This window comes from Citrobacter sp. CFNIH10, from assembly GCF_002934585.1.
In the GTDB taxonomy this organism is placed as follows: Bacteria; Pseudomonadota; Gammaproteobacteria; order Enterobacterales; family Enterobacteriaceae; genus Citrobacter_A; species Citrobacter_A amalonaticus.
Genome location: NZ_CP026216.1, coordinates 1 through 56,978, shown reverse-complemented (window position 1 = coordinate 56,978; position 56,978 = coordinate 1). Strand labels below are relative to the sequence as shown.

Genomic DNA, 56,978 nt, shown 5'->3' with positions numbered 1-56,978 from the left:
ATTCCTTGCAGCATGAAAACCCTGGCTGGAATACGCGCAGGCTACGCCGACGGTCTGGTGGGACGCGCTGCCGACGTGGTGCTGAAAGAAGGGCGCAAGTTGGTGCTGGTGCCGCGTGAAATGCCGCTCAGTACGGTGCATCTCGAAAACATGCTCGCGCTTTCACACATGGGCGTGGCGATGGTGCCGCCCATGCCTGCTTTCTATAACCATCCACAGTCCGTTGATGATATTACGCAACACATCGTGGCCCGCGTACTGGACCAGTTTGCGCTGGAGCACCCGCATGCGCGTCGCTGGCAGGGATTAGCGCAGGCACAGAATTTTTCACAGGAGAATGAATAATGGCATTTGATGATTTGCGCAGCTTTTTGCAGGCGCTCGACGACCAGGGACAATTGCTGAAAATCAGTGAAGAGGTGAATGCGGAGCCGGATCTGGCCGCGGCTGCCAACGCCACTGGCCGTATTGGCGACGGCGCACCGGCGCTATGGTTCGATAATATTCGTGGTTTTACCGACGCGCGTGTGGCGATGAATACCATCGGCTCCTGGCAAAATCATGCCATTTCATTGGGCTTACCGCCGAATACGCCAGTGAAAAAGCAGATAGATGAGTTTATTCGTCGCTGGGATAAGTTCCCGGTCACCCCGGAACGCCGCGCGAATCCGGCATGGGCGGAAAACAGTGTCGATGGCGAAGCGATTAACCTGTTCGATATTCTGCCGCTGTTTCGCCTGAACGACGGCGATGGCGGATTTTACCTGGATAAAGCCTGCGTAGTCTCCCGCGATCCGCTCGACCCGGACAACTTCGGCAAGCAGAACGTCGGTATCTACCGAATGGAAGTGAAGGGCAAGCGTAAGCTGGGCCTGCAACCGGTACCGATGCATGATATCGCGCTGCATCTGCATAAGGCGGAAGAGCGCGGCGAGGATCTGCCGATCGCTATCACCCTGGGTAACGATCCGATCATCACGCTGATGGGGGCGACACCGCTGAAGTACGATCAGTCCGAATATGAAATGGCGGGGGCGCTACGCGAAAGCCCGTATCCCATCGCCACCGCCCCGTTGACCGGGTTTGATGTGCCGTGGGGATCGGAGGTGATCCTGGAAGGGGTGATTGAAAGCCGCAAACGTGAAATTGAAGGGCCGTTTGGCGAGTTTACCGGCCACTATTCCGGTGGTCGCAATATGACGGTTGTGCGTATTGATAAGGTGTCGTATCGCAGTAAACCGATTTTTGAATCCCTTTATCTCGGTATGCCGTGGACAGAAATAGACTATTTGATGGGGCCGGCCACCTGCGTTCCGCTGTATCAGCAACTAAAAGCGGAGTTCCCGGAAGTGCAGGCGGTTAACGCCATGTATACCCACGGCCTGCTGGCGATTATCTCGACCAAAAAACGCTACGGTGGTTTTGCGCGAGCGGTGGGATTGCGTGCGATGACCACGCCACACGGGCTGGGTTACGTGAAGATGGTAATTATGGTGGATGAAGATGTCGATCCGTTCAACCTGCCGCAGGTGATGTGGGCGCTGTCGTCGAAAGTCAACCCGGCGGGGGATCTGGTTCAGCTACCGAATATGTCAGTACTGGAACTGGATCCGGGCTCAAGTCCGGCGGGGATCACCGATAAGCTGATTATCGACGCCACCACGCCCGTTGCGCCGGATAACCGTGGTCACTATAGCCAGCCGGTGTGCGATCTCCCGGAAACCAAAGCCTGGGCTGAAAAGCTGACTGCCATGCTGGCCAACCGTAAATAAGGAGCCTCAGATGATTTGCCCACGTTGTGCTGATGAACATATTGAAGTGATGGCGACCTCGCCAGTGAAAGGCGTCTGGACGGTGTATCAGTGCCAACATTGCCTGTACACCTGGCGTGATACGGAGCCGCTACGTCGTACCAGCCGCGAACACTACCCGCAGGCGTTTCGTATGACGCAGAAAGATATCGATGAGGCGCCGATGGTACCCACTATTCCGCCGCTGCTGACAGAAGATAAGCGCTGACGGAGTGCCGGATGGCGGCTGAGGCCTTATCCGACCTGGGAAAAGTACCGTTAATATGTGGCCCGATACGCAAAGCGGCATCGGGCCTTTTTCTTACACCAGACTCTTCAGCCGATAGATCCACTCCAGCGCCTGACGGGGCGTTAGCGAATCCGGGTCGAGATTTTCCAGTGCTTCAACGGCAGGAGAGGTCTCTTCGGGAACGGACAGCAGCGACATCTGGGTGCCATCCACCTGTGTTGCCGCCGCGTTGGGTGAAATGCTCTCCAGTTCGCGCAGTTTCTGTCGCGCACGTTTGATCACCTCTTTCGGAACGCCCGCCAGCGCTGCGACCGCCAGGCCGTAGCTCTTACTGGCCGCACCGTCCTGCACGCTATGCATAAAGGCAATGGTATCGCCGTGCTCTAACGCGTCGAGATGGACGTTGGCTACGCCTTCCATTTTTTCCGGCAACTGTGTCAGCTCGAAGTAGTGCGTCGCGAACAGCGTCAGCGCTTTGATCTTATTCGCCAGATTTTCCGCACATGCCCACGCCAGCGACAGGCCATCGTAAGTGGATGTCCCGCGGCCAATCTCATCCATTAGCACCAGGCTGTTCTCAGTGGCGTTGTGCAGAATGTTGGCCGTTTCGGTCATCTCTACCATGAAGGTGGAGCGCCCGGAGGCCAGATCGTCCGCCGCGCCTACACGGGTAAAGATACGATCGACAGGACCAATCTCCACCTTCTGCGCCGGTACGTAGCTACCGATATAGGCCAGCAGGGCAATCAGCGCGGTCTGGCGCATGTAGGTACTTTTACCGCCCATGTTTGGTCCGGTAATGATCAGCATTCTGCGCTGTGGTGAGAGGTCGAGCGGGTTGGCGATAAACGGCTCATTCAGGACCTGCTCCACCACCGGATGGCGGCCCTCGGTAATACGAATACCTGGCTTATCGCTGAAGGTTGGGCAGGTGTAGTTCAGCGTGTACGCGCGTTCGGCCAGATTCACCAGTACATCGAGTTCCGCCAGCGCACTGGCGCTCTGTTGCAGATCCGCCAGATGCGGTAGCAGTAGGTCGAACAGTTCATCATAGAGCTGTTTTTCCAGCGCCAGCGCTTTGCCTTTGGAGGTCAGAACTTTATCTTCGTACTCTTTGAGTTCTGGGATGATGTAGCGCTCAGCGTTTTTCAGCGTCTGACGGCGGACGTAGTTAATTGGCGCGAGATGGCTCTGCCCACGGCTAATCTGGATGTAATAGCCGTGCACCGCGTTAAAGCCGACTTTCAGCGTGTCCAGCCCGGTACGCTCGCGCTCACGGATTTCCAGCCTGTCGAGATAGTCGGTCGCACCGTCTGCCAGGGCACGCCACTCATCAAGCTCTTCGTTGTAGCCTGGCGCAATAACACCACCGTCACGAACGAGAACCGGGGGAGCGTCAACGACCGCTCGTTCCAGCAGTTCCCGCAGTTCGGCGAATTCGCCCATTTTCTCACGCAGCATTTGTACAGGGGCGCTGTCCACCGATTCCAGTTGCGCACGCAGTTCCGGCAGTTGCTGGAAAGCGTGGCGCATGCGAGCGAGATCGCGCGGACGCGCGGTGCGCAGTGCCAGACGCGCAAGAATACGTTCCAGATCGCCCACCTGGCGAAGCACGGGCTGCAGTTCGCTGGTTGCATCCTGTAATGAACCAATGGTTTGCTGACGTTCTGTCAGGATTTTCGTATCACGTACCGGCATATGCAGCCAGCGTTTGAGCATACGGCTGCCCATCGGCGTCACGGTGCAGTCGAGCACGGCGGCCAGCGTGTTCTCCATGCCCCCAGCCAGATTCTGGGTGATCTCCAGATTGCGGCGCGTCGCGGCATCCATGATGATGCTGTCCTGCTGCCGCTCCATGGTGATAGAGCGAATATGCGGCAGGGAAGTGCGTTGGGTATCCTTGACGTACTGCAACAGGCAGCCAGCGGCGCAAAGTCCGCGCGGCGCGTTTTCAACGCCAAAGCCAATCAGATCGCGGGTACCAAACTGCAAATTCAACTGCTGACGTGCAGTATCAATTTCAAATTCCCACAGCGGGCGACGACGTAATCCTCGACGATCTTCAATCAGAGCCATCTCCGCGAAATCTTCGGCGTAGAGCAGTTCCGCCGGGTTGGTCCGTTGCAGTTCGGCGGCCATTGTTTCGCGATCGGCGGGTTCGCTCAGACGAAAACGCCCGGAGCTGATGTCCAGCGTAGCATAACCGTAGCCTTTACTGTCCTGCCAGATGGCGGCGAGCAAATTGTCCTGGCGCTCCTGTAGCAGGGCTTCATCACTGATGGTGCCCGGCGTGACAATACGCACGACTTTACGCTCAACCGGCCCTTTACTGGTGGCCGGGTCGCCAATTTGCTCGCAAATGGCGACGGATTCACCCTGATTGACCAGCTTGGCGAGGTAGTTTTCGACCGCATGATGGGGAATACCCGCCATCGGGATGGGCTCGCCCGCAGACGCACCGCGCTTCGTCAGCGAAATGTCGAGCAACTGCGACGCCCGTTTTGCATCGTCGTAAAAGAGTTCGTAAAAGTCGCCCATGCGATAGAAAAGCAGGATCTCCGGGTGTTGGGCCTTCAGCTTGAGATACTGCTGCATCATTGGGGTGTGGGCGTCGAGATTATCGATTGTACTCATGGAGTTGTGTCCAGTCCCTGAATGTAAATGGGTTGCGATACTTTTAGTTTTCGTTGTTATCACATAAGGGACACATGATAGCGGAGATACGCATTTCAGGGAAAGTCAGGATCGCCGACTTCTCGATCCTTCTTCCGTTTCAGAATTTTACACCGATTGTTGTTGTCGCAATTCCGAATGTCGGTCGCGTAATGCGGCAAAAACAAACGCCGCGATAAAGAGAATGGTGAACAGCACGACGATCGTGGGAGCGGGTGCGCTGTCGAGGAAGAATGACAGATACACACCTAAAAATGAGGTAACCACCGACAGACCCGTTGCCAGCAACAGCGCATGAGCAAACCGGCGGGTGAGTAAAATGGCAATCGCGCCTGGGGCGATCAGCAGGGAGATTGACAAAATGATCCCCACCGATTTCAGCGTCGCCACAATGGTCAGCGCAATCATGCACAGCAGTCCGTAATGCAGCAAAGTCGTGTTAAGGCCGCAGGCTTTCGCCTGATGCGGATCGAAGGCGTGCAGCAGCAAATCTTTCCACTTGAATGCAATGATCAGGGCGATACCCAGTACAATGAAGGCCGTTTGCCCAATATCGCTCAGCGAAATCCCTAGCATGTCGCCGAACAGAATATGATCGAGGTGAACCTCTGACTGGATAGAGACATAGAGTACCAGTCCGGCGCCAAACATCCCGGAGAAGACGATCCCCATGATGGTGTCGCGTTTGATGCGGCTGTTGTCATCAAGATATCCGGTCGCGACTGCGCAGAATAGGCCCGCAATAAACGCGCCGATAGCCAGTGGAATACCGACGATATAAGCCAGCACAATTCCCGGAAAAACCGCATGACTCATGGCATCGCCCATGAGCGCCCAGCCTTTGAGCACCAGAAATACCGACAGTAACGCACAGGGAATCGCCACAAGAGCGGAGACGGCCAGCGCGTTGACCATAAAGTCGAACTGAAAGGGTTCCAGCAGAGTGCTCAGAAACATGATGACTCCTTACGTCGTGCGCGACGGCGGTTTGCCAGCAGGCCGTGTTTGGGGGCAAAAACGAACGCCAGCAGGAATAATACGGTTTGTAGCACCACAATGATCCCGCCGGTCGCCCCGTCCAGCCAGTAGCTGAGCCAGGCGCCGAAAAAACTGGTCACACTGCCGATCGCAACGGCGATCATAAGAAGGCGTGGAAAGCGGTCAGTCAGCAGCCAGGCGGTGGCACCGGGCGTCACGACCAGGCAGATCACCAGAAATGCCCCCACGGTTTGCAGCGCGGCGACGGTGGACACCGATAACAGAGTGAAAAACAGCAGCTTCAGACGGGCCGGGTGCAGGCCAATGGAGCGGGCGTGGTTTTCATCGAAAAAAGTGACCATCAGATCCTTCCACTTCAGCAGCAGGATGAGCAGGGAAACCGTGCCGATAATCGCCAGTTGCACAATGTCTTCCGGCGCGATGGCCAGTACGTTGCCGAGAATGATGGTCTGAATATTCACCGACATCGGGTTGAGCGACACCATAAACAGCCCGATGCCAAAGAATGACGAGAAGATCAGGCCAATAATGGCATCTTCTTTAAGCCGTGAGCGCTGGTTCAGAAAAAGCATACTGCCTGCTGCCAGGCCACCGGAGAGAAAGGCACCGAGAGAGAAGGGCAAGCCGAGCATGTAGGCACCGGCAACGCCTGGCACGATGGAGTGCGACAGCGCATCGCCAATCAACGACCAGCCTTTAAGCATTAAATAGCAGGAGAGAAAGGCGCACAGTCCGCCAACCATCGCCGATACCCACATCGCGTTGAGCATGTACTGATAACCAAAGGGTTCTGTCAGCCAGTTCATGATGACTCTCCGCAGCCTGCCGCTCGTCGGGAGATAAACGGGCGTTCGTCGTCGGTAATGATGTGTTCTTCGCCGCCGCTGAGCGCGACGTGACGCAGGACGCCGCTGAACGCCAGTTCAAGGTTGTCGGCGGTAAAAGTGGTTTCGGTCGGGCCGCTCGCCAGCACGGTGCCTTTGATCATCACCGTATAATCACAGAATTCGGTGACTGACCCGAGATTGTGGGTGGAGACCAGCATCGTGCGCCCCTCATCGCGCAACTCGCGTAGCAGCGCAATAATGCGCGCTTCGGTTTTGACATCGACGCCGGTAAAAGGCTCATCCAGCAGAATGACCTGGCCATCCTGGGCAATGGCCCTGGCGAGGAAGACGCGTTTTTTCTGCCCGCCAGAAAGCTCGCCAATCTGCCGGTGGCGGTATTCCAGCATATCCACCCGCGCCAGCGCAGCGTCAACACTGGCATGATCCTGAGCCTTCGGACGACGTAGCCAGCCCATATGTCCGTAGCGGCCCATCATCACGACGTCTTCCACCAGCACCGGAAATGACCAGTCAACCTCTTCGGACTGTGGGACGTAGGCAATCAGATTCTGCTTCAGCGCGTGATTCACCGGCTGTTGCAGGATGGAAATGTCGCCGTCGGCCAGGCGGACAAAACCCATCAGTGCTTTGAACAACGTTGATTTTCCCGACCCGTTGACTCCTACCAGCGCGGCAATCGAACCGCCCGGTACCTGAAAGGTGGCATCGCGTAGTGCGGTATGACCATTGCGATACGTCACCGTCACCTGATTCACGGTAATCGCAGATTGACTCATTTCTGACTCCTCAAACCGTCATTGATACCACTGACGATGGTCTCGGTGGTAACGCGTAGCAGATCGAGATAGGTGGGAACGGGGCCATCGGCGGCGCTCAGGGAATCGACATACAGCACGCCGCCGTAATGTGCGCCGGATTCCCGCGCGACCTGACGGGCCGGTTTATCTGATACGGTGCTTTCGCTGAATACGGTGGGGATCTGATGCGCTCTGATCGCATCGATCACTTTACGTACCTGTTTGGGCGTTCCCTGCTGATCGGCGTTGATCGGCCAGAGATACAGCTCTTGCAGATCGTTATCGCGGGCAAGATAAGAGAACGCTCCTTCGCTGGTGACCAGCCAGCGTTTATCGGCAGGGATTTTTGCCAGCGCGGCATGGAGAGGGGCCAGCGTCTGGTGAATTTGCGCTTTATAACGTTCGGCATTTTTCTGGTAAATCGCGGCGTTATCCGGATCGTATTTCGTCAGCGCGTCGCGAATATTGTCGACGTAGATCATCGCGTTTTCCGCCGACATCCAGGCGTGAGGGTTGGGTTTCCCGTTATACGGTCCTTCGCTGATGCCCATGGGTTTCACCCCGTCAGAAACCGTCACTTCCGGCACACCCGACAAATTCTGGTAGAAGCGGGCAAACCACAGCTCCAGATTCAGACCGTTAGAGAGGATCAATTGCGCCCCCTGCGCTCGCTTAATGTCGCCCGGAGTGGGTTGATACTCATGAATTTCCGCGCCGGGTTTGGTGATCGAACTGACGTTGGCCGCCTCACCCGCCACGTTTTGCGCCATGTCCGCAATGATCGTGAAGGTGGTAACGACATTGAGCTTCTCTTTGGCATAAGCCGGTGACAGCATGCAGATGGCCAGTACAGCCGCCAGCAGAGACGAGGTCAGACGGGAGAGGTGCGACATAGTATCCCTCATAAAAAAAGTGGTTAATTATTCATCGAATATAGCCTTTGCTATGTTATATAGCACAAGGCATGTATAAAGATAGTGTTAAATGAAAATAATTCTTATTTGAGGTGTGGGTGGGGGAGTGTCACCTTTGGGTGATAGTGTTGCGAGAATTTAAGTTGTAGAATAAATACACCTTAATGTAGTGGAGGGCGCATCATGTCCGGCAAGCGCATTGCTCGCGAAAAACTGACGATTAAAAAAATGATCGCGCTGTACGAGAGCCAGTGTCCGCAGGCATCTGATGAGCCGGAACACTACGACGCGCTGTTTGCCTATGCGCAAAAACGTCTGGATAAGTGCGTCTTTGGCGAGGATAAACCGGCCTGTAAACAGTGTCCCGTACACTGTTATCAACCAGCGAAGCGTGAAGAGATGAAGCAGATTATGCGCTGGGCGGGGCCGAGAATGCTCTGGCGTCATCCCATCCTGACCGTTCGTCATCTCATCGACGATAAACGTCCCGTGCCGGAACTGCCGGAAAAATACTCGCGTAAGAAGTGAAGCGAAATGCCGGATGGCGGCTTCGCCTTAATCCGGCCTACGGATAATTGCCCACCCGACATCCAGCAACGCGTGCCTCAAACCAGCGCGTCTTTATCAATGCCTAAACGCTTCATGCGTGAAAGCAGCGTGGTGCGCTTAAGACCCAGTCGCTGAGCTGCGCCTTTCGGGCCTGCAACCACACCATTGGTCTCTTTCAGCACCCGCAGGATGAGCTGATACTCGTCTTCCCCTTCCTGGGCGACTTCGGTCGCGACGGGCGGTTCGCCAGGTGAGAGCATGCCGATATCCGGCAGCGAGAGTTGCAGCACGCTTCCTCGCGTCAGCAGAACGGCACGTTCCACCACGTTCTCCAGTTCGCGCACATTACCCGGCCACTCCATATTGCTGAGGATGCGCAGGGTTTCCGCCGGGATACTGTCGATGTTACGCCCCAGGCGGCGAGCGATTTTAAAGGTGAATGCTTTCACCAGCAGGGGGATATCTTCCGGGCGTTCGCGCAGCGGCGGAAGTCGGATCGGAAAAACGTTGAGGCGGTAGTAGAGATCGCTACGAAACTCGCGATCCTCGACCATTTTTTTCAGGTCACGGTTGGTGGCGGCGATCAGGCGCACGTCGGTCTGGATCAGCTTATTGCTGCCCAGACGCTCAAATTCCTGTTCCTGTAAGACGCGTAAAAGCTTAGGCTGTAATTCCAGCGGCATGTCGCCCACTTCATCCAGGAACAAAGAACTTTTATCCGCCAGCTCAAAGCGGCCAATGCGCTGCGCACTGGCACCGGTGAAGGCGCCGCGTTCGTGACCGAACAGGTCACTTTCCAGCAGGCCAGCGGGCATGGCGGCGCAGTTCATCTTCACCATCCGGCGTGCGTTACGCCCACTCAGATTGTGGATTGCGCGGGCAATCAGCTCTTTCCCGGTGCCGGTTTCACCGAGGATCAGCACAGTGCTGTCGCTCTGGGCCACCATCTCGACCTGCTTGAGCACGCTGTACATCGCATCGCTGCGCCCGATGATTTCACCAAACTCGCTGTCGACATTGTTGAGCTGTTCGGTAAGCGCCAGGTTTTCATCCACCAGCCGCTCTTTCAGCCGATGGATTTCCTGATAGGCGAGGGCGTTGTCCACGGCGATGGCGACGCGCCCGGCAATCTGGCGCAGCAGGTTCAGGTTGGCGGTGGTAAACACTTTTTCTTCACACTGCGCCAGCTTGAGTACGCCGAGCATGGTGTTGCCCGACATCAGCGGTAGCAGGCACAGCGTCTGAATCTGGTTGCCCCACGTATCGAACAGCATGCGTTCATAGGGGGCCAGCGCGTCCCGTTCGTTCAGGTTTATCAGCAGCATCTCTTTGCTTTTAAACACCCGTTCCGTCAGAGTGCCAGCTTCATCGACTTCGCTTTGTTCGTGTGCGGGATGATTTTCATCGAGGTAGTGAGTGGAGTAAATGCTGAGCTTATTTTTACGGTGGCTACGCAGGACAATGCTGATGTCGTCGATGTTGAAATAGTGATGGATCTCTTTGGCGACTTCACTTACCAGCTCATCCATGTCGAGCCGGGAGAGTACGGCGTTAGTGATGGCGACCAGAATACGAAAGTTGTCGCGTTCGCGGCACAAGAGATCGTAATCGACGTTGTTCGTGACCCTGCACTGAATTTGCTCTGCCACCACGCCGACAATCTGGGTGAAGGTTTGCAGACGCTCGTACTCTTTTTCGCTCCAGGGGCGATCGTCGTTGCGGATAAATTCGCAGCCGCCAAAAATGCGGCCATCCGCCGCCAGCGGCAGCAGGCAGTAGTGGCCGAATGGCGGGTAAAGGCCGCCAGCAGCCAGTTGCGGCCAGGTTTCTGAAAACTCGTGATAATTGCAGTGCAGGGCATCGGGGCGAGAGAGAATACGGCGGATCGGGCCGTGGGCCAGCACGGTTTCATCTTCGTAGATGACGGGTTTGCCGTTATCGCGCGTGGCGTACCAGGACGCCCGCTGTGTCTGCGCTTGCCACAACACAATCGCCGCGCTGTCGGCAAGCGCCGAGCGCTTTACCAGTTGCGAAAGCGCCTCGCTTAGCGATTGCAGGTCGGGCTGCTGTAACAATGTGCGAGTGATGTCGAACAATCCTTGCTGCCCGAGATCGCTCATCGGTGTATACGACATATTGCTTTTCCAGGAAAGTACCGCTGCGCGGTGCAAAAAAAGAAATTAAATTATAGATATAGATACTCGACTTCCGCCGGGTGTCGACAAAAAACGCCTTATCCGGCCTACGGTTCGAACAGTTTGTGTGAGTTGAATAACGGCGAAAACGCCTTATTCGACCAACGGTTCAACCGATTGTGTAGGCTGGATAAGGCGACGCCGCCATCCGGCATAATGACGGACTTAACAGATCCGCGGCAGCGGTTCTGCATGCGGTAAATCCAGCGTGCGCTTCACGCCGTAAAGACCGGCCAGACGCACACCTTTACGTTCGACCACTTCGCCAATCAGTGCCGCATCGCGCCCCAACGGATGGGCATGCAACGCCGCCAGCACCTGCCCGGCCGCCTGACGTTCAACGGCAATGACCAGCTTGCCTTCGTTTGCGAAGTTAAGCGCATCCAGACCCAGTAGTTCACATACTCCACGAACGGCAGGTTTCACGGGAAGTGCGGATTCGGACAGCTCAATGCCAAAACCGCAGGCGGCGGCAAACTCATGGGTGACCGCGTTCACGCCGCCACGCGTCGCGTCGCGCAGGGCTTTCACGCCGGGGATATCGCGCAACGACTGAATTAGCGGCGTTAATACCGCGCAGTCGCTGACCAGTTCGCCATCCAGCCCTAACTGTTCACGCAGATTAAGAATAGTGGCGCCGTGATCGCCCAGCGTACCGCTGACCAGCAGCACGTCGCCCGCTGCCAGGGTTTGTGCACCCCAGTGAATATTGGCTGGAATCGCCCCCATGCCTGCGGTGTTGATGAATAATTTGTCCGCTGCGCCACGTTGAACAACTTTTGTATCGCCGGTCACGATCGCGATATTGGCCTCACGCGCGGTGGCGGCCATGCTGTTTACCACGCTTTTCAGCGTCTCCATCGGCAGTCCTTCTTCGAGGATAAAGCCGCAGGAGAGATAGCGTGGAATTGCGCCGCTGACGGCGACGTCATTGGCGGTACCGCAGATCGCCAGCTTGCCGATGTTGCCGCCGGGGAAAAACAGTGGGTCAATGACGTAGCTGTCGGTGGAGAATGCCAGCCGATCGCCTTCAGCGACCAGTTGCGCCAGTTCAAGCCGCGCCTGATCTTCCTGCTCCGCCAGCCACGGGTTAGCGAAGGCTTCCATAAACAGACTGTTAATCAGTTGCTGCATGGCCTGACCGCCGCTACCGTGGGCGAGTTGTACGCTCTTCATGCTTCACACTCCTGCTGACGATACTGATACCAGGCGGCGCATGCGCCTTCTGAAGAGACCATCAGTGCGCCGAAGGCGGTCTCTGGATTACAGGTCTTGCCAAACAACGGGCACTGATGCGGTTTACATTTCCCGGTCAGCACGTCGCCGCAGCGGGCGCGCGGGTCGTCGTAAACCTGCTGAGGTGCCGGTCGGAAATGCGCTTCGGCATCAAAACGCTGATAGTCAGGCGTCAGATGCACGCCGGAGGATTCAATCACCCCCAGGCCGCGCCACTCGCTGTCGCCGGTGACGCAAAATACGTCGGCAATAGCCTGTTGCGCCAACAGGTTGCCGGCGTCTGGCACCACGCGGCGATACTGGTTTTCGACCTGGCTGTGGGCCGCTATTTTCTGCTCAACCAGCATCACGACGCCTTGCAGTAGATCAAGGGGTTCGAATCCAGCGACCACCAGCGGACGATGAAACTCACTGGCAATAAAATGATAGGCGTCGGTACCGATCACCATACTGACGTGACCTGGAGCGAGAAACGCGTCGATGCCGTTATCGGGCTGTTCCAGCAGGCTGCGCAGGGTCGGAATGAGCGTGATGTGCTGACAGAAGAAGTAAAAATTCTGCACGTCGCGCAGTTTTGCCTGTTGCAGGGTAATGGCGGTGGTCGGCATGGTCGTTTCAAAGCCGAGGCCGAAAAACACGACTTTACGCGTTGGGTTTTCCTGCGCCAGTTTGAGCGCATCCATCGGCGAGTAGACGATGCGAATGTCCGCACCGCGCGCTTTCGCCTGCAACAGCGAACCTTGTTTCCCCGGCACGCGCATGGCGTCGCCAAAGGTACAGAAAATCACCTCCGGATGGCTGGCAATTTCAACGCAACTGTCGATACGTCCCATCGGCAGTACGCAGACCGGACAACCCGGGCCGTGGATAAACTCCACGTTATCAGGGAGCAACTGGTCGAGACCAAATTTGAAGATCGCGTGTGTATGGCCGCCGCAAACTTCCATAATGCGCAGCGGACGTTCAGCGGTATACGGCAGATGCGCGGCACGTTCACGCAGGTGTTCAATCAGTTGCATCACCTGTTCCGGCGCGCGGTATTCGTCAACAAAACGCATTATTTTTCCTCGCCATACAGCAAAGCGCCGACGTCCGGCTCAACATCAAACATGTTCTGGAGCGCATCGAGCGTGTCGCGCGCTTCGGCTTCGTTAATCACGCTCATGGCAAAACCGACGTGGACCAGTACCCACTGGCCCAGACGAGGTTCGCCGTGCTCATCACAACTGCCGACCAGCGTCAGATCGACGTCGCGCTGAATGCCGCAAACGTCGACTTTCGCCAGGTTACCTTCGATAGTGCGGATTTGGCCGGGAACGCCTATGCACATCGCTGTGCCTCCAGCCAGTTCAGCCACTGATCCATTCCTTCGCCGCTGGTGGCGGAAATCAGGATGATCTCTATATCCGGATTAACTTCCCGGGCACTGGCAATGCACTTCTCAACGTCGAAATTCAGGTACGGTAGCAGGTCGACTTTGTTGAGCAGCATCAGCGAGGCGGCGGCGAACATATGCGGGTATTTCAGCGGCTTGTCTTCGCCTTCGGTGACAGAAAGCACCGCCACTTTATGGCGTTCGCCGAGATCAAAACTCGCCGGGCAGACGAGGTTGCCGACGTTTTCGATAAACAGAATGCCGTGGTCTTCCAGCGGCAGACGCGGCGCGGCATCGGCAATCATCTGCGCATCGAGGTGACAGCCTTTGCCGGTGTTGACCTGAATGGCCGGAGTGCCCGTGGCGCGAATGCGCGCGGCGTCGTTGACCGTCTGCTGGTCGCCTTCAATGACGGCGCACGGGACGCTGTCTTTCAGCTTCATCAGCGTTTCGGTAAGCAGAGTGGTTTTACCGGATCCTGGGCTGGAGACGAGGTTGAGCACCAACTGTTGGCGCGCGGCGAAGCGGGCGCGGTTGCGCTCGGCCAGACGGTTGTTTTTATCCAGCACGTCGATTTCTACTTCCAGCATACGCCGCTGGCTCATGCCTGGCGCGTGGGTGCCGGCTTCACCGTGACCGTAGTGCAGATCGCCTTCTTCCGTCTGGCTCGGGGTGAATTCGGACGTTTTTATGCCGGTAATATTCAGCGCCGGGCGAGCTGCCGGGGCAAAAGGCGCGCTGCGAAACGCGGAATGAGGGTTATGCTCATCACCCTCTATATAAAGGTTGCCTTCAGCGCAACCGCATGTTGTACACATCGCTCACTCCTGATCTATTTCTATTCGTCGAATCTGTAATCCATCATCGGCCACGATTTGCAGCGTGTCGCTATTGCATTGCGGGCAACGGCGTACGCGTTGGGTCAGTAAGGTGACGTATTGCTGACAGGATTCACACCAGCATTCGGCTTCTTGTTCCTCGAGGTGCAGTTTACAACCTTCCGCAACGGTGCCACGGCATACCAGATCAAAACAAAAGGAGAGAGCGCTGGTTTCTACGCAAGAAAATGCGCCAATTTTGAGCCAGACCCCAGTTATCCGTTTTGCGCCGTGCGCGACGGCCTGTTGTTCGATCAATTCCAGTGCCCGCTGGCAAAGGGTAATTTCGTGCATAGTGCCTCCCGATATGATGGGCAGTGATAAGCAATAACTATGCCAGCCTGAAAGTTGGGGGCATTTGTCGATGACGATGATGACGAAATGACATGTCATTCGGGCGTCGACAGCCGTCTTTTATTATTAAATTCATGAAAAAACAAATGGTTAAAAACTGGCATGGAAAATGCTTATGGCAGGCTATCTCTGTTAAACGGGTAACCTGACATGACTATTTGGGAAATAAGCGAAAAAGCCGATTACATCGCGCAGCGGCATCGTCGCCTACAGGACCAGTGGCATATTTACTGCAATTCGCTGGTTCAGGGGATCACCCTGTCGAAAGCGCGTCTGCACCATGCGATGAGCTGCGCGCCGGATAAAGATCTCTGTTTCGTACTGTTCGAACACTTTCGCATCACCGTCACGATGGCGGAAGGCTTCAACAGCCACACCATTGAGTATTACGTCGAAACAAAAGATGGCGAAGATAAGCAACTGATTGCACAGGCGCAATTGAGCATTGATGGCAAAGTGGACGAGCGGGTCAGCAACCGTGAGCGTGAGCAGGTGCTGGAACACTATCTCGATAAAATCGCCAGCGTTTATGACCGACTGTATGCCGCTGTTGAAAGCGGGTCGCCGATCAATCTGAGCCAACTGGTGGCGAGACAAAATCCGGCGGCCTGACCCCAGCGTTTTACGTCGTGACGTCGTCTCATGGGTTGTCACGACGCTTTAAGGGACAGACGTGTCGAACAGTGTCGAAAATGACATTTCATCGGCATGTTTTCGTCAAAAATGACTATCACCTGAGGAATGCCTGGTGAATCGTTTTGTAATTGCTGACTCCACGCTCTGTATCGGCTGCCACACCTGCGAGGCCGCCTGTTCAGAGACGCATCGCCAGCACGGCCTACAGTCTATGCCGCGCCTGAAAGTGATGCTGAATGAAAAAGAATCTGCGCCGCAGCTTTGCCACCACTGTGAAGATGCCCCTTGCGCCACCGTGTGTCCGGTTAACGCCATTAACCGGGTGGATGGCGCCGTACAGCTTAATGAAAGCCTGTGCGTGAGCTGCAAACTGTGCGGCATTGCCTGTCCGTTTGGCGCGATCGAATTTTCCGGCAGCCGTCCGCTGCATATCCCGGCCAACGCCAATACGCCTAAAGCACCACCAGCGCCACCGGCACCGGCTCGCGTCAGTACGCTGCTGGACTGGGTTCCGGGCGTGCGTGCCATCGCGGTGAAATGCGATCTGTGCAGTTTCGATGAACAAGGCCCGGCCTGTGTACGGATGTGTCCGACGAAAGCTCTGCATCTGGTGAACAACATGGACATCGCCCGCGCCAGTAAACGGAAACGTGAGCTGACTTTCAATACTGACTTCGGCGATCTCTCCTTGTTTCAGCAGGCTCAGAGTGGGGAGGCAAAATGAGCGCAATTTCACTGATCATCAGCGGTGTGGCCTGGTTTGCCGCCGCCGCCGTCCTGGCATTTCTGTTCTCTTTTCATAAAGCGCTTAGCGGCTGGGTTGCTGGTGTGGGCGGCGCGGTGGGGGGCTTGTGTACTGCCGCGGCGGGTTTCTCCGTGCTCATCAACGCTGTCGCGGTGCGCGGCGTGATACCGTTTATCGGCCACAGCGTACAAATCACCCCGCTGAATGCTATCTGGCTGATTACGCTGGGGCTGTGTGGACTGTTCGTCAGTTTGTACAACATCGACTGGCATCGCCATCCGCAGGTCAAGGCCAACGGTCTGCTGGTGAATCTGCTGATGGCGGCGGCGGTGTGCGCAGTTGCCGCCAGCAATCTCGGCACGCTGGTGGTGATGGCGGAAATCATGGCGCTGTGTGCGGTGTTCCTGACCGGATGCAGCAAAGAAGGCAAGCTGTGGTTTGCGCTGGGGCGTCTCGGTACGTTGCTGCTGGCGATCGCCTGTTATCTGGTGTGGCAGCGCTATGGCACCCTTGAGTTGCGTCTCCTCGATCTGCGCACTCAGGAACTGCCGCTGGGCGCTGACATCTGGCTGCTTGGCGTGGCGGGCTTTGGTCTGCTGGCCGGGATTATTCCGCTGCACGGATGGGTGCCGCAGGCTCACGCGAGCGCCAGCGCTCCAGCGGCGGCCCTGTTCTCCACCGTGGTGATGAAGGTCGGTCTACTGGGCATTCTCTCGTTATCGCTGATTGGCGGTAATGCGCCGCTGTGGTGGGGTGTGTTACTGCTGGTTCTCGGCATGATCACCGCGTTTGTCGGCGGTCTGTATGCGTTGATGGAGCACAATATTCAGCGCCTGCTGGCGTATCACACGCTGGAAAACATCGGCATTATCCTGCTCGGTCTCGGCGCAGGCGTGACCGGGATTGCTCTCAAACAACCGACGCTGATTGCGCTGGGCCTGACCGGTGGTCTCTATCACCTGGTGAACCACAGCCTGTTCAAAAGCGTGCTGTTTCTTGGCGCGGGCAGCATCTGGTTTCGTACCGGACATCGCGATATCGAAAAACTGGGCGGCATCGGTAAACGCATGCCGGTCATTTCCATTGCGATGCTGGTGGGGCTGATGGCGATGGCTGCACTGCCGCCGCTGAACGGATTTGCTGGCGAGTGGGTGATCTACCAGTCCTTCTTCAAACTGGGCAACAGCGGCGCGTTTATTGGTCGTCTGCTGGGGCCACTACTGGCGGTCGGACTGGCGATTACCGGTGCGCTGGCGGTGATGTGTATGGCGAAAGTGTATGGCGTGACCTTCCTCGGCGCGCCGCGCACGAAAGAGGCGGAAAACGCCTGCTGTGCGCCTCTCCTGATGGGCATCAGCGTCGTGGCGCTGGCGATTTGTTGCGTACTCGGCGGGGTTGCCGCGCCGTGGCTGTTGCCGCTGCTGGCGACTGCCGTACCGTTGCCGCTGGAAACCGCCAATACCACCGTATCGCAACCCATGATCACGCTGTTGCTGATTGCCTGTCCGCTGCTGCCATTCATCATCATGGCGATGTTCAAAGGCAACCGTCTGCCATCGCGTTCTCGCGGGACGGCATGGGTCTGCGGTTACGATCACGAGCAGTCGATGGTCATTACCGCGCACGGTTTCGCGATGCCAGTGAAGGAAGCCTTTGCACCGGTTCTCAAACTGCGTAAGTGGCTCAATCCGGTAGCGTGGGTTCCGGGTTGGCAAAGCGCGGCGGTACCGGTGCTGTTCCGCCGCCTGGCGCTGATCGAACTGGCCGTGCTGGTGGTGATTGTGGTTTCACGAGGAGCCTGAGAATGAGTGTTTTATATCCGTTAATTCAGGCGCTGGTGTTATTTGCCGCTGCGCCGCTGCTATCCGGCGTGACCCGCGTGGCGCGTGCCCGTCTGCACAATCGCCGCGGTCCTGGTGTATTGCAGGAGTATCGCGACCTGCTCAAACTGCTGGGCCGTCAGAGCGTCGCGCCAGCGGATGCTGGCTGGGTCTTTCGTCTGACGCCTTTTGTGATGGTGGGCGTTATGCTGACCATCGCTACCGCGCTGCCGGTGGTAACCGTGGGTTCACCGCTGCCGCAACTGGGCGATTTGATCACGTTGATTTATCTGTTCGCTATTGCCCGTTTCTTCTTTTCTATCGCGGGACTTGATACCGGCAGCCCGTTCACGGCGATCGGTGCCAGTCGTGAAGCGATGCTCGGCGTGCTGGTGGAGCCGATCCTGCTGCTGGGACTGTGGGTCGCTGCGCAGGTTGCGGGTTCCACCCATATCAGCAATATCACCGATACGATCTATCACTGGCCAGCAGCCCGCAGCATTCCGCTGATTTTGGCACTGTGCGCCTGTGCGTTCGCCACCTTTATCGAAATGGGCAAACTGCCGTTCGATTTGGCGGAAGCGGAGCAGGAATTGCAGGAAGGGCCGCTGACCGAATACAGCGGCAGCGGTTTTGCGGTGCTGAAGTGGGGCATTAGCCTGAAACAGCTGGTAGTACTGCAAATGTTTGTCGGCGTGTTCCTGCCGTGGGGACAGATGGAAACGTTCAGCGCAGGTGGACTGTTGCTGGCGCTGGTGATCGCCATCATCAAGCTGCTTGTCGGCGTACTGGTGATTGCCCTGTTTGAAAACAGCATGGCGCGTCTGCGTTTTTGCGCCACCTCACGCGTGACCTGGGCCGGTTTTGGGTTTGCGTTTTTAGCGTTCGTCTCCTTGCTGGTGGCGTGATTTAAGAGAGTTTGAGCATGTCTGAAGAAAAAGTTGGTCAACAATACCTTGCCGCACTGCACCAGGCATTTCCTGGCGTGGTGCTGGACGAAGCCTGGCAGACCCGGGATCAGCTGACCATCACCGTGAAGGTCAACTATCTGCCGGAAGTGGTCGAATTCCTTTACTACAAGCAGGGCGGATGGCTCTCGGTGCTGTTTGGCAATGATGAACGCCAGCTGTGTGGTCATTACGCGGTGTACTACGTGCTGTCGATGGAGCAGGGTACCAAATGCTGGATCACGGTACGTGTTGAAGTTGATGCCAATAAGCTGGAATTCCCGTCCGTCACGCCGCGCGTGCCGGCTGCCGTCTGGGGCGAGCGCGAAGTGCGCGACATGTACGGTCTGATCCCGGTCGGTCTGCCGGACGAACGCCGTCTGGTGCTGCCTGATGACTGGCCGGACGAACTCTATCCGTTGCGTAAAGACAGCATGGATTATCGTCAGCGCCCGGCACCGACCACCGATGCGGAAACCTACGAGTTCATCAATGAACTGGGTGACAAGAAAAATAATGTGGTGCCGATTGGCCCGCTGCACGTCACTTCGGATGAACCGGGACACTTCCGCCTGTTTGTTGATGGCGAAAATATTATCGACGCTGATTACCGCCTGTTCTATGTCCATCGCGGCATGGAAAAACTGGCGGAAACCCGGATGGGCTACAACGAAGTCACCTTCCTGTCGGATCGCGTTTGCGGGATCTGCGGCTTCGCCCACAGCACCGCGTATACCACCTCCGTTGAAAACGCGATGGGCATCGTGGTGCCGGAACGCGCGCAGATGATCCGCGCCATTCTGCTGGAGGTGGAGCGTCTGCACTCCCATCTGCTGAACCTCGGTCTGGCCTGTCACTTCACCGGTTTTGACTCCGGTTTTATGCAGTTCTTCCGCGTACGCGAAACCTCCATGAAGATGGCGGAGATCCTGACCGGGGCGCGTAAGACTTACGGTCTGAACCTGATCGGCGGGATTCGTCGCGATCTGCTGAAAGAGGACATGATCCAGACCCGTCAACTGGCGCAGCAGATGCGTCGCGACGTGCAGGAACTGGTGGATATGCTGCTCAGTACGCCGAACATGGAACAGCGCACCGTGGGAATTGGTCGTCTGGATCCAGAGATTGCGCGTGATTTCAGTAACGTTGGGCCGATGGTTCGCGCCAGCGGTCACGCTCGTGACACCCGCGCCGATCACCCGTTTGTCGGTTACGGTCTGCTGCCGATGACGGTTCACAGCGAACAGGGCTGCGATGTGATCTCGCGTCTGAAAGTGCGTATCAACGAAGTGTACACCGCACTGAATATGATCGACTTCGGTCTGGACAACCTGCCCGGCGGTCCACTGATGGTGGAAGGCTTCACCTACATTCCGCATCGCTTTGCGCTGGGCTTTTCCGAAGCACCACGCGGTGACGATATTCACTGGAGCATGACCGGCGACAACCAGAAGCTGTATCGCTGGCGCTGTCGTGCGGCGACTTACGCTAACTGGCCGACCCTGCGTTACATGCTGCGCGGCAACACCGTTTCTGATGCACCGCTGATTATCGGTAGCCTTGACCCTTGCTACTCCTGTACTGACCGCATGACCGTGGTGGATGTGCGTAAGAAGAAGAGCAAAGTCGTGCCATACAAAGAACTTGAGCGCTACAGCATTGAGCGTAAAAACTCGCCGCTGAAATAAGGAATCGCCATGTTTACCTTTATCAAAAAAGTCATCAAAACCGGCGCGCCGACTTCGTCTTATCCGCTGGAGCCGATTGCGGTTGATAAAAACTTCCGCGGTAAGCCGGAGCACAATCCGCAGCAGTGCATTGGCTGCGCGGCCTGCGTGAATGCCTGCCCGTCAAATGCGTTGACGGTGGAAACGGATCTGGCCAGCGGCGAACTGGCCTGGCAGTTCAACCTCGGGCGCTGCATTTTCTGCGCCCGCTGCGAAGAAGTGTGCCCGACGGCGGCGATCAAGCTTTCGCAGGAGTATGAACTGGCGGTGTGGAAGAAAGAGGATTTCCTCCAGCAGTCCCGTTTTGCGCTGTGCAACTGCCGCGTATGCCATCGTCCTTTCGCTGTTCAGAAAGAGATTGATTACGCCATTGCGCTGCTTAAGCACAACGGCGACAGCCGCGCGGAGCATCACCGCGAAAGCTTTGAGACCTGCCCGGACTGCAAACGTCAGAAGTGCCTGGTGCCGTCCGACCGAATTGAACTGACTCGCCATATGAAAGAGGCCAGCTGATGAGCCATTTATTAGGTCCGCGTGACGCAAACGGTATTCCGGTACCGATGACGGTGGATGAGTCCATCGCCAGCATGAAGGCGTCATTACTGAAAAACATCAAGCGTTCAGCCTATGTTTACCGCGTGGACTGCGGCGGTTGTAACGGTTGTGAAATTGAAATTTTTGCGACCTTATCACCATTGTTTGACGCCGAACGCTTCGGTATCAAAGTCGTACCGTCGCCGCGTCATGCGGACATACTGCTATTCACCGGCGCGGTTACCCGTGCGATGCGCTCCCCGGCGCTGCGTGCCTGGCAGTCTGCGCCCGATCCGAAAATCTGCATCTCTTACGGCGCCTGCGGCAACAGCGGCGGTATCTTCCATGACTTGTACTGCGTCTGGGGCGGCACTGACAAAATTGTGCCGGTGGATGTGTATATTCCAGGATGCCCGCCGACGCCTGCGGCAACGCTGTACGGCTTTGCGATGGCGCTGGGCCTGCTGGAGCAGAAAATTCATGCTCGTGCACCGGGAGAACTGGACGATCAGCCAGCGGAAATTCTGCATCCGGACATGGTGCAGCCGCTGCGCGTGAAGGTCGATCGCGAGGCGCGTCGACTGGCCGGTTATCGCTATGGGCGTCAGATTGCGGATGATTACCTGCGTCAACTCGGCCAGGGTGAACATCAGGTGGCGCGCTGGCTGGAAGCGGAAAGCGATCCGCGTTTGACCGAGATCGTCGCCCACCTGAATCAGGTAGTCGAAGAGGCGCGTATACGATGAGTGAAACGGTGGTGTTCAGTCAACTGAGCCGTAAGTTTATTGATGAGAACGATGCGACGCCCGCCGAGGCGCAGCAGGTTGTCTATTACAGCCTGGCGATTGGTCACCATCTTGGGATCATCGACTGCCTGGAAGCCGCGCTGACCTGCCCGTGGGAGGCGTATCTGACGTGGATTGCCACGCTGGAAGAGGGTAGCGAGGCCCGTCGGAAGATGGAAGGGGTGCCGAAGTACGGCGAGATCGTCATCGATTTTAATCATGTGCAAATGCTGGCGCACGCGTTTGATCGTGCGCTCGCGGTACAGACCCCGGAGCAGCAGGCATGGAGCAAACAGATGCTCAGCATGTTGCATGATATTCATCAGGAGAGCGCGATTTACCTGATGGTAAGGAGACACCGTGACTGACGTTTTATTGTGTGTTGGCAACAGCATGATGGGGGATGACGGCGCGGGTCCGCTGCTGGCAGAAAAATGCGCGGCGCAGGCGAAAGGTCACTGGGTGGTCATTGACGGAGGCAGTGCGCCGGAAAATGACATCGTGGCCATTCGCGAACTGCGCCCGGATCGTCTGCTGATCGTGGACGCTACCGACATGGGGTTGAATCCCGGCGAGATCCGCATTGTCGATCCTGACGATATCGCCGAGATGTTCATGATGACGACCCACAATATGCCGCTGAATTATCTGGTTGATCAGCTTAAAGAAGACGTCGGCGAGGTGATCTTCCTCGGGATTCAGCCGGATATCGTCGGGTTCTATTATCCTATGACTCAACCCATTAAGGATGCCGTCGACACCATTTACCAGCGTCTCGACGGCTGGGAGGGCCACGGCGGCTTCGCGGAATTAGCGGCGTCGTGACATTCATGCCGGATGACGCTCTGACCTCATCCGGCCTGTTCCTCTCTCACCTGTTCGATCACTAATTTCCCCTGCATTACCGCCACATTGACAAGGGTGCCGGTCGGAAAACCCGCCTGTTCCAGCCAGTCGCCATTAATGGTTAACGACGCATGCCGGCTATAGCGGCGCGTATTGCCGGTTTTTGGATCTTCATGGCGCTTTCTGACATAGCTCACCTTTAAACGACGAAACGGCCTGATGATAGCGATTTCAGGACTGCCAGCCTCAATAGTCATAAACGATTCCTTGTTGCCCACGAGTAGATGAAAATACCTGTATAAAATGCCAGTAAAAAAGGGAAGGGGCAAACCGAAAACTGGAAGGGAGATAGCGGAAACGAAATGCAAATGATGTAACGAGGGAAGGGAGGGGCGGACAGCGCGAGCGCCATCCGCCATCCTGTTTACGCCAGATCTTGGCCGTTGCTGGCGATCACTTTTTTGTACCACCAGAACGATTTTTTACGCGTTCGCGCAAGCGTACCGTTACCGGCATCATCGCGGTCGACATAGACGAACCCGTACCGTTTGCTCATCTCACCCGTCGACGCGGCCACCAGATCAATACAGCCCCAGGTGGTGTAACCCATCAGCGGCACGCCGTCTTCAATGGCGTCAGCCATCGCACGGATGTGTTCGCGCAAATAGCTAATACGATAATCGTCATTAATGTGTCCATCGGCATCGATTTCATCTTTTGCCCCGAGACCGTTTTCCACCAGGAACAGCGGTTTCTGGTAGCGGTCGTACATCATATTCATCGTGATGCGCAGTCCAAGCGGGTCGATCCCCCAGCCCCAGTCGCTGACCTGGATGTACGGGTTGCGCATTGACTTCACCACGTTCGCGGCACTGCTGTTCTTTGTGTTCATCTCAGCCGACGCGCAGCGCGACGTGTAATAGCTGAAAGAGACAAAATCGACGGTGTTTTTCAGGATTGCATCATCTGCCGGGGCTTTCTCAATCACCACACCTTTTTCACGAAACACACGGGCAGAGTAAGCTGGATATGCGCCGCGCGCCTGTACGTCAATGAAGAACAGGTTTTCACGATCTTTTTCCAGCGCTGTCCAGACATCTTCCGGTTTGCAGGAGTACGGATAAAAATTGCCGCCCGCCAGCATGCAGCCCACTTGGTTCTGCGGGTTGATCTCATGGGCGATTTTCGTCGCCAGCGCGCTGGCAATCAGCTCATGGTGCGCGGCCTGATATTTCACCTGATCCTGATTTTCCCCCTCTTCAAACACCAACCCCGCGCCGGAGAACGGGCTGTGCAGCATGATGTTGATTTCATTGAAGGTCAGCCAGTATTTCACCAGCCCGTTAAAAGCTTCAAAACAGGTACGCGCATAGCGGGTGAAAAACTCCACCATCTTGCGATTACGCCAGGAGCCGTATTCAGTAACCAGGTGCATGGGCACGTCGAAGTGGCACAGTGTCACCAGCGGTTCAATACCGTACTTTTTGCACTCGGCAAACACCGAGCGATAGAAGGCAATGCCTTCCTCGTTAGGCGTCAGTTCGTCGCCGTTGGGATAAATACGGCTCCAGGCAATCGAGGTGCGAAAGACGGTGAAGCCCATTTCCGCCATCAGGGCGATATCGTCCTTATAGCGATGGTAAAAATCGATCGCCTGATGGCTGGGATAAAATTCATCATTCCGCAGCTGGAAACGTTTCTCCTGTCCCAGTTTGACCGGCATGCGATGCTCGCCGTGCGGGATCATATCGACAGTGGTCAGCCCTTTGCCGCCCTCCCGGTATGCGCCTTCAGCCTGGTTGGCGGCCAGTGCGCCGCCCCATAAAAATCCTTGCGGAAATACAGCCATAATAACCTCAGTGAATAACAATCAGACGCTGGCGCCTTTTACCGTAGACGGTTGTGCAGCCTGGTTTTTGCGTGCCTGTGCGGCCGCGTCTTCGACGGGGATATCTTCAAAGCCCAGCAGCAGCGTCAGGACAAATGACAACACCACCGCCAGCGCCATGACGCCAAATACCCAAACAATAGTCATGGGATTCGCCGGATCGAAGAACTGAACGCTGGTAAACAGGCCCGGTGCCGCCATTGAGTGGCTGGCGAGTCCAGCCATCCCGGCGACCGCGCCACAGATAAAGCCGCTGATCAAGCTGGCAATCAGTGGACGTTTCAGGCGCACCGCCACACCGTAGAGCGCGGGTTCCGAAATTCCGGCCATGATGGCTGAGGCCGCCGCTGCCAGCGCAGTCTGGCGCAGTTCCGGGTTTTTCGTTTTCCAGGCTACCGCCAGCGAGGAACCGCCGAGCGACAGGTTGGCGCCAATTTCGGACGGCATGACCATCCCTTCTTTGCCCGTTTCGGCAATGGTCTGAATGATGGTTGGCGTAAAGACGCGGTGCATCCCGGTCATTACCAATAGCGGCCACAGCGCGCCCATGATGGCAACAGACAGCCAGCCGAGATAACCGTGAATGGTATAGACCAGCGCGGAAATCGCGCTACCAATCCAGATGCCAATCGGCCCAATCAGGACGATGGCCAGCGGCGCGGCGATCAGCACGATCAGCATAGGTTTCAGGAAGTTTTTGGTGACCGCGGGCGTAATGCGATCCACCCAGCGTTCGATGTACGACAGACACCAGGTCATCACCAGCGCCGGAATAACCGTATAGGTGTATTTCACCGCGGTGACCGGGATCAGGGCGAATTCAACGTGCTCACCCTGTGCCGCTTTCGCCATCAGGTCGATAAAGCTTGGATGCACCAGCACCCCGGCAATGGCGATCGCCAGCGACATGTTGGTTTTAAATTTAATCGCCGCCGAGGCCGCCACCATTAACGGCAGGAAGAAGAAGGCGCCATCGCCGATCACGGTCAGGATCGTTAACGTGGAGGAGCCTTTTTCCAGCACGCCGGTCATTTCAAGGATCATTGCCAACAGTTTGAGCATCGATCCGCCGATAATCGCCGGGATCAGCGGCGACATGGTACCGATTAGCGCATCAAGGATCCCCGCGCCAATGCGTCTGAGCGTCAGCTTGGGCTTGCCAATGGGCTCGGCGGGTTGCATATCGCCCGGCAACAGGTTGACGACCTCACGATACGCCTGGGAGACGGTATTGCCGATAATCACCTGGCACTGGTTGTCGCTGCGAACGACGCCGAGTACACCGCTGAGGGTTTTGAGCGTGGCACTGTCGACCAGAGTGTCATCTTTCACAACGAAACGCAGACGCGTCATGCAGTGTGTCACTGCGGTGATATTGTCGACGCCGCCCAGAGCCGTCACCACGGAGCGCGCCAGCGCTGCATAATTCTTGGACATAGGATTTTTATCCTGTTTTATCAGTAGGGTACGTTTTATTTTTGCCGCACATTCGCCTGAGCGATCGTCGGTGATGAAACGCTGATGAGAAACCGGTTCCACAAAATCATGAATAGTTTATTCGAGTTGGGCAATATTTAATTTTATTCATTTTCGTGAAATGTGATTCATGTCACTCACGGTTTTCTGGGGTGATTTAGCATCGGGGACAACCACGCGGCAGTGAAGTACACTGCATCTCATTGCGAGAAAAGGAAGAAAACTTATGACGACGATGCTGGAGGTAGCGCAGCGGGCCGGGGTGTCGAAGGCGACGGTCTCCAGGGTGCTTTCAGGGAATGGCTACGTCAGCCAGGAGACGAAGGATCGTGTATTTCAGGCGATTGAGGAGAGCGGCTATCGGCCTAACCTGCTGGCGCGTAGCCTTGCGGCGAAAACCAGTCAGACGCTGGGGCTGGTGGTGACTAACACCCTCTACCACGGCGTCTATTTTAGCGAATTGCTGTTTCATACCGCGCGGATGGCGGAAGATCAGGGGCGTCAGCTTCTGCTTGCCGATGGCAAACACAGCGCGGAGGAGGAACGCCAGGCGATCCAGTATCTGCTGGATTTGCGCTGCGACGCGATCATGATCTACCCGCGTTTTCTCAGCGTGGATGAGATCGATAAAATAATCGACAGCCACTCGCAGCCGATTATGGTGCTTAACCGCCGGTTACGGAAAAACAGTAGCCACTGCGTCTGGTGCGATCAAAAGCAGACCAGTTTTAACGCTGTGGCGGAACTGATTGCCGCAGGCCATCAGCAGATTGCCTTTATCACCGGTTCGATGGACTCACCCACCGGGGTTGAACGCCTGTCGGGGTACAAAGAGGCTCTGACCCGACATGGCATCGCCGTTAATGACGACCTGATCGTCAAAGGCAAATGGACGCCGGCCTGCGGTGCCGCAGGGGTGGACGTGCTGCTTTCTCGCGACGTGACGTTCAGCGCGCTGGTGGCCAGCAATGACGACATGGCGATTGGGGCCATCAAACAGTTGCATGACAAAGGGGTCGCCGTGCCATCGCAGGTGTCGGTGATTGGTTTTGACGATATCGCGATGGCGCCCTACACCATACCGGCGCTTTCCAGCGTCAAAATTCCGGTGACGGAGATGATTCAGGAGACCATTGGCCGACTCATTTTCATGCTGGACGGCGGGGCGTTTACGCCACCTAAAAGCTTCACCGGCACGTTGATTCGCCGAGATTCCGTTATGTCGTTGGCGGCGCAGTAACATTGTCACCCGTCATCGTCATTCGTGACGATGACACCATAACGGTCACTCTCTGTTTTTAAATATCGTTAAATTACAGCAAGATAAAAACTGGCATGATTTGTGAATGTTTCGGCACATTATCTGTCATTGCTGGAGAATTTGATGAACCGTTTCATCATTGCAGACGCCAATAAGTGCATTGGTTGCCGTACCTGTGAAGTGGCCTGCGTGGTCTCCCATCAGGAAAACCAGGACTGCGCGTCACTGACCCCTGAAACCTTTTTACCCCGTATTCATGTAATCAAAGGTGTGAATGTCTCGACGGCGACGCTGTGCCGCCAGTGCGAGGACGCGCCGTGTGCGAACGTCTGTCCGAACGGTGCCATCAGCCGTGATAAAGGTTTTGTTCATGTCATGCAGGAACGTTGCATTGGCTGCAAAACCTGCGTGGTGGCCTGTCCATATGGTGCAATGGAAGTCGTGGTGCGTCCGGTTGTGCGTAATAGCGGTGCCGGCCTGAACGTACGGGCAGAAAAAGCGGAAGCTAACAAGTGCGATCTCTGTTATCACCGCGATGCCGGTCCGGCCTGTATGGAAGCCTGTCCGACGCATGCCCTGATTTGCGTTGACCGTAATAAGCTCGAGCAACTCAGCGCGGAAAAGCGTCGTCGTGCGGCGCTGGATTCTTCCGCTTCTTTGCTTTTCTGATTCCTGCCGCAAAAATCACTCAGGAAACGCGCTGGCATCAAGGGAATTCCCGGAAATTTTCGTAAAATACCTTTCCGGGAATGATGATGGCGAGAATGACTCAATGGCAACAAATACCCCCTCTGGCATACAGCTCCGTATTCGCGGCAAAGTTCAGGGCGTCGGCTTTCGTCCTTTCGTCTGGCAACTGGCGCAGCAGCTTCAGTTGCATGGCGACGTCTGTAATGATGGCGATGGCGTGGTGGTTCGATTGCTGGAAGATCCCGCGCTGTTTATCCGTGAACTGCATGTCCATTGTCCGCCATTGGCGCGTATCGACAGCGTAGAAAGTGAGCCTTTTCGCTGGGCGCAGCCGCCCGCGGAGTTCAGCATACGCCAGAGTGCGGGCGGCACGATGAACACCCAGATTGTGCCCGATGCCGCGACGTGCCCGGAATGTCTTGCCGAAATGAATACGCCCGAAGAGCGGCGTTATCGCTATCCCTTCATCAACTGCACCCATTGCGGCCCGCGTTTTACCATTATCCGGGCGATGCCCTACGATCGTCCGTTTACCGTGATGGCGTCATTTCCGCTCTGCCCGCAATGCGACAGCGAGTATCGCGATCCCAGTGACCGACGTTTTCACGCCCAGCCGGTGGCGTGCCCGGCGTGTGGTCCGCATCTGCGCTGGCTGAGCGGCGGACACCAGGCGGAAAAAGAGGCGGCATTACAGGCTGCGGTTGAAATGCTACAGACCGGAGGTATTGTTGCCGTTAAGGGGATCGGCGGATTTCATCTGGCCTGCGATGCGGGAAACAGCGATGCCGTGGCGCGGCTTCGTGCGCGTAAGCGCCGTCCGGCAAAACCGCTGGCGGTTATGCTGCCGGATGCGTCGGGCCTGTCGGATGCGGCGACCCGACTGCTGAAAACGCCCGCCGCTCCGATTGTGCTGGTGGATAAGCAACATGTTTCCTCGCTGTGTGACGGTATTGCCCCAGGGCTTGCGGAGGTTGGCGTGATGTTGCCCGCCAATCCACTTCAGCACCTGTTGCTCCAGGCACTGAAGCGCCCGCTGGTAATGACCTCCGGCAATCTTAGCGGTAAACCGCCGGCCATCAGCAACGAACAGGCAATTGAGGATTTGCAGGATATTGCCGAGGGTTTCCTGTTACACAATCGCGACATCGTGCAGCGCATGGACGATTCCGTGGTACGTGAAAGCGGTGAAATGCTGCGTCGCTCGCGGGGATATGTCCCGGACGCGCTGGCGTTGCCGCCGGGATTTCATCATATACCACCGATACTCTGTCTGGGGGCGGATCTGAAAAACACCTTCTGCCTGGTGCGCGGTGAGCAGGCGGTGATCAGCCAGCATCTTGGCGATCTCAGCGACGATGGGATCCAACATCAGTGGCGTGACGCACTGCGGTTAATCCAGACTATCTATGACTTCACGCCACAGTGCCTTGTTCGCGATGCCCATCCGGGGTATGTCTCCAGCCAGTGGGCCAGTGAGATGAACCTGCCAACGGAGATCGTGTTGCATCATCATGCTCATGCCGCAGCCTGTCTGGCCGAGCATGGGTGGCCGCTGGACGGTGGCGATGTTATCGCCCTGACGCTGGACGGCATTGGAATGGGTGACGCGGGCGCGCTGTGGGGAGGAGAGTGTCTGCGGGTGAACTACCGTGAGTGTGAACATCTTGGTGGATTGCCCGCCGTGGCGCTTGCCGGTGGCGATCTCGCCGCGAAGCAGCCCTGGCGTAACCTGTTAGCGCAGTGTTTGCGCTTTGTGCCGGACTGGCAGCGCTATCCGGAAACGCGATACTTACAGCGACAGAACTGGAACGTGCTGGCGCGAGCGATTGAGCGTGGGATTAACGCACCGCTGGCCTCGTCCTGCGGGCGTCTGTTCGATGCGGTTGCCGCAGCACTGAACTGCGCGCCAGAATCGCTCAGTTATGAAGGGGAAGCCGCCTGCACACTGGAGGCGCTGGCGTCGCAATGCGCGGGGGTTAAGCATCCGGTCACGCTTCCCTTGACGGGGAATCAACTGGATCTGGCAACCTTCTGGTCGCAGTGGCTGAACTGGCAGGCAACGCCCGCTGAACGCGCATGGGCTTTCCACGATGTGCTGGCACAAGGGTTTGCCGCGATGCTGCGCGAGCAGGCCACGGCACGCGGTATCAACACGCTGGTGTTCAGCGGTGGGGTGATGCACAACCGGTTGCTGTCGGCTCGCCTGGCTTATTATCTGGCGGATTTCACGCTGTTGTTCCCGCAGCAGTTACCAGCCGGTGACGGTGGACTGTCGCTGGGACAGGGGGTGATTGCTGCGGCGCGTGGGATGGCGGAAGCATAAAAAAGCCCCGGGTCAGGCGGGGCGAAACGACAAGCAATATCGCACTTCCGTGTGCATGAGGTTAATCAATCAGTGGCGATAGCGCCGGATGGCGACGCAGAGCGTCTTATCCGGCCTGCCGAGGCAACGTTTTCAGCAGGGCGAAAGCCTCCTTCATTCTGTCTTCACTTACCACGAAGGCGCAGAGCTGTCCTTCACCGTTCATCCCTTTGGCTACCATGCCGTCAGATTCTGCGGCAATGTGCCAGTTCAGATCGCGACGCTGGGTTTCCCCTGCCAGATGCAGCGGCAGTTCTGGCGTTTTGATTTTGACTAACATGGCAGGCAGCTTCAGCGGCGCGTTGCCGCCGAGCAGATTTTTCGCCAGGTACATCGCACTGAGCTGAATAGGCTGCAGGAATGGTAGCACCTGGCCGTTGATCTCCGCGCAGTCGCCGAGGGCATAAATATCCGGGTGGCTGGTTTGCAGGTAGCTGTCGACACAAACGCCGCGGTTGAGGGTTAAACCGGCGCGACGCGCCAGCGCCGTTTCCGGGCGCAGACCCGTGGCGGCAATCACCACATCGACGTGAATGCTGCGCTCGCGATCGAACGTTGCACGAATACCGGATGCGGTTTTCTCCAGCCCTTGTAACTGTGATTTCAGCAACAGGTGTACGCCCATATCGGTAAGACGATGCTGTAAGCGACTGCTCACTTCCGGCGGCATCAGCGAAGCAAGCAGGCTGGCTGCGTTATCTATCAGCGTGACCGCTTTACCTGCGCGGCAGAAATCCATCGCCAGTTCGGTTCCAATCAACCCGCCGCCGACAATCAGCACCCGTTGGGCATCGCGTAGCTGTGTTTCGCAGGCACGGTACTCCTGCTGGCTGTTCAATGTGAGCATTAACTCACGTCCTGCTATCGGTGGAACAAAGGCCGCAGCGCCCGTAGCCAGCACCAGTTTGTCGTACTGCCACTGCTTGTCCTGGCTTTTTACCACGTGGGCATCGGCATCAATGTCGGTGACCCAGGTGTGGGGAAAGAGACGCAGAGCAAACTTTTCAGCAAACTCTCCCGCCGACTGACGGGTGAGGTCGTCGGCGTGCTGCGCCTGGCTTATCACATGACTGAGATCGGGTTTGTTATACTCATCCATGCTGTCAGCCGCAATCAGAGTTAACGGGACATCCGCGTCCTGCTTGCGAATGTTTTTGACTAACTGGCGGGCAGCAAAGCCCGAACCAATGATGACAATTCCCCGGCTCATTTTGCCTCCGTTGCCAGCACGTCGAAGACATCTTTGCCTAATGAACATTCCGGACAGAGGAAGTTGTCCGGCACATCGCTCCACGGCGTACCTGGCGCGACATCCTGCAACGGTTCACCTTTTGCCGGATCGTAAATCCACTGGCACACGCTGCACTGCATGCTCGGACCGAGGTCGGCTGCTGCGGCGGCGCAGGCGCATGCTTCTTCTTTGGTTGTCGCTTTCACTGTCGCGTCCGGCAACGGCGCGAGCGCCCATTGACGCGCGATTTCACGACCGTGCTGGCGGCACAGTTCCTGCGCATTCAGGTCCGGGCGCCATTTGGCCTTCAGGCTCAGCGACATTTCAAAACCGGCATCCTGTAAACGGGTGGATAAGCGGTCGACCGCTCCGCCACTCCAGCCGTGGGAACCAAAAGCGCTGGCGTGTTTGTTACGAAAACGCAGACCGGTCATCTCCTCCACCAGACCGGCGATTTTCGGCATCATCACATTGTTCATCGTGGAGGTGCCGACCAGCACACCTTTAGAGCGGAAAACGTTGGTCAGGATTTCGTTTTTATCGCTGCGGGCGACGTTAAAAATTTTCACTGCCACGTTCGGGTCGACTTCGTTAATTCCCTGCGCAATCGCATCCGCCATCATGCGGGTGTTATTGGACATGGTGTCGTAGAAAATTGTGATGCGATCTTCCTGATAATCCGCCGCCCATTTCAGATACAGCTCAACAATCTGGGTCGGATTATCGCGCCAGACCACGCCGTGGGAGGTGGCAATCATATCGACCGGCAGGTTGAAGCCGAGGATTTCGGTAATTTTTGGCGTCACCAGACGACTGAACGGGGTCAGGATATTGGCGTAGTAACGCTGGCACTGTTCGAACAGCTCGGTCTGATCCACTTCATCGTTAAACAGACGTTCGTCGCAGTAGTGCTGACCGAAAGCGTCGTTACTGAACAGGACGGCATCGCCGGTCATGTAGGTCATCATGCTGTCCGGCCAGTGCAGCATCGGCGTTTCCACGAAGATCAACTGTTTGCCGTTACCAATATCCAGCGTGTCGCCGGTTTTCACGACGTTAAAATTCCACTCCGGATGGTGATGGTGACCGGTAATTGAGTCAATCGCGTTGGCGGTGCAGTAGATAGGGGTATCCGGGATCTGCGTCATCAGCTCGGTCAGCGCCCCAGCGTGATCTTCTTCCGCATGGTTGATAATGATGTAATCGATGTCTGCGAGGTCGATTTCATTACGCAGGTTCTGCACAAACTCACGGCTGAATTTATGATCGACGGTATCGATCAGGACATTTTTTTCTTCACGGATGAGATAGCTGTTGTAGCTGCTGCCGCGCAGCGTTTTGTATTCGGTTCCGTGGAAATCACGCACTTCCCAGTCACGTTGGCCAACCCAATGGATATTATTTTTAACCAGAATAGACATAGCAACCTCAATTCATTTAGCGTTGTTCAAATAAGTTGTTTCGCTTATTGCAGGTCGCGTGCCAATTCTTTATCTGTTTGATTTTTATTGATTTAAAATTTTATACCCATTAGATGGTAGTCAAAAAGACTATTCATGACACAGTCAATATGACAGTATGGATTGTCAAAATGACAGTGAGGACAGCATGAGTTTTTCTGTTGATGTTCTGGCGGGGATCGCCATTGAATTACAGCGCGGAGTGGGCCATCAGGATCGTTTTCAGCGTCTGATTACTACGCTGCGCCAGGTGCTGGAATGCGATGCTTCTGCGTTGCTGCGTTATGAGGCGCGCCAGTTTATCCCGCTGGCGATTGATGGTCTTGCACGTGATGTGCTCGGCAGGCGTTTTACCCTCGAAGGGCATCCCCGACTGGAGGCCATCGCCCGCGCCGGAGACGTGGTGCGCTTTCCGGCAGACAGCGATTTGCCTGACCCGTATGACGGATTGATCCCGGGGCAGGAGAGTCTGAAAGTGCATGCCTGTATTGGGTTGCCGCTTTTTGCCGGGCAGAACCTGATCGGCGCGCTGACCCTCGATGGCATGGCGCCGGATCAGTTTGATGTTTTCAGCGATGAGGAGTTACGGCTCATCGCCGCGCTGGCCGCTGGTGCATTGAGCAATGCGCTGCTGATTGAACAACTGGAAAGCCAGAATATGTTGCCGGGGTCGAGTACCGATTTCGAACAGATAAAAGAGACGCAGATGATTGGTCTCTCGCCGAACATGATGCAGTTGAAAAAAGAGATCGAGATTGTGGCAGGCTCCGATCTTAACGTGTTAATCAGCGGCGAAACTGGTACCGGGAAAGAACTGGTGGCGAAGGCGATTCACGAAGGTTCACCTCGCGCGGTCAACCCGTTGGTCTACCTGAACTGCGCAGCGCTGCCGGAAAGCGTGGCGGAGAGCGAACTGTTTGGTCATGTGAAAGGGGCATTCACCGGGGCCATCAGCAACCGTAGCGGCAAATTTGAAATGGCCGATAACGGCACGTTATTCCTCGATGAAATTGGTGAACTGTCGCTGGCTCTGCAAGCCAAACTGCTGCGCGTATTGCAGTATGGCGATATTCAGCGCGTCGGCGATGACCGCAGCCTGCGCGTGGATGTGCGCGTGCTGGCGGCAACGAATCGCGATCTGCGTGAAGAGGTGCTGGCGGGACGTTTTCGTGCCGATCTGTTTCATCGTCTGAGCGTGTTTCCGCTTTTGGTTCCCCCGCTACGGGAGCGTGGGGAAGATGTGGTGTTGCTGGCGGGTTATTTTTGCGAGCAGTGTCGATTACGACTGGGGCTTTCCCGCGTGGTGCTCAGTCCTGGGGCGCGTAGCCATCTGCTGAATTACGGCTGGCCGGGTAACGTGCGTGAACTGGAACATGCGATTCATCGGGCGGTAGTGCTGGCGCGCGCGACCCGATCCGGAGACGAAGTGGTACTGGAAGCGAAGCATTTCGCGTTGCAGGAGGAGGCTATGACGCCGCAGCCGGAAGTGACAGCGGATTTACCGCGCAATCACAATCTGCGTGATGCGACGGAGGCGTTCCAGCGGGAAATGATTCGCCAGGCGCTGGCGCAAAATAATCACAACTGGGCGGCCAGCGCCCGGGCACTTGAAACGGATGTCGCCAACCTGCACCGGCTGGCGAAGCGTCTGGGGCTGAAGGATTAGAGTATCCCGGCCTGATAGAAATCCTGCAGGTTGATGGCGCCGGTGAGCTTACCGGTTTCATCCACCACCGGCGCGGCGGTAATTTTGCGTTTCATCAGGATCTCTTTGGCATCAATCGCCCGGCTTTCTGACTGCAAGGTGATGCCGTTGTGGGTCATCGCTTCACTGACCGGCGTGGTGAGCGCGCCGCCGCCAACCAGCCAGCGACGCAGGTCGCCGTCGGTAAAGACGCCTTTCACCTGCATCTGGTCGTCGCAAACGGCGACCAGACCCAGACCGGTACGGCTTAATTCCAGCATCGCGTCCATCACGCTGGTGGCAAGTTGAACCTGCGGGACAGCATCGTCACGGCGCATCAGGTGATGCACTTTATTAAGCAAACGCGCGCCCAACGCACCGGCCGGATGCGAGCGGGCAAAATCTTCTTCATTGAAGCCGCGTGCCTGCATAACCGCCATCGCCAGCGCGTCGCCCATCATCAGGGTATTGACGGTGCTGGAGGTCGGTGCCAGGTGCATCGGGCAGGCTTCGCGCTCAACGGAGATATCCAGAACAGCCTTCGCCGCCAGACCCAGCGGTGAATTGGGTTTGCCGGTCATTGCCAGCAGGGCGATGGATTTATCTTCCAGACGCGGGATGATGAGATCCAGCTCTTTTGCGCCGCCGGAATAGGAGATAAACAACATCACGTCACGGCTTTCGATCATCCCCAGATCGCCATGCAGCGCTTCGGCAGGATGAACAAAAAAGGCCGGGGTGCCGGTACTGGCGAGCGTCGCGGCGATTTTCTTACCAATATGGCCCGATTTGCCGATACCTGAGACAATCACTTTGCCTTCACAGTGGATAATGGTATTGGCGGCGCGGATAAAATCATCGCCCAGACGTTCCGGTAGACGGCTTGCTTCCTGTAATTCCAGCATTAACGTCTGACGGCTCGCGTTCAGTAGTGCATCACTCATTGGTTTCTCCGGTTATGATCACTTCAATCCCTTTGTCTTCCAGCGCCTGACGAAATGCGGGATCAATACCCGCGTCGGTAATCAGTTTGTCGACGCTTTCCAGACTGCACACAACATTCGGACTCTTGCGGCCAAACTTTGATGAGTCCGCCATCAGAATGACTTCGCGAGCGGCGTTACACATCGCTTTGCTGACGGTGTAAACCTCATTAAAGGTGGTTACGCCGGCACTGAGATCAATACCGTCGGTGCCCATGAAGAGTTTATCAAAACTGAACTGCTCAAAGGCGTTTTCGGCCAGTTGTCCGTGAAATGAGGCCGATTTTTTACGAAATGTTCCGCCAGGCATCAGGATGGTTTGTTCGTTGTCTAACTCGGACAGCGCGTTGACAATGTGCAGGCTGTTGGTCATGACGGTGATATTGCTAAAGCGGGTAAGCATCGGCACCATTTGTAGCACGGTACTCCCGGCATCCAGAATGATGGAGTCGCCATCATGGATAAAGCGGACCGCAGCTTCAGCAATACGCTCTTTCTTATGCGTATTGATCAGCGTTTTGTGATCGATAGGCGGATCGGACTCATCTTTATTTAACATCACGCCGCCATAGGTGCGAATGACGGTACCGGCATTTTCCAGAACGACAAGATCTTTGCGAATGGTCGTGCCCGTGGTGTCAAAGTACTGGGCCAGTTCTTCCACAGAGCTTTTACCCTGTTTTTGCAGATGCTCCAGAATGGCGGCCTGACGCTGACGAGGTTTCATAGGCGAAATAACCCTGAATTAAATTTGCGAAATGATAATTTCGCAAGCTAATAGCATTCACAACGAAATTACCCATGTTTCAGATTAAGCGCCAATGATAGTGCATTCTGCGATAGCGGATCATGGGGAAAGATCACATCAGGCTGTAATTCATTAAGATGTTTGCCCTGAATGTCGGCGATTTTTCCTGGTCTGGCGAATACGGTGAGACCTTTCATAAACAACGTATCGGTGACTCGCTGATTATCATCGACAGCGACGGCGACCACGACGCGTGGTTTAAAACGTCCTCCTGAACGCCCTACGCCGACACGTCCCTGTTGGCAAAGTCGGTCAAATGCGTTGTTAAAGCGCGATATTTGCCAGTATCCCAGCGCCAGTTGTGCACACCAGGCAATGACGGCGACAGTAACGAGTGCGGATACCATATGTTGCTCCTTTCATTTTGCCAGACGGCGGTTTCACTTTATCCGGCCTGCGGGTAGGCCCGGTAAGCGTATCGCCACCGGGCGATACCCATTAAAACATTACTTGTCCACCGGTAACGTTGATTGACTGCCCGGTGCAGTACGACGCTTTCGGGCTGGCATAGAATAACAACATGTTCAGCACATCCTGATAGTCGCAGCCGCGCTTCAGCGGAACCTTATCAATGTAATACTGCTCCACTTCGTCTGGCTTGATACCCAGCTTGGTGGCGTACTGCGGCAGCAACGACTGGAACATCGGTGACTTTAACAGGTTGCCGAGCATCAGCGAATGCACGGTAATGCCATATTCCGCCAGATCCAGCGCCAGCGACTGCGTTAACCCCACGCCGCCAAACTTCGCCGCGCTATAGCCGGAATTGTGCTTGCTGCCCACTTTACCGGATTTGGAGTTGATCTGAATAATACGTCCCTGAATACCATCGCGGATCATCAGACGGGAGAATTCACGTGCGCAGAGGAAGTAGCCGACCAGATTCACCTGCAGCGAGCGGTCAAAATCACCGAGCTGGAAATCACTGATAAATGCTGCTTTCGCAATCCCGGCGCTGTAAACCAGCAGATCCACGCGGCCAAAGATTTCATCCACACCGCGAGAGAGTGCGAGCACGCTCTGTTCGCTGGTGGCGTCGGCGCCGAAACCGTAGGCCATGCCTTCGCCAAATTCTGCGTTAATCTCCTGTGCAACGTTTGCGGCTTTATCACTCTGAATATCTACCACCGCAACGCGATACCCTTCTGCTGCAAGCCCACGGCTGAGGAACGCCCCCAGGGTCTGTCCTCCACCAATGACAACGGCAACCTGATTCATTTTTCTCTCCTTAAGCGACAAACTTCAAAATACAGCCCGGTGCGATATCGTCCGGTACAGGCCCCGCGACATGCACGGTGCCGGGAAATTCCGCTTCGCTCAGCCCATCGAAGCGCAGGGTGATATGCCCCAGTTCACGTAAATTCTGCTCGGCCACACTGCCAACGGCAGTGACCGGATAACGATGCTGACCCAGTTCGAACTGGGCGCCGGGCTGCAGCGGGCCGTTCAGTTCGCCATGACAATGGATAAAGCAAAACTCCTCGATATCCGCAGGCGCGCCTTCACGAAAGGTAATCAGCATCTGGTCGCAGAGCGCATCCGGTGCGCTCTGGCCGATACGGGTGATGGTGGTCTGATAAATAACGGTCATGTCGACACCTCTTATTGATAGATAAAGCCGGAAACAAACCAGGCGATGAGAACGGTGGGCGCCCCCGTCAGGAAGCGGCTCACCAGTACCGACGGCACGCCGACGCGAACGGTGTCCTGACGGGCTTCTGCCAGCGACAGACCGACCGGAATAAAGTCACAGGCTGCCTGGGCGTTAATGGCAAACAGGGCGGGCAGCGCCAGATGCGGCGGGATGTTGCCCAGGCCAATTTGCACGCCGATCAGAACGCCGATAACCTGCGCAATGACCGCACCTGGGCCGAGGAACGGCGACAGCAGCGGGAACGAACAGATCAGCGCCAGCGTCACCAGACCCAACGGATGGCTGGCAAGCGGCGCCAGGCCATGGGCGATCCAGTCACCCAGACCCGAGGCCATGATGATGCCGATCAGTGCCGAGACGAATGCCATAAACGGCAGAATGGTTTTCAGAACCGTATCGATGGTGTCGCGACCGGACTGGAACAGCACGGCCACCGCCGACCCCATCCCCATGCCGACTTTTGCTAACAGGCCATCGCTCTGTTCGGTGATTTTTTTGCTGCTATCGTAATCACGCCCGGCGGTAGCGCTTGCCGGTTGTGATTGCGGCTGCGGTGCAGCAGACGCGTCGCTGATGACGGTGATGTTGTCTTCCCTGACGCCAGAGACATAAATGTCTTCAACAATATACTGGGCCAGCGGGCCGGATTTCCCGGTTGAGTGAATGTTCACGGTCGGAATACGGCGTTTAGGATAGATGCCACAACGCAGCGTCCCGCCACAGTCAATGATGGCAACGCCAATTTCGTCTTCAGGCGGTTCTCCCTCTTTAAAGCCATCGACAGCCTGCCAGCCGGTTAACTGCGCCAGTTTGTCGACAATCGCCGGGCGAGTGCCAGCGGTGATATAGACAATTTTCTTTCCGGCGGTCACGTCCAGCTCTAACGGGCCACCCCAGCCGCCAGTTCCTCGTTCAATTCGAATACGCGTCATGATGCTGCTCCTGCAAGGTGGACTTTCTGCTCAAGTTGGATACCCATCTTTTTCTCAAAGATGGAGGTTGTGAGGTCTGTGACCCAGCCACGAAAGAAGTTGGTGACCACTCCGACCAGCAGATAGCTCACGGCCAGTGGCCCGAGCGGGAGACCTAACGTGGTCAGGCCGCTGGCAATGCCGAGGTAAACGAACAGTTCGCCAGGGTTGATATGCGGGAACAGGCCGTTCATTGAGTGACAGCTGTAAGAGGCGGCTGCGTAATAGCTGGGCTTGTATTTCTCTGGCATGAAGCGGCCCAGACTCAGGGTCATGGGGTTACAAAACACAAACGTGCCAATAAAAGGCAAAATCAGGTAGCGGGACAACGGATTCCCGGCGCAGCGCTGGGCGAAGCGTTCGATTCGCTGCTGGCCGATAAAGTTGATCAGCGCATTCATGATGACCAGCAGGCTGATCAGCAGTGGAAGAATGCCGGTGACCATCCCGGTAAACACCTCTCCACCTTTCTGGAACAGCCCGATGAACCACTCTGCTCCATGTGTAATGGTTTCGATCATTGTTCTCTCCTGTAGGGATTTTTAGTTATCTTGCGAATGGGTGACTTATTTTAATCAGATTGAAAGAAATAAAAGTGTTATTTTGATCTCAAAATGAAAGTAAAATATTTTAAGTTGAAAGTTTTTGTGGAAAGGAAAGAATGTACTGACGATCAAACGAGGGGAAGTGATACGTAAATTGTGTGACGGAGCGCGTCTGGTGCTTCCTTGTATGACGGGGGATGCTTTACCATACTTCTCTCTGGCTGAATCTGTTTAATGGATGTCTCATGTTCAAGCGTCGTTATGTAGCATTACTTCCCCTGTTTGTGTTACTTGCTGCCTGTAGTAGCAAACCGAAACCTCAAGAGCCTCAAACGACAACGGGCACGCCTTCCGGCGGCTTCCTGCTTGAGCCCCAGCACAACGTTATGCAGATGGGGGGCGACTTTGCCAATAACCCGAATGCGCAGCAGTTCATCGATAAGATGGTGAACAAGCACGGTTTTAATCGTCAGCAGTTGCAGGAGATCCTGTCACAGGCGAAGCGCCTGGATTACGTTTTGCGTCTGATGGACAGGCAGGCGCCGACCACGCAGCCGCCGACCGGACCTAACGGCGCATGGCTACGCTATCGCAAACAGTTCATTACCCCGGATAACGTGCAAAACGGCGTGGCATTCTGGAATCAGTATGAAGATGCGCTCAACCGTGCCTGGCAGGTTTACGGCGTTCCGCCGGAGATCATCGTGGGCATTATTGGCGTGGAAACCCGCTGGGGCCGAGTGATGGGAAAAACGCGCATTCTGGACGCGCTGGCGACGCTGTCGTTTAACTACCCACGTCGTGCGGAGTACTTCTCCGGCGAGCTGGAGACGTTCCTGCTGATGGCGCGTAACGAACAGGATGACCCGTTAGATTTGAAAGGATCCTTTGCTGGCGCGATGGGTTACGGACAGTTCATGCCGTCGTCCTATAAAGAGTACGCGGTAGATTTCAACGGCGACGGCCACATCAACCTGTGGGATCCGGTTGATGCTATCGGTAGCGTGGCGAATTACTTCAAAGCGCACGGTTGGGTGAAGGGCGACGCGGTGGCGGTGATGGCGAACGGTCAGGCACCGGGACTGGCGAATGGCTTTAAAACGCAGTACAGCCTTTCTCAACTGGCGGCCGCCGGACTCACACCGCAACAACCGCTGGGCAACCATCAGCAGGTGAGCCTGCTGCGCCTGGATATTGGTACCGGCTACCAATACTGGTACGGTTTGCCGAACTTCTATGCTATTACCCGCTACAACCACAGCACCCATTACGCGATGGCGGTGTGGCAGTTAGGTCAGGCAGTGGCGCTGGCGCGCGTGCAATAATGGTTTTTACCCAGGGTTGCTTCGGCTTCCCTGGGCCTCACTCGTTTTTTCGGAATCCCCCTCGTAAAATTGTCACCTCATCCCCATCTCCGTTGGGAAAGTGTTATCTTGTCCGGCATATTTTTTAACTGACAGAGGCTGATATGACTGACAGTGAACTGATGCAGTTAAGTGAACAGGTCGGGCTGGCGCTGAAAGCGCGTGGTGCGACGGTGACCACCGCAGAGTCCTGCACCGGCGGTTGGGTGGCGAAAGCCATTACCGATATTGCCGGCAGCTCCGCCTGGTTTGAGCGCGGTTTTGTCACCTACAGTAATGAAGCAAAATCGCAGATGATCGGCGTGCGGGAAGAGACGCTGGCGCAGCATGGCGCGGTCAGTGAACCGGTAGTGGTTGAGATGGCGATTGGCGCACTGAAAGCGGCACGTGCCGATTTTGCGGTTTCCATCAGCGGGATCGCCGGGCCGGATGGCGGCAGCGAAGAGAAACCGGTCGGCACCGTCTGGTTTGCCTTCGCCAGCGCGCGCGGAGAAGGGATTACCCGCCGGGAATGCTTTCACGGCGACCGTGAGGCGGTGCGTCGGCAAGCCACGGTTTATGCGCTGCAAACCCTGTGGCAACAATTTCTACAAAATACTTGATACTGTATGACTATACAGTATAATTGCGACAACAGTACAGAATCACTATCCGGTTTCAGCCGGCATGACAGGAGTAATTAATGGCTATCGACGAAAACAAACAGAAAGCGTTGGCGGCAGCGCTGGGCCAGATCGAAAAGCAATTCGGTAAAGGCTCCATCATGCGCCTGGGTGAAGACCGTTCTATGGATGTGGAAACGATCTCCACAGGTTCGCTTTCACTGGATATCGCGCTGGGCGCAGGCGGCCTGCCGATGGGCCGTATCGTCGAAATCTACGGGCCGGAATCATCCGGTAAAACCACACTGACGCTGCAGGTGATTGCCGCGGCGCAGCGCGAAGGTAAAACCTGTGCGTTTATCGATGCAGAACACGCGCTGGACCCGATCTATGCACGTAAGCTGGGCGTTGATATCGACAATCTGCTCTGTTCTCAGCCGGACACCGGTGAACAGGCGCTGGAAATCTGTGATGCGCTGGCGCGTTCTGGCGCTGTCGACGTTATCGTTGTCGACTCCGTAGCGGCACTGACGCCGAAAGCGGAAATCGAAGGCGAAATCGGTGACTCTCACATGGGCCTCGCGGCGCGCATGATGAGCCAGGCGATGCGTAAACTGGCCGGTAACCTGAAGCAGTCCAACACGCTGCTGATCTTCATCAACCAGATCCGTATGAAAATTGGTGTGATGTTCGGTAACCCGGAAACCACGACCGGTGGTAACGCACTGAAATTCTACGCTTCTGTTCGTCTGGATATCCGTCGTATTGGCGCGGTGAAAGAGGGCGATAACGTGGTGGGCAGCGAAACCCGCGTGAAGGTGGTGAAAAACAAAATTGCGGCACCGTTTAAACAGGCTGAATTCCAGATCCTTTACGGTGAAGGCATTAACTTCTATGGCGAACTGGTTGACCTGGGCGTGAAAGAGAAGCTGATCGAGAAAGCGGGCGCCTGGTACAGCTACAACGGCGAGAAAATTGGTCAGGGTAAAGCGAATGCAACCACCTGGCTGAAAGACAACCCGGCGACTGCGAAGGAAATTGAGAAGAAAGTTCGCGAAATGCTGCTCAATAACCAGGATACCAAACCTGACTTCGCTGTTGATGACGGTGAAGGCGTTGCGGAAACCAACGAAGATTTTTAATCGTCAGGTGTCGTCCGTCCGGATAACGCAACACTGCCATCCGGCAAAAAGTTGAATTACACTCAAGGGCTGCATTGATGCAGCCTTTTTGCATTTCTGATTTCGAAGGTTGTTATGAGTGAACCCACACCGCGCCGACCCGCGTATTCCCGGCTGTTAGATCGCGCAGTACGTATCCTCGCGGTTCGTGACCACAGCGAACAAGAGTTGCGACGTAAACTTGCCGCCCCGGTGATGGGGAAAAATGGACCGGAAGAGATTGATGCGACTGCGGAAGATTATGAACGAGTGATTGCCTGGTGTTACGAGCATCAGTATCTCGATGACGACCGGTTTATCGCCCGCTTTATCGCCAGCCGCAGCCGTAAAGGCTATGGTCCGGCGCGCATTCGCCAGGAGTTGAATCAAAAGGGCATTGCCCGTGAATCGACGGAAAAAGCAATGCGGGAATGTGAGATTGACTGGAGCGTTCTCGCACGCGATCAGGCCTGTCGTAAATATGGTGAACCGCTGCCTGGCGCATTTTCAGAAAAGGTTAAGATACAGCGATTTTTGCTCTATCGTGGATATCTGATGGAGGATATCCAGGAAATATGGCGAAATTTTGACGATTGAGCGCATACGGGATTTTACTTCCCCGTAAAGAAAACTTATCTTATTCCCACTTTTCAGTTGCCGGCGGCCCAGTCAATCAAGAGTTGTTGCTGGTAATGATTTTTCGTTAGCAAGATTTCAGGATAATTATGAGCAAGAGCACCGCTGAGATCCGTCAGGCGTTTCTCGACTTTTTCCATAGTAAGGGACATCAGGTAGTTGCCAGCAGCTCCCTGGTTCCAAACAATGACCCCACTTTGTTGTTTACCAACGCCGGGATGAACCAGTTCAAGGACGTTTTCCTTGGGCTCGACAAGCGTAATTATTCCCGCGCAACCACATCTCAACGCTGCGTGCGGGCGGGTGGTAAGCACAACGATCTGGAAAACGTTGGTTACACTGCACGTCACCATACCTTCTTCGAAATGCTGGGTAACTTCAGCTTCGGCGACTATTTCAAGCATGATGCAATCCAGTACGCATGGGAATTGCTGACCGGTGAAAACTGGTTTGCCCTGCCGAAAGAGCGTCTGTGGGTGACCGTCTACGAAACAGACGATGAAGCCTATGAAATCTGGGAAAAAGAAGTCGGTATTCCTCGCGAGCGTATTATCCGCATCGGTGATAACAAAGGTGCGGCTTATGCGTCCGACAACTTCTGGCAGATGGGCGACACCGGTCCGTGCGGTCCGTGCACCGAAATTTTCTACGATCATGGCGATCACATCTGGGGCGGCCCTCCGGGAAGCCCGGAAGAGGACGGCGATCGCTACATTGAGATCTGGAACATCGTCTTTATGCAGTTCAACCGTCAGGCTGACGGTACGATGGAGCCGCTGCCTAAGCCTTCCGTGGATACCGGTATGGGGCTGGAACGTATTGCGGCTGTGCTGCAACACGTCAACTCCAACTACGAAATTGACCTGTTCCGTACGCTGATTGAAGCAGTAGCGAAAGTGACCGGTGCAACCGATCTGAGCAACAAGTCACTGCGCGTGATTGCGGATCACATTCGTTCCTGTGCGTTCCTGATTGCCGACGGCGTGGTTCCGTCGAACGAAAACCGTGGCTATGTTTTGCGTCGTATCATTCGTCGTGCGGTACGTCATGGCAACATGCTGGGCGCGAAAGAGACCTTCTTCTATAAACTGGTGGGCCCACTGATTGACGTCATGGGATCGGCGGGCGAAGAACTGAAGCGTCAGCAGGCTCAGGTTGAGCAAGTTCTGAAAACCGAAGAAGAGCAGTTTGCCCGTACGCTGGAGCGTGGTCTGGCGCTGCTGGACGAAGAACTGGCGAAACTGTCCGGCGATACGCTGGACGGCGAAACAGCATTCCGTCTGTACGATACCTACGGTTTCCCGGTTGATCTGACGGCTGACGTTTGCCGTGAGCGCAACATCAAAGTGGATGAAGCCGGTTTTGAAGCCGCCATGGAAGAGCAGCGTCGTCGCGCGCGCGAAGCCAGCGGTTTCGGTGCGGACTATAACGCGATGATTCGCGTGGATAGCGCCTCTGAATTTAAAGGCTACGACCATCTGGAACTGAACGGTAAAGTGACCGCGCTGTTTGTTGATGGTAAAGCGGTTGATGCGATCAGTGTCGGTCAGGAAGCCGTTGTCGTACTGGATCAAACCCCATTCTATGCGGAATCCGGTGGTCAGGTTGGCGATAAAGGTGAACTGAAAGGCGCGAGCTTTGCGTTTGCCGTAAGTGACACGCAAAAATATGGTCAGGCAATTGGCCACCTCGGCAAGCTGTCTGCGGGCTCTCTGAAAGTGGGCGATGCGGTCCAGGCTGATGTGGATGAGGCGCGTCGTGCGCGTATTCGTCTGAATCACTCCGCAACGCACCTGATGCACGCGGCGTTGCGCCAGATTCTGGGCAAGCACGTGGCGCAGAAAGGGTCGCTGGTTAACGACAAAATGCTGCGCTTCGATTTCTCGCATAATGAAGCAATGAAGCCGGCGGAAATCCGGGCGGTTGAAGATCTGGTGAACGCGCAGATTCGTCGTAACCTGCCGGTTGAAACCCACGTGATGGATCTGGAAGCGGCGAAAGCAAAAGGCGCAATGGCGCTGTTCGGCGAGAAATATGACGAACGCGTTCGCGTGCTGAGCATGGGTGATTTCTCTACCGAACTGTGCGGCGGGACGCACGCCAGCCGTACCGGTGACATCGGCCTGTTCCGTATTGTCTCTGAGTCCGGAACTGCCGCCGGGGTTCGTCGCATTGAAGCGGTAACCGGTGAGGGCGCCATTGCGACTGTGCATGCAGAAAGCGATCGCTTAGCCGATATTGCACATCTGTTGAAGGGCGATAGCCAGAATCTGGGCGACAAAGTGCGTTCAGTACTGGAACGTACTCGTCAGCTTGAGAAAGAGCTTCAGCAGTTGAAAGAACATGCTGCGGCGCAGGAAAGTGCGAATCTTTCCAGCAAAGCGGTTGATATCAATGGCGTTAAGCTGTTGGTGAGTGAGCTTGCGGGTGTTGAGCCGAAAATGTTGCGCACCATGGTTGATGATCTGAAAAATCAACTGGGGTCGACAATTATCGTGCTGGCAACGGCAGCTGAAGGTAAGGTTTCTCTGATTGCTGGTGTGTCTAAGGACGTGACCGACCGTGTCAAAGCAGGGGAACTGGTAGGTATGGTCGCTCAGCAGGTGGGCGGTAAGGGTGGTGGTCGTCCGGACATGGCGCAAGCCGGTGGTACGGATGCTTCTGCTCTGCCTGCGGCGTTAGCCAGTGTGCAAGCCTGGGTCAGCGCAAAATTGTAATAACTATAAGCGTTAGCCGATGCCGCGGATAAGCATTCCGCGGCGTTTGCATCAACGTTGTCGACAACGATAAAGTCAGGTTGAAGTTGTGTATATCGGCTAAACTTAGGTTTAACAGAATGTGATGCCGTGACTGCTTACATGTAATGTGTTTGTCATCGCTTACTTTTTGGCGTTATATGATGGATAATGCCGGGATACAGAGAGACCCGACTCTTTTAATCTTTCAAGGAGCAAAGAATGCTGATTCTGACTCGTCGAGTTGGTGAGACCCTCATGATTGGAGATGAGGTCACCGTGACAGTTTTAGGGGTGAAGGGCAACCAGGTACGCATCGGCGTAAACGCCCCGAAAGAAGTATCTGTCCATCGTGAAGAGATCTACCAGCGTATCCAGGCTGAAAAATCCCAGCAGTCCAGTTACTAAGGTTTCCGCGTCTCACCTGACCGGGTGAGGCGCAACCTGACATCGTCGCAATATCCCACTCTGTTTCGTTTTTCTGTGACTCTTTTTCCGGTTTCGCCTGGCGCTACTGCATCCGTGTGTCTTTTCCATTGAGGTAGTCCGTTGCCCCAGAGTCCAATTTATCTGTTGATAAAACACTCTTTTTGCCGTTTTTGCAGACTAATTGAACGTGAAGTGTGCAAACGATAAAAGCTCAGGAAAAATTGTTTGACTTATAAGTCCCAGAAAGTAATATGTGCGCCACGCAGCGACGATGAGCAGAAACAAGTTCTTCGAAGCACTCGTAAGAGGCGTGTGGTGAGGTGGCCGAGAGGCTGAAGGCGCTCCCCTGCTAAGGGAGTATGCGGTCAAAAGCTGCATCCGGGGTTCGAATCCCCGCCTCACCGCCATTTGCATCCGTAGCTCAGCTGGATAGAGTACTCGGCTACGAACCGAGCGGTCGGAGGTTCGAATCCTCCCGGATGCACCATCTCTTACTTGATACGGCTTTAGTAGCGGTATCAAAATCTGCAGTAAAGTAAGTTTCCCGATGCATCCGTAGCTCAGCTGGATAGAGTACTCGGCTACGAACCGAGCGGTCGGAGGTTCGAATCCTCCCGGATGCACCATCTCTTACTTGATACCGCTTTTGTGCAGTATCAATATCGGCAGTAAAATAAGTTTTCCGATGCATCCGTAGCTCAGCTGGATAGAGTACTCGGCTACGAACCGAGCGGTCGGAGGTTCGAATCCTCCCGGATGCACCATCTTCTCCCGAATAACAGCGAGTTTGTTGTTTCATGGTCTGCGAGAGCATCGTAAGCATCAGGGGGATAACGTTGCGCCAGCAACAGCCCGAAGGGCAAGGCTTCGCCGAGTCATCCTCCCGGATGCACCATCTCTTACTTGATACCGCTTTTGTGCAGTATCAGTATCAGCAGTAAAATAAGTTTCCCGATGCATCCGTAGCTCAGCTGGATAGAGTACTCGGCTACGAACCGAGCGGTCGGAGGTTCGAATCCTCCCGGATGCACCATCTTCTCCCGGATAACAGCCAGTTTGTTGTTTCATGGTCTGCGAGAGTATCGCGAGTACCAGGGGAATAACGTTGCGCCAGCAACGGCCCGAAGGGCGAGGCTTCGCCGAGTCATCCTCCCGGATGCACCATTTTTTTCTTTTCCTTACTCCTTTGCATTCATCTCCTGAACAATCCTCAGCATCGTCGTCAGCGACAAAATCCAGCAATTACGATAAAGTAACGTCTGTTTACTTGCCGGTGAGAGCGCTATGTACGAACGTTATGCGGGTCTGATTTTCGATATGGATGGTACCCTTCTGGATACTGAACCGACGCACCGTAAGGCGTGGGTTGAAGTATTAGGTCGTTACGGTATGCATTTTGATCTTCAGGCGATGATTGCCCTTAACGGCTCAGCCACATGGCGTATTGCTCAGTCCATTATTGAGTTGAATCATGCGGATCTCGATCCTCACGCGTTAGCCCGTGAAAAAACCGACGCGGTAAAAATCATGCTCCTCGACAGCGTCGAGCCGTTGCCGCTGGTTGAGGTGGTAAAAGCGTGGCATGGTCGTCGCCCGATGTCCGTCGGAACCGGCAGTGAAAGCGCAGTAGCGGAAGCGCTGCTGGCTCATCTGGGGCTGCGTCGCTATTTTGATGCCGTCGTTGCTGCCGATCATGTCCAGCACCATAAACCCGCGCCAGATACTTTCCTGCTTTGTGCGGAGCGTATGGGCGTGCCTCCGGCGCAGTGCGTGGTATTTGAAGATGCGGACTTTGGTATCCAGGCAGCACGCGCCGCCGGAATGGATGCTGTGGACGTTCGACTCCTGTGAGTGACGGACTGTCGCTCCTTTCATTGTTCGCCAGCAGTTTCCTCAGCGCTACGCTGTTGCCCGGCAACTCGGAAGTCGTTCTGATTGCCATGTTACTGGCCGGACTCAGTCATCCGTGGGTCTTAGTTTTAACAGCAACAATGGGTAATAGCCTTGGAGGGTTAACTAACGTTATCCTTGGGCGTTTCTTCCCGCTGCGCAAGACATCGCGCTGGCAGGAGAAAGCCACAGGCTGGCTTAAACGCTATGGCGCGGTCACACTATTATTAAGCTGGATGCCGGTTGTGGGTGATTTACTGTGCCTGCTAGCGGGATGGATGCGCCTCTCGTGGGGGCAGGTGCTCTTTTTTTTATGCCTTGGCAAAGCGCTGCGTTATATTGTCGTCGCGGCTGCTACCGTTCAGGGCATTACCTGGTGGCACTAATTGTGCCTGGGGATTAGCCTTTAGGTTAACCACTACAATTATGCTAATTAATACGATTTTGACAGGCGGGAGGTCAATTTGATCCCGGACGTATCACAGGCTTTGGCCTGGCTGGAAAAGCATCCTCAGGCATTACAGGGGATACAGCGCGGGCTGGAGCGCGAAACATTGCGCGTGAATGCGGATGGCACGTTGGCGACAACGGGGCATCCTGAAGCGTTAGGCTCAGCGCTGACGCATAAATGGATTACCACGGATTTCGCGGAAGCGCTGCTGGAGTTTATCACACCGGTAGACGGCGATATCCAGCATATGCTGACCTTCATGCGTGACCTGCATCGTTATACCGCCAGAAATATGGGTGATGAGCGCATGTGGCCACTGAGCATGCCTTGCTACATTGCCGAAGGTCAGGACATTGAACTGGCGCAATATGGCACTTCAAATATTGGTCGTATGAAAACGCTGTACCGTGAAGGGTTGAAAAACCGTTACGGTGCGTTGATGCAAACTATTTCCGGTGTGCACTACAACTTTTCACTGCCGATGGCATTCTGGCAGGCGAAATGTGGCGTAGTGGAAGGCGAAGAGGCAAAAGAGAAAATCTCTGCCGGCTATTTCCGCCTGATCCGTAACTATTACCGCTTTGGCTGGGTCATTCCTTATCTGTTTGGTGCGTCCCCGGCGATTTGCGCTTCCTTCCTGCAGGGCAAACCGACCACGCTGCCGTTTGAGAAAACCGACTGCGGAATGTACTACCTGCCGTACGCGACCTCGCTGCGACTGAGCGATCTGGGTTATACCAATAAGTCGCAAAGCAATCTCGGAATTACGTTTAACGATCTCTACGAGTATGTGGCAGGATTGAAGCGGGCGATTAAAACGCCTTCTGAAGAGTATGCGGCAGTAGGGCTGGAAAAAGGCGGTAAGCGTCTGCAAATCAACAGCAACGTGCTGCAGATTGAAAATGAGCTGTACGCGCCGATTCGTCCGAAACGCGTTACGCGTAGCGGTGAGTCGCCTTCAGATGCGCTTCTGCGTGGCGGTATCGAATACATCGAAGTCCGCTCGCTGGATATCAACCCGTTCTCGCCAATTGGCGTGGACGAGCAACAGGTGCGTTTCCTTGACCTGTTTATGGTCTGGTGTGTGCTGGCCGATGCACCGGAGATGAGCAGCAGTGAGCTGCTATGTACGCGTACCAACTGGAATCGGGTGATTCTGGAAGGGCGTAAGCCGGGCCTGACGTTAGGGATTGGTTGTGAAACTGCACAGTTCCCGCTGCCCGAAGTGGGTAAAGATCTGTTCCGCGATCTGAAGCGTGTGGCACAAACGCTGGACAGCATCCACGGCGGAGAGGATTATCAGAAAGTCTGTGACGAACTGGTTGCCTGCTTTGATAACCCGGAATTAACGTTCTCTGCACGTATTCTGCGGTCTATGATTGATACGGGTATTGGCGGTACGGGCAGGGCGCTGGGCGAAGCTTACCGCAATCTGCTGCGTGAAGAGCCGCTGGAAATTTTGCAGGAAGAAGACTTTGTGGCTGAACGTGACGCCTCAAAACGTCGTCAGCGCGAAGTTGAAGCGGCAGATTCGGAACCGTTTGACAGCTGGCTGGCAAAGCAGCAGGCCTGACAGAAAAGAAAAAGGCCACTCGGGAGTGGCCAAAATTTCATCTCTGAAAACAGGGATGATGATAACAAATGCGCGTCTTTCATATACTCAGACTCGCACCGGAACAAAGAGTTCAGTTTATTTATAAAAAATTATCGGAGGTGGCTAAATGCCGTTGTTAGATAGCTTCACTGTCGATCATACCCGGATGGAAGCACCTGCAGTCCGTGTGGCGAAAACGATGAACACTCCACACGGTGACGCCATCACCGTGTTTGATCTGCGTTTCTGCATTCCAAATAAAGAGGTGATGCCGGAGAAAGGGATTCACACGCTGGAGCATCTGTTCGCAGGCTTTATGCGTAATCACCTCAACGGTAACGGCGTCGAGATTATCGATATCTCCCCGATGGGTTGCCGTACCGGTTTCTATATGAGCCTGATAGGTACGCCGGATGAGCAGCGCGTGGCAGATGCATGGAAAGCGGCGATGGCCGACGTGCTGAAAGTTCAGGATCAGAATCAGATCCCGGAACTGAACGTCTACCAGTGCGGTACATATCAGATGCACTCCCTGAGTGAAGCACAGGATATCGCGCGTCATATTCTGGAGCGCGACGTTCGCGTCAACAGCAATGAAGAGCTGGCGCTGCCAAAAGAGAAGTTGCAGGAACTGCATATCTAGTTAGTGCTGTAGCCGGACAGAGGTGGCTCTGTCCGGTTTGTTCACTCATCTCTCACCTGATATTCCACGCAGTGCGCTTCATCAGACTGAGGTACTTCCAGCTTTGACGCCATTCTCATTATAACCGCGTCCGGAACCGCATATTGGCGGTTTGCATTTTGCTGCTTCCATTGCGCCCATGGAACTTCAATGTAGACAATTTTTACCCGTGCACCGTAGGCAGTAAAAAGGTCGATGAGCTGGCTTCGTAGCTGTCGGGTAATATTGGTCGCATTCCAGACAAAAGCCGTTTTTTGTCGCAGCAAAGCCCGTGCATCTTCTTTTGCCTGCTGGACGACGCGACCGGTTGCCGACCTGTCTTCCGGGCTAACACCAAGGCGACGGCGGATATCATCAAGACTTACTACCGGTATGCCGGGACAGTGTTCGCTGATATAGCGATCCTTACCCATTCCGGGCAGCGCACTCATTATAATCACTTCAAAGCTTTCTGTTTCCCAGGGGATGAAATCGGCTGAACTGTTCGAATGCGTCAGATAATGCCAGCGAGCCGCATCGGAAACGAAGTGACGGGCATGTCCCCAGCACTGTTGTTCCTGACAGAAAAGCTCAAACAGGGCGATCCGGTCGAGCATCTCCTCCCTATCCTGACAGCGTCGCCCTTCTATATCGGCACGGGCGAGCAGCGTCAGCAGGCGGGTGTCAATCCGCATAGCCGCGCTAAGCAGCAGGCGCTCAGGGGCGGGACGTTCGAGTAGCCACAACGGCAGTCCGTGCAGGCGAACCAGCGCTGCGATTTGCTCACGCAGAATAAAGGGGGTGGGAATATCTCGCCACAGGATCTGCCGTGTCGTGAGTTCACCTTTGCGCGCATGGCCCAATGACTGGATGCGACCGTGTTCATCACGCTGCGTGGTGCTGCGCTTTTCCACATCGTGTAGCAGCGCCGCAGCCCATAGCAGCTCTTGTTGCTGTGGTGAGCATCGCTGAAAGTCAGGCATGGTTGATAGCGCGTTGAGCACCATTTCAGTATGAATGCCAACGTCACCCTCGGCATGATGGACGGGATCCTGTGGTACATCGTGCATCTCTTCTACCCAGCGGAATTGTTGTCGCAGCGCCGACCAGCTTTTGTCACCAGTAAGCTGCCAGATCATAACTGGCCTCCAAAGGCAAATTCATGGGCCAGACGAGCCCGTCGCCAGTTGCGCTTCCAGTGTTCCGTTGTTTTGACATGATTCTTACGGACAAACTTAAACACTTGGTGGGCGAAATCATCCACAGGAAATTCGTTGCGATTACGGCTCACGATGCCTTCAAGGGTGCAGGGCTGACCGGCCTGGATATCCCATGGGTCGAACGCGCCGCGTCCGTTGGTTAGCGCAAGAAATTCTCGCTGCCACGCTTTTTCATCCTGACCAGGCTGCGGTCCTGGGATTTCCGGGACGCAGGGAAAATCAAACAGCGCGGCATAGAACTGCACTTCTTCCCAGCTTAGCCACATATCCTGGCAGCGGATGGCAAACAGGAAAAAGTCCTGCTCCAGCGCGTGATATTCAATCGAGTGGACGGCATAGAGGTTCTCGCCGAAAAGCTCTAAATCGCCAAGATCGTTTTTTAGCAATTGCCAGCGCTGGCGAATTTTATGCGTCCACGCGGATTGCGTTGGGGCTGCATGAGAGCGGGCAAAAACGCCGTGGCGATTCAGGCAGTTATTTTCACCATCCAGCTTTTCGGTGTGCACCAGTAGAGGAATAACCTGCAAATCTCGCCAGTAGTCGGCGTTGATACGGTCATCGCTAGTAGTGCCGGGGGAGAAAGGATAGTGCCAGGTTCTCCCGTATTTTCGTTGCGTATTCATGATAATTCATTATTTATGTTGTTATAAAGTTACGCCCGCGGGGAGGCGAGTTGTGAGGTTAACGGGTTTAAAGGGATAGTGTGAATTTCACCCATCAAGGCGAGGGTGTAGATAAAGAGGATTGACAACCTGAGCGAAGCGCTCAGAACCGGCTAGTTGTTAATGGAAGTATTTGGGGCGGCGTAAAGATACACCTCTTATGATGATAAAACAACCACCTGCATTTTCAGGCAATAAAAAAGGGATCCGCGGATCCCTTTAAATCAAACCTTAGTGCGCGCCACCACCGCCACCGCCCGCACCAAACGGGGGTTTGGCGAACCAGACCAGACCGAGCAACACCAGGAAGATCCCCGCCGACATCCAGAAGATCTCGTTGGCTGAAATAATCAGCCCCTGATTCGTTATCTGCTGGGCTATCCAGCCAGACGCCTGTTGCTGCGTCATGCCCAGTCCCTGTAGCTGATCGTACATTGCCTGCGCATTCGGGTTATACGGATTCACCGACTCGGTTAACTGTGCATGGTGCATCGATTCCCGGTTGGTCCACATGGTGGTGGTGATCGATGTCCCGATTGACCCCGCCAGCGTTCGCGTAAAGTTAGACAAACTCGATGCCGCCGCCAGACGCTCAGGCGGTAAGCCAGACAGCGTGATGGTTGTTAGCGGCATAAAGAAGCACGCCACCGCGAAGCCCTGAATAAACTGTGGCCAGGCGGAGGCACCGAAGTCCATTCCCGGTTCAAACGTCCACGCGCGCCAGTAAAAGCAGACGGCATACATAATAAAGCTGAACGTCACCAGCCTGCGCATATCCAGCTTATGGGCAAAGCGGCCAATAATCGGCGACAGGATCACCGGAATAATCCCCACCGGCGCGGACGCCAGACCCGCCCACGTCGCGGTATAGCCGTAAACCTCCTGCAAAAGCTGAGGTAGCAGAACAATAGCCCCGAAGTACAGCATATAAGCCAGACTGATACACAAACAGCCGATGGTAAAGTTTCGCGACTTAAACAGTGAGAGATCGACAATGGGGTTATCGTCGGTAAGCTCCCAGACAATCAGGAAGCTGATGGCGACCACCGCCACCACGGTCAGAATGATGATCTCCTGTGAGGCGAACCAGTCCAGCTCTTTCCCCCGGTCGAGCATAATCTGCAGGCTACCGATCCCAATGACCAGCAGCGCCAGCCCGATGGCGTCAATCCGCCGCTGTTCCGTGCGTGTTTCGCGTCCACGCAGGGTTTGCAGCGTCATCAGAACGACGGCAATACCGATTGGCACGTTGATAAAGAAAATCCAGCCCCAGTGATAGTTATCGCTGATATAGCCGCCCAGAATCGGGCCGCAAATCGGCGCGACAATCACTGTCATCGACCACAGCGCCAGCGCGATAGAGCGCTTTGCCGGAGGGTAGTTATTGAGTAGCAGACTTTGCGAAAGCGGGATCAGCGGCCCGGCAACCACCCCCTGAACGACGCGGAAGAAGATCAGCATGTTCAGACTACTGGAGACGCCGCACGCCCAGGAGGCGATGGCAAACGCCACCGTTGACCACATGAAGAGCTTCACTTCCCCAACGCGCTTTGCCAGCCAGCCGGTAATGGGAATCGAGATGGCGTTCGCCACCCCGAAAGAGGTGATCACCCACGTCCCCTGGCTCAGCGATGAGCCCAGGTTCCCGGCGATCGTAGGGATCGCCACGTTAGCAATGGTGGAGTCCAGCACCTGCATGAATGTCGCCAGTGACAGCGCAATCGTCATAATGACGAGCTGCGCGCCCTCCAGCGGTTTTTGCTGTTGCATCACACGCACCTCAGATTAGCCTGCGTTGGCCTGCACAATCTCTTCGATCAGTTTATTGACCGGGGCAAGGCTGATTTCACGGGCGTTACTCTCAGACACCGGCGTAGTGCGCACCTGGCTGGCGAGCACCTGACCGTCGCGGTTCGCGGTATCGACGGTGACGAGCGTCGATAAACCAATCCGCAACGGATGTTGCGCCAGCTGCTGTGCATCCAGTTCGATACGTACAGGCAGACGCTGAACCACTTTGATCCAGTTACCGGTTGCGTTCTGTGCTGGCAGCAGTGAGAAGGCGCTACCGGTCCCCATATCAAGACCGACCACTTTACCGGTGTACTTAACGTCATCGCCGTAGATATCACTGATCATCGTTGCCGGTTGGCCGATGCGCATATGGGCAAGCTGCGTCTCTTTGAAGTTAGCATCAACCCACAGATTGGTGGCCGGAACCACAGCCATCAGCGGCGTGGTAGGGCTGATCTGCGCGCCAGGCTGCACGGCGCGGCGCGACACGTAGCCGGTCATTGGGCTGACGATCTTCGTTCGCTCGAGCGCCAGCCAGGCGTTACGCACTTCGGTGGCGGCCTGTTGGACGGCGGGCTGATCTTCCAGCTTGCTGTCGAGAATCATCGCCTGATTAGCATTGTATTGCTGAATGGCAACATCAAGCTGCGCCTGAGCGCTGGCCACGGCATCCCGTGCGTGTTGCAGCTCTTCACGACCAATCAGATTGGCGTTACCCAGTGGTACGCGACGGTTAAAATCGCTTTGCGCCTGGGCAAGGGCCGTTTTCTGCACCGCAATGTTCGCCTGCAACTGTTTGCTGTTGATCATTAACTGATGCGTCTGACGGACGCTGGAGGCCAGCGCGGTCTTCGCTTTTTCAAATGCCTGTCTGGCATCCGTCTGATCGAGCGTGACGAGAACGTCACCCTGTTTAACAAAATCAGTGTTATCCGCCCAGACTTTCGTCACGCTGCCGGATACCTGTGCCATGATTTGAACCTGGTTCCCTGCCACGTACGCATCATCGGTCTCTTCGACATGACGCAGTACCAAAAACCAATAAATCCCATATGCCACGGCAATAACGATAAAGAGCAAGGTCAGGAGGAGTAGCGTACTTTTACGTTTGCTTTTCTTCTTAACCGGTTGCTGCGGGGTTTGGGTCTCCGCATTTGCGCTCATGTTGTTCTCCACGATCTTATTTTTTCGTCGGCTGAGCCGAGCTGTTTATCAGAAAGGCCAGCACGTTCAAGTGCTGGCCAGTCAGTTTTCTTTGGTAATCTGGATTATTGAGCGAGTCGACGCGTTAGCTCAGCGCCTCAAGGATAGCACCCTCCTGGTCCATCTGATCGAGACGCGTCAGAAGCTTACGAGTGATGTGCTCAAGCTGTTCTTTTTCTGCAGTGTTAAGAGCGGACCACAGTTGATGCAGGCAGTTATGCTGCGGCGGTAATACTTCGCGCAAAAATGCATGGCCTTTATCGGTTAACTGCAGATGCAGGCAACGACGATCGTTGTCGCTTTCATGGCGCTCGATCCAACCGCGCTTTTCCAGCTCATCAGCGATACGTGTCGCGTTAGTACGGGATGATCCCAGGGCACAGCTCAGTTCAGAAGGCTGAATGCTGTGGTTTTCCTGAGACTCCAGCGTAATCAACGCCATAAACAACGTCTCGTTAATCCCTTGAGCTTTCAGCATTTTATTGCGGTTATCCAGCAGTTTTCCTTGCATATGCATGCAAAGACGAGTCAGCAGGATTTCCTGATACGGAAAATCCTCGTGGCGGCTGGCGCGAAATTTTAGCATTTGTTCAATGGGCGTAAACGAACTATCCATTTGGGCATGACCTCATTAATTTCAGCCGATATAGTAACGACAGTGACAAA

At 55.4% G+C, this 56,978-nt stretch carries 55 protein-coding genes and 5 tRNA genes (1 of these 60 running past the window's edge); 32 read left to right on the top strand and 28 right to left on the bottom strand.

The window, feature by feature from the left end:
- The 3 genes in view from C2U53_RS03550 to C2U53_RS03540 are tightly spaced (at most 10 nt apart) and all read left to right on the top strand, a layout consistent with a single transcriptional unit that may run on beyond the window.
- A protein-coding gene (locus tag C2U53_RS03550) for a non-oxidative hydroxyarylic acid decarboxylases subunit B (RefSeq protein WP_042999546.1) crosses the window boundary here: on the top strand, positions 1-345 show its 3' portion. 249 nt of this gene lie to the left of the window's left edge; 345 of the gene's 594 nt are visible here — the last part of the coding sequence; its start codon lies beyond the left edge, outside the window; the stop codon is at positions 343-345.
- Complete coding sequence (locus C2U53_RS03545; protein ID WP_042999547.1) at positions 345-1,772, top strand: non-oxidative hydroxyarylic acid decarboxylases subunit C; 1,428 nt, start codon at positions 345-347, stop codon at positions 1,770-1,772. The genes C2U53_RS03550 and C2U53_RS03545 overlap by 1 nt, the downstream gene beginning before the upstream one ends.
- A gap of 10 nt (positions 1,773-1,782) precedes the next feature.
- Positions 1,783-2,019 carry a non-oxidative hydroxyarylic acid decarboxylases subunit D gene (locus tag C2U53_RS03540; protein ID WP_042999548.1) on the top strand — a complete coding sequence of 79 codons (237 nt, stop codon included), beginning with the start codon at positions 1,783-1,785 and terminating at the stop codon, positions 2,017-2,019.
- Positions 2,020-2,112: 93 nt separating this feature from the next.
- Here C2U53_RS03540 and mutS read toward each other — a convergent pair whose 3' ends face one another.
- From mutS to C2U53_RS03515, 5 genes are all read right to left on the bottom strand, one after another.
- Positions 2,113-4,674: a DNA mismatch repair protein MutS gene (gene mutS / locus C2U53_RS03535; RefSeq protein WP_104445640.1), complete on the bottom strand. Its 2,562-nt coding sequence runs from the start codon at positions 4,672-4,674 to the stop codon at positions 2,113-2,115.
- A 147-nt stretch (positions 4,675-4,821) separates the two neighbouring features.
- Entirely contained in the window at positions 4,822-5,670 is an 849-nt protein-coding gene (gene sitD / locus C2U53_RS03530; RefSeq protein WP_042999576.1) for an iron/manganese ABC transporter permease subunit SitD, read from the bottom strand.
- Positions 5,661-6,518 carry an iron/manganese ABC transporter permease subunit SitC gene (gene sitC, locus C2U53_RS03525; protein ID WP_042999577.1) on the bottom strand — a complete coding sequence of 286 codons (858 nt, stop codon included), beginning with the start codon at positions 6,516-6,518 and terminating at the stop codon, positions 5,661-5,663. Before sitC ends, sitD begins: the two co-directional genes overlap by 10 nt.
- Positions 6,515-7,336: an iron/manganese ABC transporter ATP-binding protein SitB gene (gene sitB, locus C2U53_RS03520; protein WP_042999578.1), complete on the bottom strand. Its 822-nt coding sequence runs from the start codon at positions 7,334-7,336 to the stop codon at positions 6,515-6,517. The genes sitC and sitB overlap by 4 nt, the downstream gene beginning before the upstream one ends.
- Positions 7,333-8,250: a metal ABC transporter substrate-binding protein gene (locus C2U53_RS03515; protein WP_042999579.1), complete on the bottom strand. Its 918-nt coding sequence runs from the start codon at positions 8,248-8,250 to the stop codon at positions 7,333-7,335. The genes sitB and C2U53_RS03515 overlap by 4 nt, the downstream gene beginning before the upstream one ends.
- 204 nt (positions 8,251-8,454) lie before the next feature.
- Between C2U53_RS03515 and C2U53_RS03510 the strand changes: the two genes are divergently transcribed.
- Positions 8,455-8,799 carry a nitrous oxide-stimulated promoter family protein gene (locus tag C2U53_RS03510; RefSeq protein WP_042999580.1) on the top strand — a complete coding sequence of 115 codons (345 nt, stop codon included), beginning with the start codon at positions 8,455-8,457 and terminating at the stop codon, positions 8,797-8,799.
- Positions 8,800-8,876: 77 nt separating this feature from the next.
- Here C2U53_RS03510 and flhA read toward each other — a convergent pair whose 3' ends face one another.
- From flhA to hypA, 6 genes are all read right to left on the bottom strand, one after another.
- Positions 8,877-10,955, bottom strand: a complete 2,079-nt coding sequence (gene flhA, locus C2U53_RS03505; RefSeq protein WP_044255048.1) for a formate hydrogenlyase transcriptional activator FlhA — start codon at positions 10,953-10,955, stop codon at positions 8,877-8,879.
- A gap of 225 nt (positions 10,956-11,180) precedes the next feature.
- Complete coding sequence (hypE, locus tag C2U53_RS03500) at positions 11,181-12,191, bottom strand: hydrogenase maturation carbamoyl dehydratase HypE (RefSeq protein WP_104445639.1); 1,011 nt, start codon at positions 12,189-12,191, stop codon at positions 11,181-11,183.
- Positions 12,188-13,309: a hydrogenase formation protein HypD gene (hypD, locus tag C2U53_RS03495; protein ID WP_044266644.1), complete on the bottom strand. Its 1,122-nt coding sequence runs from the start codon at positions 13,307-13,309 to the stop codon at positions 12,188-12,190. Before hypD ends, hypE begins: the two co-directional genes overlap by 4 nt.
- Complete coding sequence (hypC, locus tag C2U53_RS03490; RefSeq protein WP_042999584.1) at positions 13,309-13,581, bottom strand: hydrogenase 3 maturation protein HypC; 273 nt, start codon at positions 13,579-13,581, stop codon at positions 13,309-13,311. Before hypC ends, hypD begins: the two co-directional genes overlap by 1 nt.
- Entirely contained in the window at positions 13,572-14,444 is an 873-nt protein-coding gene (hypB, locus tag C2U53_RS03485) for a hydrogenase nickel incorporation protein HypB (RefSeq protein WP_042999585.1), read from the bottom strand. The genes hypC and hypB overlap by 10 nt, the downstream gene beginning before the upstream one ends.
- A gap of 3 nt (positions 14,445-14,447) precedes the next feature.
- Complete coding sequence (hypA, locus tag C2U53_RS03480) at positions 14,448-14,798, bottom strand: hydrogenase maturation nickel metallochaperone HypA (protein WP_042322631.1); 351 nt, start codon at positions 14,796-14,798, stop codon at positions 14,448-14,450.
- Positions 14,799-15,008: 210 nt separating this feature from the next.
- On the opposite strand from hypA, the gene hycA reads away from it, so the two are divergent.
- From hycA to hycI, 9 genes are all read left to right on the top strand, one after another.
- On the top strand, positions 15,009-15,470 hold the full coding sequence (gene hycA, locus C2U53_RS03475) for a formate hydrogenlyase regulator HycA (RefSeq protein ID WP_042999586.1): 462 nt from the start codon (positions 15,009-15,011) through the stop codon (positions 15,468-15,470).
- Positions 15,471-15,606: 136 nt separating this feature from the next.
- Positions 15,607-16,218: a formate hydrogenlyase subunit HycB gene (gene hycB, locus C2U53_RS03470; protein WP_042999587.1), complete on the top strand. Its 612-nt coding sequence runs from the start codon at positions 15,607-15,609 to the stop codon at positions 16,216-16,218.
- The gene (gene hycC, locus C2U53_RS03465; protein WP_104445638.1) at positions 16,215-18,041 is read left to right on the top strand and encodes a formate hydrogenlyase subunit 3; all 1,827 of its coding nucleotides are present in this window, start codon (positions 16,215-16,217) and stop codon (positions 18,039-18,041) included. The genes hycB and hycC overlap by 4 nt, the downstream gene beginning before the upstream one ends.
- Before the next feature lie 2 nt (positions 18,042-18,043).
- Complete coding sequence (locus C2U53_RS03460) at positions 18,044-18,967, top strand: respiratory chain complex I subunit 1 family protein (RefSeq protein ID WP_042999589.1); 924 nt, start codon at positions 18,044-18,046, stop codon at positions 18,965-18,967.
- Positions 18,968-18,984: 17 nt separating this feature from the next.
- Entirely contained in the window at positions 18,985-20,694 is a 1,710-nt protein-coding gene (gene hycE, locus C2U53_RS03455; protein WP_042999590.1) for a formate hydrogenlyase subunit HycE, read from the top strand.
- A gap of 9 nt (positions 20,695-20,703) precedes the next feature.
- Positions 20,704-21,246, top strand: a complete 543-nt coding sequence (gene hycF / locus C2U53_RS03450; RefSeq protein ID WP_044255059.1) for a formate hydrogenlyase subunit HycF — start codon at positions 20,704-20,706, stop codon at positions 21,244-21,246.
- Complete coding sequence (gene hycG, locus C2U53_RS03445; RefSeq protein ID WP_090048535.1) at positions 21,246-22,013, top strand: formate hydrogenlyase subunit HycG; 768 nt, start codon at positions 21,246-21,248, stop codon at positions 22,011-22,013. Before hycF ends, hycG begins: the two co-directional genes overlap by 1 nt.
- A complete protein-coding gene (locus C2U53_RS03440; RefSeq protein WP_054176951.1) occupies positions 22,010-22,420 on the top strand; it encodes a formate hydrogenlyase maturation HycH family protein in 411 nt (136 codons plus the stop codon). Before hycG ends, C2U53_RS03440 begins: the two co-directional genes overlap by 4 nt.
- Positions 22,413-22,877 (top strand): hydrogenase maturation peptidase HycI, encoded by a 465-nt coding sequence (gene hycI, locus C2U53_RS03435; protein ID WP_044327114.1) that lies wholly within the window; start codon positions 22,413-22,415, stop codon positions 22,875-22,877. The genes C2U53_RS03440 and hycI overlap by 8 nt, the downstream gene beginning before the upstream one ends.
- 26 nt (positions 22,878-22,903) lie before the next feature.
- Here hycI and C2U53_RS03430 read toward each other — a convergent pair whose 3' ends face one another.
- The 3 genes from C2U53_RS03430 to ascF form a co-directional block, all read right to left on the bottom strand.
- Positions 22,904-23,155, bottom strand: coding sequence for a SymE family type I addiction module toxin (locus tag C2U53_RS03430; protein WP_042999595.1), 252 nt, complete (start codon positions 23,153-23,155; stop codon positions 22,904-22,906).
- A gap of 167 nt (positions 23,156-23,322) precedes the next feature.
- A complete protein-coding gene (locus C2U53_RS03425; protein ID WP_061069680.1) occupies positions 23,323-24,747 on the bottom strand; it encodes a 6-phospho-beta-glucosidase in 1,425 nt (474 codons plus the stop codon).
- A gap of 21 nt (positions 24,748-24,768) precedes the next feature.
- Positions 24,769-26,223, bottom strand: coding sequence for a PTS cellobiose/arbutin/salicin transporter subunit IIBC (gene ascF / locus C2U53_RS03420; protein ID WP_042999597.1), 1,455 nt, complete (start codon positions 26,221-26,223; stop codon positions 24,769-24,771).
- Positions 26,224-26,488: 265 nt separating this feature from the next.
- On the opposite strand from ascF, the gene C2U53_RS03415 reads away from it, so the two are divergent.
- The 3 genes from C2U53_RS03415 (at position 26,489) to hypF (ending at position 30,536) form a co-directional block, all read left to right on the top strand.
- A complete protein-coding gene (locus C2U53_RS03415) occupies positions 26,489-27,502 on the top strand; it encodes a LacI family DNA-binding transcriptional regulator (RefSeq protein ID WP_054176948.1) in 1,014 nt (337 codons plus the stop codon).
- Between the two features lie 144 nt (positions 27,503-27,646).
- Positions 27,647-28,192 (top strand): electron transport protein HydN, encoded by a 546-nt coding sequence (hydN, locus tag C2U53_RS03410; RefSeq protein ID WP_042999599.1) that lies wholly within the window; start codon positions 27,647-27,649, stop codon positions 28,190-28,192.
- Positions 28,193-28,295: 103 nt separating this feature from the next.
- A complete protein-coding gene (hypF, locus tag C2U53_RS03405; protein ID WP_054176961.1) occupies positions 28,296-30,536 on the top strand; it encodes a carbamoyltransferase HypF in 2,241 nt (746 codons plus the stop codon).
- Positions 30,537-30,642: 106 nt separating this feature from the next.
- Here the strand turns inward: hypF and norW are convergent, their stop codons facing one another.
- Positions 30,643-31,785, bottom strand: a complete 1,143-nt coding sequence (gene norW / locus C2U53_RS03400) for an NADH:flavorubredoxin reductase NorW (RefSeq protein ID WP_104445637.1) — start codon at positions 31,783-31,785, stop codon at positions 30,643-30,645.
- Positions 31,782-33,227 (bottom strand): anaerobic nitric oxide reductase flavorubredoxin, encoded by a 1,446-nt coding sequence (norV, locus tag C2U53_RS03395; RefSeq protein ID WP_054176946.1) that lies wholly within the window; start codon positions 33,225-33,227, stop codon positions 31,782-31,784. The genes norW and norV overlap by 4 nt, the downstream gene beginning before the upstream one ends.
- Before the next feature lie 187 nt (positions 33,228-33,414).
- Here norV and norR point away from each other — a divergent pair, with 187 nt between their 5' ends.
- Positions 33,415-34,932 (top strand): nitric oxide reductase transcriptional regulator NorR, encoded by a 1,518-nt coding sequence (norR, locus tag C2U53_RS03390; protein ID WP_044266610.1) that lies wholly within the window; start codon positions 33,415-33,417, stop codon positions 34,930-34,932.
- On the opposite strand, the gene gutQ is transcribed toward norR, so the two are convergent.
- From gutQ to srlA, 7 genes are all read right to left on the bottom strand, one after another.
- On the bottom strand, positions 34,929-35,894 hold the full coding sequence (gene gutQ, locus C2U53_RS03385) for an arabinose-5-phosphate isomerase GutQ (protein WP_104445636.1): 966 nt from the start codon (positions 35,892-35,894) through the stop codon (positions 34,929-34,931). The two genes, norR and gutQ, sit on opposite strands and share 4 nt — an antisense overlap.
- Positions 35,887-36,660, bottom strand: coding sequence for a DNA-binding transcriptional repressor (locus tag C2U53_RS03380; protein ID WP_104445635.1), 774 nt, complete (start codon positions 36,658-36,660; stop codon positions 35,887-35,889). The genes gutQ and C2U53_RS03380 overlap by 8 nt, the downstream gene beginning before the upstream one ends.
- Before the next feature lie 68 nt (positions 36,661-36,728).
- Positions 36,729-37,088: a transcriptional regulator GutM gene (gene gutM, locus C2U53_RS03375; protein WP_042999606.1), complete on the bottom strand. Its 360-nt coding sequence runs from the start codon at positions 37,086-37,088 to the stop codon at positions 36,729-36,731.
- Positions 37,089-37,179: 91 nt separating this feature from the next.
- Entirely contained in the window at positions 37,180-37,959 is a 780-nt protein-coding gene (gene srlD / locus C2U53_RS03370) for a sorbitol-6-phosphate dehydrogenase (RefSeq protein ID WP_042999607.1), read from the bottom strand.
- 10 nt (positions 37,960-37,969) lie between these two features.
- Positions 37,970-38,332, bottom strand: coding sequence for a PTS glucitol/sorbitol transporter subunit IIA (gene srlB / locus C2U53_RS03365; protein ID WP_042322676.1), 363 nt, complete (start codon positions 38,330-38,332; stop codon positions 37,970-37,972).
- Between the two features lie 11 nt (positions 38,333-38,343).
- Entirely contained in the window at positions 38,344-39,327 is a 984-nt protein-coding gene (locus tag C2U53_RS03360; RefSeq protein WP_044266608.1) for a PTS glucitol/sorbitol transporter subunit IIB, read from the bottom strand.
- Positions 39,324-39,887 (bottom strand): PTS glucitol/sorbitol transporter subunit IIC, encoded by a 564-nt coding sequence (srlA, locus tag C2U53_RS03355; RefSeq protein WP_044266606.1) that lies wholly within the window; start codon positions 39,885-39,887, stop codon positions 39,324-39,326. Before srlA ends, C2U53_RS03360 begins: the two co-directional genes overlap by 4 nt.
- A 269-nt stretch (positions 39,888-40,156) precedes the next feature.
- Here srlA and mltB point away from each other — a divergent pair, with 269 nt between their 5' ends.
- The 15 genes from mltB (at position 40,157) to luxS (ending at position 51,415) form a co-directional block, all read left to right on the top strand.
- Positions 40,157-41,236 carry a lytic murein transglycosylase B gene (mltB, locus tag C2U53_RS03350; protein WP_104445634.1) on the top strand — a complete coding sequence of 360 codons (1,080 nt, stop codon included), beginning with the start codon at positions 40,157-40,159 and terminating at the stop codon, positions 41,234-41,236.
- Positions 41,237-41,379: 143 nt separating this feature from the next.
- Positions 41,380-41,877 carry a nicotinamide-nucleotide amidase gene (pncC, locus tag C2U53_RS03345; RefSeq protein WP_044266604.1) on the top strand — a complete coding sequence of 166 codons (498 nt, stop codon included), beginning with the start codon at positions 41,380-41,382 and terminating at the stop codon, positions 41,875-41,877.
- Positions 41,878-41,957: 80 nt separating this feature from the next.
- Positions 41,958-43,019 carry a recombinase RecA gene (recA, locus tag C2U53_RS03340; protein WP_090048543.1) on the top strand — a complete coding sequence of 354 codons (1,062 nt, stop codon included), beginning with the start codon at positions 41,958-41,960 and terminating at the stop codon, positions 43,017-43,019.
- Positions 43,020-43,133: 114 nt separating this feature from the next.
- Entirely contained in the window at positions 43,134-43,634 is a 501-nt protein-coding gene (gene recX, locus C2U53_RS03335; RefSeq protein WP_044255094.1) for a recombination regulator RecX, read from the top strand.
- 128 nt (positions 43,635-43,762) lie between these two features.
- Positions 43,763-46,390: an alanine--tRNA ligase gene (gene alaS, locus C2U53_RS03330; protein ID WP_042999615.1), complete on the top strand. Its 2,628-nt coding sequence runs from the start codon at positions 43,763-43,765 to the stop codon at positions 46,388-46,390.
- Between the two features lie 240 nt (positions 46,391-46,630).
- Positions 46,631-46,816 (top strand): carbon storage regulator CsrA, encoded by a 186-nt coding sequence (csrA, locus tag C2U53_RS03325; protein WP_000906486.1) that lies wholly within the window; start codon positions 46,631-46,633, stop codon positions 46,814-46,816.
- Positions 46,817-47,151: 335 nt separating this feature from the next.
- Positions 47,152-47,244, top strand: a tRNA-Ser gene (locus tag C2U53_RS03315).
- Between the two features lie 3 nt (positions 47,245-47,247).
- A tRNA-Arg gene (locus tag C2U53_RS03310) sits at positions 47,248-47,324 on the top strand.
- 62 nt (positions 47,325-47,386) lie between these two features.
- Positions 47,387-47,463: transfer RNA gene (locus C2U53_RS03305), tRNA-Arg, on the top strand.
- Between the two features lie 61 nt (positions 47,464-47,524).
- Positions 47,525-47,601: transfer RNA gene (locus tag C2U53_RS03300), tRNA-Arg, on the top strand.
- 192 nt (positions 47,602-47,793) lie between these two features.
- A tRNA-Arg gene (locus C2U53_RS03295) sits at positions 47,794-47,870 on the top strand.
- A gap of 251 nt (positions 47,871-48,121) precedes the next feature.
- A complete protein-coding gene (yqaB, locus tag C2U53_RS03290) occupies positions 48,122-48,688 on the top strand; it encodes a fructose-1-phosphate/6-phosphogluconate phosphatase (protein ID WP_042999618.1) in 567 nt (188 codons plus the stop codon).
- The gene (locus C2U53_RS03285) at positions 48,685-49,113 is read left to right on the top strand and encodes a YqaA family protein (RefSeq protein WP_044326646.1); all 429 of its coding nucleotides are present in this window, start codon (positions 48,685-48,687) and stop codon (positions 49,111-49,113) included. Before yqaB ends, C2U53_RS03285 begins: the two co-directional genes overlap by 4 nt.
- Positions 49,114-49,191: 78 nt before the next feature.
- On the top strand, positions 49,192-50,751 hold the full coding sequence (gshA, locus tag C2U53_RS03280) for a glutamate--cysteine ligase (protein ID WP_044255102.1): 1,560 nt from the start codon (positions 49,192-49,194) through the stop codon (positions 50,749-50,751).
- A gap of 148 nt (positions 50,752-50,899) precedes the next feature.
- Entirely contained in the window at positions 50,900-51,415 is a 516-nt protein-coding gene (gene luxS / locus C2U53_RS03275) for an S-ribosylhomocysteine lyase (RefSeq protein ID WP_003037312.1), read from the top strand.
- A gap of 41 nt (positions 51,416-51,456) precedes the next feature.
- Here luxS and C2U53_RS03270 read toward each other — a convergent pair whose 3' ends face one another.
- The 5 genes from C2U53_RS03270 to mprA form a co-directional block, all read right to left on the bottom strand.
- The gene (locus tag C2U53_RS03270) at positions 51,457-52,572 is read right to left on the bottom strand and encodes an ATP-binding protein (RefSeq protein ID WP_044266597.1); all 1,116 of its coding nucleotides are present in this window, start codon (positions 52,570-52,572) and stop codon (positions 51,457-51,459) included.
- On the bottom strand, positions 52,569-53,276 hold the full coding sequence (locus C2U53_RS03265) for an RNA ligase family protein (protein ID WP_042999622.1): 708 nt from the start codon (positions 53,274-53,276) through the stop codon (positions 52,569-52,571). Before C2U53_RS03265 ends, C2U53_RS03270 begins: the two co-directional genes overlap by 4 nt.
- A gap of 270 nt (positions 53,277-53,546) precedes the next feature.
- Positions 53,547-55,085: a multidrug efflux MFS transporter permease subunit EmrB gene (emrB, locus tag C2U53_RS03260; RefSeq protein WP_042999623.1), complete on the bottom strand. Its 1,539-nt coding sequence runs from the start codon at positions 55,083-55,085 to the stop codon at positions 53,547-53,549.
- 15 nt (positions 55,086-55,100) lie between these two features.
- On the bottom strand, positions 55,101-56,273 hold the full coding sequence (gene emrA / locus C2U53_RS03255; protein WP_104445633.1) for a multidrug efflux MFS transporter periplasmic adaptor subunit EmrA: 1,173 nt from the start codon (positions 56,271-56,273) through the stop codon (positions 55,101-55,103).
- 124 nt (positions 56,274-56,397) lie between these two features.
- Positions 56,398-56,928, bottom strand: coding sequence for a transcriptional repressor MprA (mprA, locus tag C2U53_RS03250; RefSeq protein ID WP_042999625.1), 531 nt, complete (start codon positions 56,926-56,928; stop codon positions 56,398-56,400).
- Positions 56,929-56,978: the final 50 nt, after the last annotated feature.

Coding starts and splice junctions, on each gene's coding strand:
- C2U53_RS03545 (WP_042999547.1), top strand. CDS start 345: ATGGCATTTGATGATTTGCGCAGCTTTTTGCAGGCGCTCGACGACCAG.
- C2U53_RS03540 (WP_042999548.1), top strand. CDS start 1,783: ATGATTTGCCCACGTTGTGCTGATGAACATATTGAAGTGATGGCGACC.
- mutS (WP_104445640.1), bottom strand. CDS start 4,674: ATGAGTACAATCGATAATCTCGACGCCCACACCCCAATGATGCAGCAG.
- sitD (WP_042999576.1), bottom strand. CDS start 5,670: ATGTTTCTGAGCACTCTGCTGGAACCCTTTCAGTTCGACTTTATGGTC.
- sitC (WP_042999577.1), bottom strand. CDS start 6,518: ATGAACTGGCTGACAGAACCCTTTGGTTATCAGTACATGCTCAACGCG.
- sitB (WP_042999578.1), bottom strand. CDS start 7,336: ATGAGTCAATCTGCGATTACCGTGAATCAGGTGACGGTGACGTATCGC.
- C2U53_RS03515 (WP_042999579.1), bottom strand. CDS start 8,250: ATGTCGCACCTCTCCCGTCTGACCTCGTCTCTGCTGGCGGCTGTACTG.
- C2U53_RS03510 (WP_042999580.1), top strand. CDS start 8,455: ATGTCCGGCAAGCGCATTGCTCGCGAAAAACTGACGATTAAAAAAATG.
- flhA (WP_044255048.1), bottom strand. CDS start 10,955: ATGTCGTATACACCGATGAGCGATCTCGGGCAGCAAGGATTGTTCGAC.
- hypE (WP_104445639.1), bottom strand. CDS start 12,191: ATGAAGAGCGTACAACTCGCCCACGGTAGCGGCGGTCAGGCCATGCAG.
- hypD (WP_044266644.1), bottom strand. CDS start 13,309: ATGCGTTTTGTTGACGAATACCGCGCGCCGGAACAGGTGATGCAACTG.
- hypC (WP_042999584.1), bottom strand. CDS start 13,581: ATGTGCATAGGCGTTCCCGGCCAAATCCGCACTATCGAAGGTAACCTG.
- hypB (WP_042999585.1), bottom strand. CDS start 14,444: ATGTGTACAACATGCGGTTGCGCTGAAGGCAACCTTTATATAGAGGGT.
- hypA (WP_042322631.1), bottom strand. CDS start 14,798: ATGCACGAAATTACCCTTTGCCAGCGGGCACTGGAATTGATCGAACAA.
- hycA (WP_042999586.1), top strand. CDS start 15,009: ATGACTATTTGGGAAATAAGCGAAAAAGCCGATTACATCGCGCAGCGG.
- hycC (WP_104445638.1), top strand. CDS start 16,215: ATGAGCGCAATTTCACTGATCATCAGCGGTGTGGCCTGGTTTGCCGCC.
- C2U53_RS03460 (WP_042999589.1), top strand. CDS start 18,044: ATGAGTGTTTTATATCCGTTAATTCAGGCGCTGGTGTTATTTGCCGCT.
- hycE (WP_042999590.1), top strand. CDS start 18,985: ATGTCTGAAGAAAAAGTTGGTCAACAATACCTTGCCGCACTGCACCAG.
- hycF (WP_044255059.1), top strand. CDS start 20,704: ATGTTTACCTTTATCAAAAAAGTCATCAAAACCGGCGCGCCGACTTCG.
- hycG (WP_090048535.1), top strand. CDS start 21,246: ATGAGCCATTTATTAGGTCCGCGTGACGCAAACGGTATTCCGGTACCG.
- C2U53_RS03440 (WP_054176951.1), top strand. CDS start 22,010: ATGAGTGAAACGGTGGTGTTCAGTCAACTGAGCCGTAAGTTTATTGAT.
- C2U53_RS03430 (WP_042999595.1), bottom strand. CDS start 23,155: ATGACTATTGAGGCTGGCAGTCCTGAAATCGCTATCATCAGGCCGTTT.
- C2U53_RS03425 (WP_061069680.1), bottom strand. CDS start 24,747: ATGGCTGTATTTCCGCAAGGATTTTTATGGGGCGGCGCACTGGCCGCC.
- ascF (WP_042999597.1), bottom strand. CDS start 26,223: ATGTCCAAGAATTATGCAGCGCTGGCGCGCTCCGTGGTGACGGCTCTG.
- C2U53_RS03415 (WP_054176948.1), top strand. CDS start 26,489: ATGACGACGATGCTGGAGGTAGCGCAGCGGGCCGGGGTGTCGAAGGCG.
- hydN (WP_042999599.1), top strand. CDS start 27,647: ATGAACCGTTTCATCATTGCAGACGCCAATAAGTGCATTGGTTGCCGT.
- hypF (WP_054176961.1), top strand. CDS start 28,296: ATGGCAACAAATACCCCCTCTGGCATACAGCTCCGTATTCGCGGCAAA.
- norW (WP_104445637.1), bottom strand. CDS start 31,785: ATGAGCCGGGGAATTGTCATCATTGGTTCGGGCTTTGCTGCCCGCCAG.
- norV (WP_054176946.1), bottom strand. CDS start 33,227: ATGTCTATTCTGGTTAAAAATAATATCCATTGGGTTGGCCAACGTGAC.
- norR (WP_044266610.1), top strand. CDS start 33,415: ATGAGTTTTTCTGTTGATGTTCTGGCGGGGATCGCCATTGAATTACAG.
- gutQ (WP_104445636.1), bottom strand. CDS start 35,894: ATGAGTGATGCACTACTGAACGCGAGCCGTCAGACGTTAATGCTGGAA.
- C2U53_RS03380 (WP_104445635.1), bottom strand. CDS start 36,660: ATGAAACCTCGTCAGCGTCAGGCCGCCATTCTGGAGCATCTGCAAAAA.
- gutM (WP_042999606.1), bottom strand. CDS start 37,088: ATGGTATCCGCACTCGTTACTGTCGCCGTCATTGCCTGGTGTGCACAA.
- srlD (WP_042999607.1), bottom strand. CDS start 37,959: ATGAATCAGGTTGCCGTTGTCATTGGTGGAGGACAGACCCTGGGGGCG.
- srlB (WP_042322676.1), bottom strand. CDS start 38,332: ATGACCGTTATTTATCAGACCACCATCACCCGTATCGGCCAGAGCGCA.
- C2U53_RS03360 (WP_044266608.1), bottom strand. CDS start 39,327: ATGACGCGTATTCGAATTGAACGAGGAACTGGCGGCTGGGGTGGCCCG.
- srlA (WP_044266606.1), bottom strand. CDS start 39,887: ATGATCGAAACCATTACACATGGAGCAGAGTGGTTCATCGGGCTGTTC.
- mltB (WP_104445634.1), top strand. CDS start 40,157: ATGTTCAAGCGTCGTTATGTAGCATTACTTCCCCTGTTTGTGTTACTT.
- pncC (WP_044266604.1), top strand. CDS start 41,380: ATGACTGACAGTGAACTGATGCAGTTAAGTGAACAGGTCGGGCTGGCG.
- recA (WP_090048543.1), top strand. CDS start 41,958: ATGGCTATCGACGAAAACAAACAGAAAGCGTTGGCGGCAGCGCTGGGC.
- recX (WP_044255094.1), top strand. CDS start 43,134: ATGAGTGAACCCACACCGCGCCGACCCGCGTATTCCCGGCTGTTAGAT.
- alaS (WP_042999615.1), top strand. CDS start 43,763: ATGAGCAAGAGCACCGCTGAGATCCGTCAGGCGTTTCTCGACTTTTTC.
- csrA (WP_000906486.1), top strand. CDS start 46,631: ATGCTGATTCTGACTCGTCGAGTTGGTGAGACCCTCATGATTGGAGAT.
- yqaB (WP_042999618.1), top strand. CDS start 48,122: ATGTACGAACGTTATGCGGGTCTGATTTTCGATATGGATGGTACCCTT.
- luxS (WP_003037312.1), top strand. CDS start 50,900: ATGCCGTTGTTAGATAGCTTCACTGTCGATCATACCCGGATGGAAGCA.
- C2U53_RS03270 (WP_044266597.1), bottom strand. CDS start 52,572: ATGATCTGGCAGCTTACTGGTGACAAAAGCTGGTCGGCGCTGCGACAA.
- C2U53_RS03265 (WP_042999622.1), bottom strand. CDS start 53,276: ATGAATACGCAACGAAAATACGGGAGAACCTGGCACTATCCTTTCTCC.
- emrB (WP_042999623.1), bottom strand. CDS start 55,085: ATGCAACAGCAAAAACCGCTGGAGGGCGCGCAGCTCGTCATTATGACG.
- emrA (WP_104445633.1), bottom strand. CDS start 56,273: ATGAGCGCAAATGCGGAGACCCAAACCCCGCAGCAACCGGTTAAGAAG.
- mprA (WP_042999625.1), bottom strand. CDS start 56,928: ATGGATAGTTCGTTTACGCCCATTGAACAAATGCTAAAATTTCGCGCC.